The sequence below is a fragment of the Paraburkholderia sp. GV068 genome, from assembly GCF_003058125.1.
GTDB lineage: Bacteria > Pseudomonadota > Gammaproteobacteria > Burkholderiales > Burkholderiaceae > Paraburkholderia > Paraburkholderia graminis.
On sequence record NZ_QBUB01000007.1, the window covers coordinates 229,663 to 287,333 of the forward strand.

Sequence of the window (57,671 nt, forward strand, 5' to 3'; positions counted from 1 at the left end):
CATCGTCGTGCCGGTCATCATCGCGCAGCTTGTCCGCAGGGCGCTTTTGCGCCAGGGCGAGGCGGCGTTCCAACGCGCGCTGACGAAGATCGGACCGTTCTCCATCGCGGCGCTTTTGCTGACGCTCGTGTTGCTGTTTGCCTTCCAGGGCGAGCAGATCATCGCGCAGCCGGTTGTGATCCTTCTGCTTGCAGTGCCGATCCTGATTCAGGTTGTGGTGAACGCTTCGCTCGCCTACCTGGCGAATCGGCAACTGGGCGTGTCGCATGAAGTCGCCGCGCCGTCGTGTCTCATCGGCGCGTCGAATTTCTTCGAGCTGGCTGTGGCAACGGCAATCAGTCTCTTTGGCCTGAAGTCCGGGGCGGCGCTAGCCACTGTGGTTGGCGTGCTCATCGAAGTGCCGGTGATGCTCGCAGTCGTGAAAGTCGTCAACTCGTCGCGGCGCTGGTATCAACGAGAGTCCTGAGCGAGCTCAGCCGCGCGCACAAAAAAAAGGCGCCACGTTTCCGTAGCGCCTTGAAAAGTTCTAGCCATTCCGAGGGCCGTGCTAGAACCTGAGAGACGGTATTTCGAAGAGAACCAGGCGACCGGGCGGTCACGCGAACTACGCGGTGCAAAGCATTTGATTGCCGCGGCAGACCGGGAGCCAACTCACCGCATTGGCACGGTGGAAAGCCAACGCTCGCGGCAAGAAACCGCCAACCCTGCTACTTTCTTTCGAAATGAGGTTCCATTTTTTATGGTTATGCTGACTAAGTCAAGCAAAATCTAAACAGCCGCCGCGCGCCGCGGAAAAAAATTCCGATACAATGAATAATACGAAGAAATCTGTGACAAGGCGCTCACGGCGGCGCATTGCGGCGTGCCAAACCCGCGCGCTCCGCTGTCCGTCCCGGCGCTGGTAATCTGAAATATCGTTCCACAATTTACATGAATCCACGAACGCGATCCCGCTCCGCCGCCGAGACCGTCAAGGACAAAGACGGCTCCGGCGACGAGGTCACCGCGCTGGCGCGCGGCCTGACGGTGCTGCGCTCCGTTGCCGCGGCGGACGCGCCGCTCAGCAATCGCGAGCTGACCGAAATCACGGGCATTCCCAAACCCACGGTGTCGCGAATCACGGCGACGCTCGTCGGCACCGGCTTCCTGTTCCGGCTGCCCGACAGCGAACGCTTCGTGCTGACGTCGTCGGTGCTTGAACTGAGCAACGGCTTCTTGCGCAACTTCGACATTCGCGCGCGCGCCCGGCCCTTTCTGATCGAACTCGCCGAGCGCACGCGGCTCTCCGTGCATCTCGCGGTGCGCGACCGTCTCGACATGGTGGTGATCGACGTGATCCGGCCGCGCTCGGCCGTGCTCGTGTCGCGCCTCGAAGTCGGCGCGCGCATGAGCCTGAGCCGCACCGCGATCGGCCGCGCGTATCTCGCCGCGCTCGACGAGCCGGATCGCGCGAAACTGCTGACCGGCCTGCAGGCCGCCGAAGGCGACGACTGGGGCCACGTCGGCGGCCCGCTCGAAACGGCGCTGCAGGAAACCATCGAGCGCGGTTTTGCCGTCGCGACCGGCGAGTGGTACGACGGCCTGAACGCCATCGCGCTCGGGTTCACCGGGCCGTCGGGCGAGCGCTACGCCGTCAACTGCGGCGGCTCGGCCGACCAGTGCCCGCGCGATTGGCTCATCAGCCGCGCGGGGCCCGATCTGCTCGATTGCGTCGCGCGCATCGTGCTGGAAATCGGCGGCACGCCAGGGCGCCGCCTCGACAACTGAAAGCGCCGCGCCGCCAGCCGCCCGCTTCAACCGGACCGCTGCGATCCCGTCACCGACACTGTCTCCATCCTGTAACCGGCGTAATCAAAAGAAAAATACACGGGTGGACTGTTACAGAGCGCGGGACGTAGGATCATGCATTCCTGTCGCGGGGCGCCCGCGCAGTGCGGCGCGAGGCGCCTGATACAGCCTGCCGGAGCCCGGCATGCGCGGCCTTCACCTTAGGCGCGCGGCGCAAGCCTCTTCGCTTGCATCTCCGGTAGCATCGCGGTGAATCTGCGCGGCCGGTCCGCTGTCGAGACCGCCTGTCATGCGATCCGCAAGTGTGAGCGTCAGGCACGCGCCCGGCAATCGCCCAACAAGCGCCAGGCCGCGATGCGGCACAATCGCGCGTACGCCTCACTTCCAAGCCAGTCACTGACCGAACCGATGGACGAACAACAACAGCATTCGGAAACTTCACGCCCCGCCGCTCCGGCTTCCCCGAAGTCCCCCGGCGGCGCTCCAGGCCGTCCGACGGACAAGCGGGACACACCGCCTGGCGTCGTCAAGAGCCATCGCGGCCGCAATATCGCGCTGATTGTCCTCGCGCTGCTGATCCTCGGCTTCGTGCTGTGGCGCTGGCATCCGTGGGGCTCGCCGGACGGCGCGTCGGCGCCGGGCGCGAGCGGCACGCATAGCGGCCGGGCCGGCCGCGGCGGTCCCGGCGGCATGGCCAACATGCCGCAGCCGGTTCATGTCGCGACGGCGACGCAAGGCGAAATGCCGGTCGTGCTGACCGCGCTCGGCACCGTCACGCCGCTCGCGAGCGTGACCGTTCTGCCGCAGTTGAGCGGCATCCTGCAGGACGTCTACTTCAAGGAAGGCCAGATGGTCAAGAAGGGCGACCTGCTCGCGCAGATCGACCCGCGCCCTTATCAGATCTCGCTCGACAACGCCCAAGGCACGCTCGCCCGCGACGAAGCGCTGCTGCAAACCGCGCGTCTGGACCTGAAGCGCTATCAGACGCTGCTCGCGCAAGATTCGATTGCGAGCCAGCAGGTCGATACGCAGGCGTCGCTCGTGCGTCAGTACGAAGGCACCGTGAAGTCGGACAAGGCCAACGTCGACACCTTCAAGCTCGACCTCGTGTATGCGCGCATTACCGCGCCGGTGTCGGGGCGCGTCGGCTTGCGCCAGGTCGATCCGGGCAACTACGTGACGCCGAGCCTGACCAACGGCATCGTCGTGATTACGCAGTTGCAGCCCATCAGCGTGATCTTCACCACGTCGGAAGACAACCTCCAGCAGATTCTCGAGCAGACGCAAACCGGCGCCAAGCTGTCTGTCACCGCGTACGACCGCAGCAACACGAAGTCGCTCGAAGGCGGCGCGCTCGAGACGCTCGACAACCAGATCGACACCACCACCGGGACGGTGAAGCTGCGCGCGCTCTTTCAGAACAGCAGCAACCTGCTGTTCCCGAATCAGTTCGTCAACACACGCCTGCTCGTCAATACGATCAAGGACGCGGTGATCGTGCCGACCTCGGCGGTGCTCAACGGCTCGATGGGCCAGTTCGTGTATGTCGTGAAAGCCGACAACACGGTCACCGTGCGGCCGGTGAAAATCGGGCCCGTCGACGGCGAGCGCACCAGCATCAAGTCGGGCTTGCAGGTCGGCGAGCGCGTCGTGATCGACGGTTCGGACCGCCTGAAGGAAGGCGCGAAGATCACCATTCCGGCCGACAAGCCGCGCGGCGCTTCGGGCGCGCGTGGCGCGTCGGGCGCATCGGGCGCGTGGGCTGCTTCGGCCGCTTCGGGCGCCTCCGGCGCGCGCGCGCATCACGGCAGGCACGCGTCGCAAGCGTCGCAATAAAGGCACGGCACTTACCGCATGAATCCATCCCGCGCTTTTATTCTGCGTCCCGTCGGCACCGCGCTGCTGATGGCGGCAATCATGCTGGTCGGCCTCGTCGCGCTGCGCTTTTTGCCGCTCTCGGCGCTGCCCCAGGTCGACTATCCGACCATCCAGGTGCAGACGTTCTATCCGGGCGCGAGCCCGGACGTGATGACGTCATCCGTGACTGCGCCGCTCGAGCGTCAGTTCGGACAGATGCCGTCGCTCAATCAGATGTCGTCGCAAAGCTCGGCCGGCTCGTCGATCATCACGCTGCAATTCAACCTCGATCTGCCGCTCGACATCGCCGAGCAGGAAGTGCAGGCCGCGATCAACGCAGCAGGCAACCTGCTGCCGTCCGACCTCCCCGCGCCGCCGATCTACGCGAAGGTGAATCCCGCCGACGCGCCGATCCTCACGCTCGCGATCACGTCGAAAACCTTGCCGCTCACGCAGGTTCAGGATCTCGCCGACACGCGTCTCGCGCAGAAAATCTCGCAGGTCGCGGGCGTGGGTCTCGTGAGTCTTTCCGGCGGTCAGCGGCCGGCCGTGCGGATTCAGGCGAACCCGCGCGCGCTTGCCGCGTACGGCCTGAATCTCGACGACCTGCGCACCACCATCTCGAACCTGAACGTCAACACGCCGAAGGGCAACTTCGACGGTCCGACGCGCAACTACACGATCAACGCGAACGACCAGTTGACCGACGCCGACGCCTACAAGAGCGCGGTGGTCGCGTACAAGAGCGGCCGCCCGGTGATGCTGACCGACGTCGCGACCATCGTGCAGGGTCCGGAAAACACCAAGCTGGGCGCGTGGGTCGACGGCACGCCCGCGATCATTCTGAACGTGCAGCGCCAGCCTGGCGCGAACGTGATTCAGGTGGTGGACAACATCAAGAAGTTGCTGCCGCAATTGCAGCAGTCGCTGCCCGCCGCGCTCGAAGTGCGCACCGTCACCGACCGCACCACGACGATCCGCGCCTCCGTGCGCGACGTGCAGTTCGAACTGGCCATGTCGGTCGTGCTCGTCGTGCTGGTCATGTACCTCTTTCTCGCCAACGTCTACGCGACCATCATTCCGAGTCTCTCGGTGCCGCTTTCGCTGATCGGCACGCTCGCCGTGATGTACCTGTGCGGCTTCTCGCTGGACAATTTATCGCTGATGGCGCTGACCATCGCGACCGGCTTCGTGGTCGACGACGCGATCGTGATGATCGAGAACATCGCGCGTTACGTGGAAGAAGGCGAGCCGCCGCTCGAAGCCGCGCTGAAAGGCTCGAAGCAGATCGGCTTCACGATCATTTCGCTGACCGTCTCGCTGATCGCCGTGTTGATCCCGCTGCTGTTTATGGGCGACGTGGTCGGCCGCCTGTTCCATGAGTTCGCAATCACGCTCGCCGTGACCATCGTGATTTCGGCGATCGTGTCGCTCACGCTCGTGCCGATGATGTGCGCGAAGCTGCTGCGCCACACGCCGCCGCACGAAAGCCACCGCTTCGAGGCGCGCGCGCACCGCGCAATCGACTGGGTCATCGCGCGTTACGCGGTCGCGCTCACCTGGGTGCTCGATCGCGAGCGCTCCACGCTGGTCGTCGCGGTGCTCACGCTCGTGTTGACGGCGCTGCTTTACGTGTTCATTCCGAAGGGCTTCTTCCCGGTGCAGGACACGGGCGTGATCCAGGCGATCACGCAGGCGCCGCAGTCGGTGTCGTATGCGTCGATGGCCGAGCGTCAGCAGGAACTCGCCGCCCAGATCCTGAAGAACCCGGATGTGCGAAGCCTGACCTCGTTCATCGGCGTGGACGGCAGCAATATCACGTTGAACAGCGGCCGCATGCTGATCAACCTGAAACCGCGCGACGACCGCAGCAGCACCGCAAGCGAAGTGATCCGGCAATTGCAGCAGGACGTCGCGCATATCGCGGGCGCGTCGCTGTACATGCAGCCGGTGCAGGATCTGACAATCGATTCGACCGTCAGCCCCACGCAGTATCAGTTCATGCTCACGGACCCGAACATGAGCGAGTTCACAACGTGGGTGCCGAAGCTCGTCGAGCGGCTCAAACAGGCGCCCGAACTCGCCGATGTCGCCACCGACCTGCAGGACAACGGCCAGTCGGTGTATGTCGAGATCGACCGCGCGACCGCGTCGCGTTACGGCATCACACCCGCCACCGTGGACAGCGCGCTTTACGACGCATTCGGCCAGCGCATCGTCTCGACTATCTTCACGCAGTCGAACCAGTACCGCGTGATTCTGGAAGCGCAGCCGTCGATGCAGCATTACACCGAGTCGCTGAATTCGATCTATCTGCCCTCTTCCACGTCGTCCGGCGGCCAGGTGCCGCTCTCGGCCATCGCGAAGTTCATCGAAAGGCCGGCGCCGCTGCTCGTCACGCACCTGAGCCAGTTCCCCGCGACCACGGTCTCGTTCAATCTCGCGCCCGGTTCGTCGCTCGGCGCGGCCGTGAAGGCGATCGACCAGGCGCAGAAAGACATCGGCTTGCCGGCGTCGTTCCAGACGCGTTATCAGGGCGCGGCGCTCGCGTTCCAGGCCTCGCTGTCGAACGAACTGTTCCTGATTCTGGCCGCCATCGTCACGATGTATATCGTGCTCGGCGTGCTGTACGAGAGCTTCATTCACCCGATCACGATTCTGTCGACGCTGCCCTCGGCGGGCGTGGGCGCGTTGCTCGCGCTGCTGATCACGGGTCACGATCTCGACATCATCGGCATTATCGGCATCGTGCTGCTGATCGGTATCGTGAAGAAGAACGCGATCATGATGATCGACTTCGCGCTCTACGCCGAACGTGAAGAAGGCAAGGCGCCGCGCGAGGCGATTTACCAGGCGTGTCTGCTGCGCTTCCGGCCGATTCTGATGACCACGCTCGCGGCGCTGCTCGGCGCGCTGCCGCTGATGCTCGGCACCGGCGCAGGTTCGGAGTTGCGCCGGCCGCTCGGCATCGCGATTGCCGGCGGTCTGATCGTGAGCCAGTTGCTGACCTTGTTCACCACGCCGGTGATCTATCTCGCGTTCGACTCGCTCGCACGCCGCGCGCGCGAACGGTTCAATCGCGGCGGCCCGACGGCCGGCGCGACCGACGCAGGGAACTGATGCGATGAACCTGTCGCGTCCTTTTATCTCGCGCCCCGTCGCGACCACGCTGCTCGCAATCGGCATTGCGCTGTCTGGCATCTTCGCGTTCATGAAGTTGCCGGTCGCGCCGCTGCCGCAAGTGGATTTCCCGACCATTTCGATCCAGGCGTCGTTGCCGGGCGCGAGCCCCGATACGGTCGCCACCAGCGTCGCGAGTCCGCTCGAACGGCATCTCGGTTCGATCGCCGACGTCACCGAAATGACCTCGATGAGTTCGGTCGGCTCCGCGCGCATCACGATGCAGTTCGGCCTGAACCGCAATATCGACGGCGCCGCGCGCGACGTGCAGGCGGCCATCAACGCCGCGCGCGCCGACCTGCCGGCGAGCCTGCGCAGCAACCCGACGTACCACAAGGTGAATCCCGCCGACGCGCCGATCATGATTCTCGCGCTGACGTCGAAAACGCTGACCGCCGGCCAGTTGTACGACTCCGCGGCGACCGTCCTGCAGCAGTCGCTGTCGCAAGTCGAAGGTGTCGGCGAAGTGGACGTGAGCGGGTCGGCCAATCCCGCGGTGCGCGTCGAACTGGAACCGCAGGCGCTGTTCCACTACGGCATCGGTCTCGAGGACGTGCGCGCCGCGCTCGCCGCGGCCAACGCGAACAGTCCCAAGGGCTCCATCGAGTTCGGCGCGAACCGCGTGCAGATCTACACGAACGACCAGGCGAGCAAGGCGTCGCAATATCGCGACCTCGTGATCGCGTATCGCAACGGCTCGGCGGTCAGACTCTCGGATGTCGCCGAAGTGGTCGATTCCGTCGAAGACCTGCGCAACCTCGGTCTCTTCAACGGCAAGCGCTCGGTGCTCGTGATTCTGTACCGGCAGCCGGGCGCGAACATCATCGAGACAATCGACCGCGTCACCGCGATGCTGCCGCAACTGCACGCGTCGCTGCCCGCCGACGTGGACATCACGCCGACCGCCGACCGCTCGACCACGATCCGCGCGTCGCTCAAGGACACGCAGTACACGCTGATGATCGCCGTCGCGCTCGTCGTGATGGTGGTGTTCCTGTTCCTGCGCAACTGGCGCGCGACGCTTATTCCGAGCGTGGCCGTGCCGATCTCGATCATCGGCACGTTCGGCGCGATGTATCTGCTCGGCTTTTCCATCGACAACCTCTCGCTGATGGCCTTGACCATCGCGACCGGCTTCGTGGTGGACGACGCCATCGTGGTGCTGGAAAACATCTCGCGTCATATCGAGAACGGCGTGCCGCGCATGAAGGCCGCGTTCCTCGGCGCGCGCGAAGTCGGCTTCACGGTGATGTCGATCAGCATCTCGCTCGTCGCCGTCTTTCTGCCTATCCTGCTGATGGGCGGCATCGTCGGACGGCTGTTCCGCGAATTCGCGCTGACGCTGTCGCTCGCAATCGGCGTGTCGCTGATCGTCTCGCTCACGCTCACGCCCATGATGTGCTCGCGCCTCTTGCGCGAGCCGCACGAACAGAAAGAGGAAGGCCGCTTCGGGCGCTGGCTCGAACGCGGCTTTGCGTCGATGCAGCGCGGCTACGAACGCACGCTCGGCTGGGCGCTGCTGCATCCGCGGCTGATCCTGATGGTGCTGCTCGCGACCATCGGCCTCAATGTGTGGCTCTACATCATCGTGCCCAAGGGCTTCTTTCCGCAGCAGGACACCGGGCGGCTCATCGGCGGCATTCAGGCGGACCAGAGCACGTCGTTCCAGGCGATGAAAGGCAAGTTCTCGCAAATGATGGACATCGTCGGCAAGAATCCGGCGGTGGATAGCGTGGTCGGTTTCACCGGCGGCCGGCAGACCAATTCGGGCTTCATGTTCGTCTCGCTGAAGCCGAAGAGCGAGCGCAAGATTTCCGCCGATCAGGTGATCCAGCAACTGCGCGCGCCGCTCGGCGACGTGGCGGGCGCGCGCACTTTCCTGCAAGCGGTGCAGGACATTCGCGTGGGCGGTCGGCAGTCGAATGCGCAATACCAGTTCACGCTGCTCGCCGATTCCACGCCCGACCTGTACCTGTGGGGACCGAAGCTGACTGAGGCGCTACAAGCGCGCAAGGAACTGGCCGACGTCAACTCCGACCAGCAGCAAGGCGGCCTCGAAGCGATGGTGACGATCGACCGCGCGAGCGCCGCGCGCCTCGGCATCAAGCCCGCGCAGATCGACAACACGCTGTACGACGCGTTCGGCCAGCGCCAGGTGTCGACGATCTACAACCCGCTCAACCAGTATCACGTTGTGATGGAAGTCGCGCCGAAGTACTGGCAAAGCCCGGACATGCTCAAGCAGGTCTACATCAGCACGTCGGGCGGCAGCGCGAGCGGCGCGCAGACCACCAACGCGCCGGCCGGAACCGTGACGAAGGAGACCACGTCCACGTCGTCGTCCACTAGCGCTTCGGCGGGCGGCACGGCGGGCACGACTGCATCGAGCGCCGCCTCCATTGCCGCGGATTCCGCGCGCAACCAGGCGATCAACTCGATTGCGACGAGCGGCAAGTCGAGCGCATCGTCGGGCGCGGCGGTGTCCACATCGAAGGAAACGATGGTGCCGTTGTCGGCCATTGCGAGCTTCGGGCCCGGCAACACGCCGCTCTCGGTGAATCACCAGAGCCAGTTCGTCGCATCGACCATCTCGTTCAATCTGCCGCCCGGCGTGTCGCTTTCCACGGCGACCGACGCGATCTACCAGACCATGGCCGAGATCGGCATGCCGGCGACGATACACGGCAGTTTCCAGGGCACCGCGCAGGCGTTCCAGCAGTCCATGTCGGATCAGCCGATCCTGATTCTGGCCGCGCTCGCCGCCGTGTATATCGTGCTCGGCATTCTGTATGAGAGCTATATCCACCCGCTCACCATTCTGTCGACGCTGCCCTCGGCGGGCGTGGGCGCCTTGCTCGCGCTGCTGCTCTTCAAGACCGACTTCAGCATCATCGCGTTGATCGGCGTGATTCTGCTGATCGGCATCGTCAAGAAAAACGCGATCATGATGGTGGACTTCGCAATCGAAGCGTCGCGCCACGGCCGCTCGTCGAGCGACGCGATTCGCGAGGCGTGCCTGTTGCGCTTTCGCCCGATCATGATGACGACCTTCGCCGCGATGCTCGGCGCGTTGCCGCTCGCGTTCGGACGCGGCGAAGGCGCGGAGTTGCGCGCGCCGCTCGGCATTGCGATTGTCGGCGGGCTCATCATGAGTCAGATGCTCACGCTCTACACCACGCCGGTGGTCTACCTTTATATGGACCGGATTCGCGTGCGGTGGGAGTCGAGGAAGGCGCGCAGAGGCGGTGTCGCACCGTCTGCGTGAGGTTCTTGCATGGGATGCGCGGCGGGCTTTGAAGCCGGGCAACGCTAAAGCTTCTGCTCCATCGCGAGCAGAAAAATGCGCTGCCATTGCTTTGCCTGCCGCTCGTTCTGCATCGGCAGCAGCCACAGGCCGTGAGCGGCGTCCTTCACCTTCAGCGCGAGTTGCCATTGCGTTTCGCGACGCTCGACATCCGCGCCAAGCAGATCCGCGAAGATATACGCGCCGTGCTCAGCGCCGACGCGAATCTCGCAGAAGCGCTGACCCGCTGCGAGCCGCACCGAGCCCCAACTGCCGTCGAGCGCATGCGTCCAGTTGCCGTCATGAATATTCGGCGCGACTTCCTTGCGGCGGCGCAGCCAATAGGCGAGCGCGGCCATCAGCAGCAGCGCTACCAGCACGGCAACGCCCACGGCGACCGCCGTCCCCGCCGCCGCCTGTAACGCGTCGAACGCACGCACGGCGCCATACACGAGCGCGATCAGCGCAAGTAGTGCAATCAGAATCGGCATCGCGAACTCTCGACAAAAAGCCTTATTGCTTGTGCGCCGCGGCCCAATCCTTCACGGCCTTCAGCGTGTTCTCGACATGCTTTTCGGGCGAAAGGCTCGTGTATTCGTAGATGATCTTGCCGTCCGGCGCGATCACGTACGACACGCGATTGGCCATCGAGCTATGCATCGGCAGGCCCGCGTCGTAGGCGCCGATCACCTTCGACTCCGCGTCCGCCGCCACCGGGAATTTGCTGCGGCACTCGCTGACGGAGAACTTCGTCAACGTGTCGATGTTGTCGTGCGACACGCCGATCACCGTCGCGCCGTATTTGCTGTATTCGTCGACGGCCTCGGCGAATTCATGCGCCTCGATCGTGCAGCCCTTCGTGAAAGCCGCCGGGTAGAAGTACAGCACCACCGGTCCTTTCTTGAGCTGGTCGGCGAGCGAATACGTGTACGTCTTGCCGCCGAGCGACGCCTGCGCGGTGAACTGCGGCGCGGTGTCGCCGGGCTTGAGCGTCGCGCCCGCGGTCAACGACCAGGCGGCGCATGCCACCGACACGGCAGCGGCCAGCACGGCGGGCAGGAGTTTTCGTTTCATCGGCTGATCCTTTGAGCGTTGCGTTGATGCACGGCGTCTCCCTCGCAAAGGAGTCCGTCGGCCTTGTGCTCTATTGGACCACGTACGCGAAAAACACGCGCGGAACGCAGCGCCGCATGCAGCAATCGGCGCCGGGCAAAGAACCAGGGGCAAAGAATCAGGCGGCTTCCTGCACATGCGCGCCGAACCACGCGGCCGCCGACAGATTCAGCTCGGCCAGTATCTCCGGCGTGAGCGCGGCGAATTCCGGCGGCGCATCCGCCGAGCGCGCGATCGACGCCGCGTCGGCGCCCTCGCCGGCCGCCTCCGCGATACGCAACAGCATGCCGAGCGGCCCACGCAGTTCGACGATCGCCTCGCGGATCTGCGCCGCGAGACCGAGCTTCTCGAGCACGGCCTTCGGCGTCGTGCCGAGCAGCACATGGACGAGCGAAAAGATGCCGGTCATGAACGCGGCGTCGGCAAATTCGTCGTCGGCGGGACGCATCCAGCTTGCCGCCAGCTCCATGAAGCGCGAGCGCGTGGCCGCCAGTTGCACAAGCGGATCGGCGCGCCACGGCAGATCGCCGCTGTCCGCGTAAAGCAGCAGTTGCGCCCAGCGCGCGATCTGCCGCGTGCCGGTCGCGATGATCGCCTCGCGCAACGACGCGATATTGCGTCCGAGACCAAACGCGCTCGAATTGACGAGCCGCAGCAGTTGCACGACCACGCTCGGATTCAGCTTCAGTTCGGCTTCGAGTTCGACGATGCCCGCATCGCGCGAAAGCAGCGCGAGCAGACGCAGCAAACCCGGCCGCGGCGAGCGGTTGCGCGGCGCGGCCAGCACTTGCGGCCGCGCGAAAAAATAGCCCTGGAACAGATCGAAGCCGAGATCGCGAGCCAGCGCGAAGTCTTCGCGCGTCTCCACTTTCTCCGCGATCAGCGTCTTGCCCTGGCCGCGCATCGCGGCCGCAAGCTCGGGCAAATGCGCGCGCTCGGTCTGCAAAAAGTCGATCTTGACGATGTCCGCATGCGGCAGCATCGCGAGCAGTTCGTCGGACAGCGCGGTCACGTCGTCGAGCGCGACCTGGAAGCCGCCGCGCCGCAGCTCGCCGAGCCGGCGGCCGAGTTGCGCGTCGAACTGAACGGTTTCGAGGATCTCAAGCACGAAGCGCTCGGGCGGCATCACATGCACGATGTCGTCGAACAGCATGGTCCGGTCGATGTTCACGAAGCCGCGATGCGGGCCGAGCACGGCCGGCACGCCGATTCCGCCGAGCGCGCGCGCCACCACCTGCGCGGTCGCCTGCGCGTCGTTGGTCACCTCGGCGTAATTGTGGGCGCCGGCCCGGAACAGCAGCTCGTACGCGTTGAGCGCGCCCTGGCGATCGAGGATCGGCTGCCGGCCCAGATAAACGAACTGCGGGGCGGCAGCCGCGTCGGGATCGTCGCCGGACGCGTCGCGCACCTCGATGCGCCGGGCGGAGGCCCTGACCAGATGTAGTTCAGACATGGATCGTCGATGCAGCTTTCGAAGGACTGCACGGCAGCGGCGCGCGCCACCGCACAGGGGGTTTGCCGTATTAACGGACGTGAGGCAACCGCACTTTAACGGAATCGGCGGTTGGGAATTGCCGCCGCGCGCAGTCTCGTCCCTTACGGGATGTTTTTCTCGCGCAAGCACTAAAGATTCCAGGGCGCAGGCCGTTATCTAGTCCTGATGGGGCGGCCTGATAGTTTTTCACCGCCCTCACCTGGCGGACCGTCAAACCGCTCCGCCCGCAGACGAACACAGGTTGCCAGCGACAAACATGGAAGCGAACAGGATCACCGCGCCCCGCCGGGGCTCCTTGCGCACGGTCGTCGACCGGCTTCTGGCGCTTGGCCGGCGCGTCGAACAGAAGCCGCAATCCAGGCCGCAAGCCCGACCGCAAGCCGAGCCGCCCGCCGCGCTGCACTTCGAGCACGTGGTCGGCGCCGTGGACCTGCTGGCGCACGTGGACACCGACCTGCGCTTTATCTATGTTTCGGACGCGAGCCTGCGCTTTATCGGCTATCACCGCGAGTATCTGGAGACGATCACGCTGCATGAGCTGGTGGCGCAGGCCGACGTCGCGCGGCTCGACGCGCTGCTGGTTCGCGCCTCGGCCTCCGGCAATGTCGAGAAGGCGACGCTTGGGCTCATCAAGTCGCTGACCTATCCGATCACCGTCGAGCTGCGTGTGGTGCGCAACAGCCATAACGGCATCGACGGCTTTGCGATCGCCGGCTTCGACGTGTCCGCGTGGCGCGCAAGCGAAGAGCGCCTGATCCAGGCGCTGCATCTGGACCGGCTGACCAATCTCGCCAACCAGTCGGCGCTGATTCCCGCGCTGCTCGAGGCGCAGCAGCAGGCCGACGCGCACGGCACGCCCGCCGCGCTGCTGCTGCTCGACATCGACGATTATCAGCGCGTGAACCGCGCGCTCGGCTACGACGCCGGCGACGACATGCTGCGCGACACGGCGCGGCGCATCCTGAACATGACGGGACCGAACGAGACGGTGGCGCGCGTGGCCAGCGACGAGTTCGCGATTCTCGTGAAGCCCGCCGCGAACCGCACCGACGCCGCGGCCGCCGCCGAAGCGCTGGCGCGGCGTCTGTTGACCGCGATCCAGCAGCCGTATGTCTTCAGCGGCCAGCAGGTGCATCTGTCCGCGAGCATCGGCATTGCGCTCTATCCGGACGTGCGTCACGCCAACGACACCGCCGCGCACGACACCCATCTGCTGCGCTGGGCCGATCACGCGCTGCTGCAGGCGAAGTCGGCGGGCGGCAATACGCTCGCGTTCTACGTGCCGGACGACAATCCCGCCGACGCCGAGCGCCTGAAGCTGGAGGCCGATCTGTACGACGGCGTGCGCAACGGCGAGTTCTCGCTGCACTTCCAGCCGATCACGAGCAGCCGCACGCACGGCGTGGTCGGCGTCGAGGCGCTGATCCGCTGGATGCATCCGGTGCATGGACTCGTGCCGCCGTCGATGTTCATTCCGCTCGCGGAGTCGGTCGGGCTCATCAACTTCCTCGGCAACTGGGTGCTCAAGGTCGCCTGCATGCAGTTGATCCAGTGGGACGCGCGCGGCATCTCGCTGCAATACGTCGCGGTCAACGTGTCGCCGCAGCAGTTCCGCGACCCGCGCTTCAAGGACGCCGTGCGCGAGGCGATCGAGCTGACCGGCATCGATCCGCGGCGCCTCGTGTTCGAGATCACCGAAAGCCTGCTGATGCACGACCCGGCGCACGCGAAGGTGCTGCTCGAGGATCTAACGGCGATGGGCATCCGCTTCGCCGTCGACGATTTCGGCACCGGCTATTCGAGCCTGGCTTACCTGCAACGGTTTCCCCTTGCAAAACTTAAGATCGACAGGAGTTTTGTCGAGAATCTGCTAACCTCCCGGAACGATCAGGCGATCGTCAGCGCAGTGGTCGGGCTCGCCCAGACGCTCGACCTCGAACTGGTCGCCGAGGGCGTCGAAACGGAAGCGCAGCGCAGCCTGCTCACCGAAATGGGATGTGACCACATACAGGGATGGCTCGTCTGCAAGGCGCTGCCCTCCGACGAACTGGCGCAGCGTTTCGAAGCGCGTTCGCTTCATCTGCACAGCGCATAGCGGTGCGGCTCAAGCGCTCAAGCAGCGGCATCAGCCGGCCTCGCGCCGGCATGGCATTCATTGGAACACGTATGGCTTTTGCGGGACTCACATGGTAAAGGCGGCGGTGCTCGACCGGCTCTGGACGCGAATGAGCGAGCGCGGCGATTTCCCCATGCTGTCGCAGTCGTTGCGCACCACCATGGCGGCAATGAACAACGACGACCTCGACTTCACCGGCCTCGTGCAGGTGGTGCTGTCGGACTTCGCATTGACGCAAAAAGTGCTGCGGCTCGCGAACTCGGCCATGTACATGGCGTTCGGCGGCAATATCACCACGGTGTCGCGCGCGTTGATGGTGCTCGGCATGGACGCGGTCGGTCATCTCGTCGTCGGCCTGAAGATCGTCGATCACTTTCATCACAGCGCGCCGCGCCGCATCGACGCGAAACTCGAACTGAACCGCACGCTGCTGTCGGGCTGCGTCGCGCGCAAGCTGACGGAGCGCGGCGATCTGCGTGCCGGCGAGGAAGCCGTGGTCTGCACGCTGATGCGGCAAATCGGCAAGCTGCTGGTGGTGTTCTATCTCGACGCGGAATGGGATCAGATTCGCCGGCACATCGAAGGCGGCACGCTCGAAGCGGATGCGTGCGTGCTGGTGCTCGGCGTGACGTTCGACGAAATCGGCGCCGAAGCCGCGGTGCGCTGGCGCCTGCCCGACATGATCCGCTCGGGCATGGGCGAGTTCGATCCGCAAGACACCGAACAGCCGCGCCAGGTGCAGTGGCTGCGCGCGATCACCAATTATTCGACGGCGGTCGCGGACGTCCTCACGCAGCAGAACATGCCCGACTTCGAGCGCGAGGAGCGCATCGCCGAGCTCGCGCAGGAATATAGCCGCGCGCTCAACACCGATCCCGAAGTGCTGCTCGAAATGAGCGTGGCGTTGGCGCGCGAGGAAGGCGGCGACGGCGTGATGCGCGAGATCGTCGAGTTGCGCGCGAATGCGGACGCAATGGCGCGCGAGGCGCTGGACCCCGAGTCGCGCATTGCGGCGGGCGTCCAGGATTTGCGCAATCTGCCTGACAGCAGCTCGCTCGCGCCGGCCCTCGGCATGGCGTCGGAAACGGTTCTCGCGGCGCTCGGCTTTGCGCGCACCGTGGTATTCGTCAAGCACAGCAACGGCACGTTCCGCGCACGTCTCGGCCTCGGCCCGAAAATCGACGCGGCGCTGCCCAAGCTCACGTTCAGCTCCGCGTTCGAGCCCGATGTGTTCCATCTGGCCATCGCGAATTCGGTGGGCATCTTCATCGAAAATGCGCGCGATCCGAAAATGGTCGCGCGGCTGCCCGAGTGGTTCCGCCGTTCGTTCGACGACGCCCGCGCCTTCGTGCTGTTACCCGTGGTGGATGAAACGGACCAGACGGTCGCGTTGCTGTATGGCGACTGGTCTCATACGCAGGAGCCACGCCGTATCTCGCAGAAGGAGATGAGCGTGCTGAACGAACTGGCCAGGGAGTTAGGCCGTTTTTTCGGCCTGGGGCAGATGCGGGAAATGGAGACGATGTAAAGACGTGGCGTGATCGCTGATCACGTCGCGTGAGTCTGCAGTTTTCTGTGTTTGCCCGACGCCAGGTGTTTTTAAGCTGAATTGCGAAGCTGATTTCCAAGGCTGATTTTGAAGCCGGCATGCGCTGCATGCCGGCTTCGTCGCAGGTGCGGCCTCAGTCCTCGATTCTTTCCAACCCTTCCGCGCTGCGGTCCGCGACGCCTGCCCAGGCGCCGGCCGCGAGTCCCATTTGCGCGACCTCTTCGATCGTCAACGGCGCAAGCTGCGCGCAGCGCGCGGCGAGCGTGTCCCACGCGCCGTTTTCCAACGCCTCGACGGCGGCGAGCAGTTGGCCGAGCACGCCCTCGCGATGCAGAATCGCCGCCTGAATCGGACGCGACAACGTCAGCACATTAAGCGTGCTTTCGAGCGAGCCGCCGAACACCGCATCGACGAATGAAAACACACCCGTGAGAAAGGCCGCGTCCGCTTCGTCGCGGCCCGCGTCCGGCAGACGCTCGATCGCCAGTTCCATGAAACGCGCGCGCGTGGCCGCGAGTTGCAGCAGAGGATCGTCTTCGAGCGCGACCTTGCGGCCGTCCGCATACAACAGCAACTGCGTCCAGCGCGCGATGCGGTCGGTGCCGGTTGCGTTGATCGCCTCGCGCAGCGTCGTGACCTTATGGCCGACCGCGAAGCCGCTCGAATTCGCGAGCTTCATCAGATGCATCACCAGCACCGGATTGAGCTTGAGCTCCGCTTCGAGCTGCGCGACGGTCGGGTCGCCGGCGAGCAATTGCAGCAGATTGAGCAACGCGTGGCGCGGTGCGCTGACACGGCGCGTCAACGAGGTTTGCGGACGCGCGAAGAAGTAGCCCTGGAAGCGGTCGAACCCGAGGCCGTGCGCCGTTTCGAAATCGGCTTGCGCGTCGAGCCCCGCTGCGATCAGCAGCTTGCCCGCCGATTTGAGCACGCTCGTCAGCTTGGGCAGCAGCGCGGCGGGCGCGCGCGTGATGTCGATCTTGATGGCTTCCGCGTAGGGCAAGAGCTTCGCGAAAGTCTCGTTGGGCTGCGTGACGTCGTCGAGCACGAAGCGATAGCGCCGGCCATGCAGCAGCACGATGCGCGCGATCAGATCGTCGTCGACGTGCATGTCGGGCGGCAGTTCGAACAGAAAGCGCTCGGCGGGCAGCCGCTCGATTGCGTCGTCGAACAGCATGTCGCGGTTCGTGTCGATATACGCAGGATGCCCGGTCAGCGCGTTGCGCACATTGCTCTCGACCAGTCCGCGGATGATCGCGCGGGCCACGCGTTGCGCGGGCGTGGGCGCCCGCCCGGCTCGCGGGTCTTGATCGTCTTGATCGTCTGCGCCGCTTTCGGTGTCTGCCTCAGAGCCGAGGTCGAACTGCGCCTCTGCCGGCGCTTCCGGCGCGCGTATCTTTAGCTCGTAGCCGCACAGCATGCCGTCCCGATTGAGGATGGGCTGCCGCGCGAAGCTGGCGTTCAACTGCGCATCGTCCGTGGCGTCGCTGGCGTCGCTGGTGTCGCTGGCATATGCACGGCCCGGATTTTCGACTGCAATGGTGCTCATTGTGGTCCCCCGCGAGGCGCCGCCCCGGCGCTTGCTGCTGTCTTGTGGTTTTCGCCGCACGGCAACGCGCGCGGCGTGTTTATCGTTTGCGACGTCGCGTTGGCGACGGCAACTTCGCCATCGCAGCGCGCCCGGCGATTTTAGCGCAGGCTGTCTTGCGCGCACATGTCCACAAAACAATATCTGGAAATATTTGGCAAGTGGACAAAGCCGATAACGCCCATGACGAGGCGGACAACCACGCGCACCATGCAAAACGGCCGCAAGCAGCGGCCGTTTTTTGTTGAGGCGTCAAGCAGCAACGCGTTACTTCAGCACCACTTTCACGTCGAAGTATTTCGCCGCGAAACGGTCGATCGTGCCGTCGGCCTTCAGTTCCTTCAGCGCCTGGTTCAACGCATCCTTCAACGCCTTGTCGCCGCGGCGAATGCCGAAGCCCACGCCCGCGCCGAGCAGCTTTTCGTCCGTGACGGCCGGTCCAGCGAACTCGAAGCCCGCGCCTTGCGGCTTCTTCAGAAAGCCCTTCGATGCCGCTTCCGCGTCCTGGAACGATGCATCCAGACGCCCGGACGAGAGGTCCGCGTAGATCTGATCCTGCGTCTGATACGGCACGACGTCGACACCGGCCGGCGCCCAACGCGCCTTCGCATAGGTTTCCTGAATCGTGCCCTGCAGCACGCCGACGTGCTTGCCCTTCAGCGACGCGGGCGTCGGCTGCAAGCCGCTGCCCTTCTTCGCGATCATCTGATTCGGGATCGTGTAGATCGGGTCGGTGAAGTCGATGGCCTGACGACGCTGCTCGGTGATCGTCATGTCCGAGTTGATCGCGTTGAATTTGCGCGCCTGCAACGCGGGAATCAGGCCGTCGAACGAATTCTCGACCCACACGCACTTCGCCTTCAGCTTCGCGCACACGGCATTGCCGACGTCGATGTCGAAGCCCTGCAGTTCGCCCGACGGCGACTTCGATTCGAACGGCGCATACGACGCCTCGACACCGAAGCGCACTTCCTTGATGTCCGCCGCCGAAGCGGACGCTGCCGTGAGCGTTGCCGTCGCGAATAGCGCGAGCGCAGCCGTGTTTCGCCAATTCATCTTCATTACGGGTGTTCCTCTACGGTATTGAACAGGACGGAGCCGAATCCGGACAGGCATGATTGCCGCGCCAAAAATGCGATTCAAACTCGCGCGGCCGTTGTGGTGCAGCGCAACAGCCGCGAGGCGGGGATTGTACAGGCTCGTTTGCCGCGGCTGCGTGGCGTTGGGGTGAAGGCTGCGTCGCGAGCGCGGGGCAGCGCTGAAGCGCAAAGCTGCAAGTTGATGTCGCGGTGGCGCAAGCAATGCAACGAGCTCAACCGGCGCGAATAGTATGCGCCTTCGTGTCTTTACACATCGCGCCGCTAGACGAGCGCGCCGTGCGTCTCTTCAGTCGTCTCGATCACCATCAAGCCCGCGCGCAAACCGGGCTTCACCGTCGCATTCGGAAACACGAGGCGCTCTTCGTCATGCTGCACGACGTAGCGATAGTCGCCATCGCGTGCGAGCAAGGTGTGCTTCGCGAACGGCGTGAAGTTCGCGACATCGGGCGCGACCAGCAATTCGAACGCGTCGCTTTGCTTCGTGATCTGGTCGATCACCGTGAAGGCGCGCGGCAGTTCCGCTTGCGTATTGCCATTCGTGCCCGCGAGCAGATGACGCAACGCCTGATCCGCGCCCGCAAAACGCGTGAGGTCGTTCTGGCCGAACGGACGCACCTTGCCGAGTTCCAGCGTGCACGCGTCGGCAGCGCAAGCCTGCGCGGTGAAATGCGAGTACGTGTTGCCCTTCGTGGTGTGCAACAGCACTGCGCTAATGCGCGCCTCGCCGAGCCACTCGAACATCGCGCGCGAAAATGGCCTGCCCGTATGCGGCAGCAGCGCGAAGCGCTCGAACGCGGACGCGCGGATCGCCGTGTGCATGTCGATATGCCAGCGCGCGCCCGGCTCTTTCGAAGCGGCATCGAAGAACTGCACAGCGGCCCGCTCGAGCGCCGCGGCGCGCGGCGCCTCGTGACTGTGCGGCAGTTGCAGATGCCGGCCGCTGAAGAGGCGATTGAGATCGTCGTCGCGATAGCGGCACGCGTCGCGCATCGCATCGACATTGCCGAGGATCGCGAGCAGGCGGCAGGTCAACGCTGCGTCGCCGCGCGCGATGTCGCGCACGAGATGCGACAGCAGTTCGATCGGCGCGGTTTCGTCGCCATGCACGCCGGCCGATGCAAGCACGCTGCGTGTGTTGTTCAAAGACGCGGCCGGCTCGAGCAGCAGCACGCCGTCATCGAGCCACGACCAGCGCACGCCGCCGGCGCACGTGCCTTGCATGTCGTTCGCGGCAGGCCGCGTGCCCGCGAGCGTATAGGCGAGGAAATCGTCGAGCATTGCGACCGGCTCGCCGCGCTCAGCGCTGGAAGTCATAGAGCGATCCGAGGCCGAGAATCTGCGTGAGTTCATCGAGCGCGGTGCGCGACTCGACGAGCAGTTTAGGATCGGCGAGATCAGACGGTGCGAGACGGTCGCGATAATGCTTTTCGATCCACGTATCGAGCCGCCCGAACAACGTGTCGTCGATCCACACGCCGCGTGTGACCGCCGCGCGCTCCGCTTCGTTCAGCACCACACGCAGACGCAGGCACGCCGGCCCGCCGCCGTTCTTCATGCTTTCGCGCAGATCGAACACGAGCACCTCGTCGATCGGACCCGTGTGCGACGTCAGATCGTCCAGATACGCGGCCACGCGCGGATTTTCGCGGCACTCCTGCGGTACCACCAGCACCTGCTTGCCGTCGGGGCGCGTCAGCAACTGGCTGTTGAACAGATACGACGAGACCGCGTCCGCCACGTTCACCTGTGCATCGGGCACTTCGATCACGTTGAAGTCCGCCTTCAGGCCAGCGAGTTTCGCGCGCAACTCGTCGTACACCGCCTGCTGTTCGACAAACGCAAGCTGATGACAGAACAGCGTATTGCGATTGCCGACCGCGATCACGTCGTTATGAAAAACGCCTGCGTCGATCACTTCGGGATTCTGTTGCGCGTAGACAGTTGCTTCTTCCTGCAAGCCATGACGATGCGCGACCGCGCGGCTCGCTTCGAACGTCTGACGCGCGGGAAAGCGTTTCGGCTCGGGTCCGCGGCGATACTCGCTGCGGCCGTACACGAAGAATTCGACGCCACGTGCGCCATATTCCGCGCTAAAGCGCGTGTGGTTCGCCGCACCTTCATCGCCGAGCGCGGGCGTGCCGGGCAAAGCCTCATGCACCGCGAAGCGATCGGCGTCGCTGAAAATCGCGCGCAACGTGCGGCGCGTCGATTCGTGTTCGATCGCGCGATGCAGTTTGCTGCACAGATTGGCCGGCGTGAAATGCACGCGGCCGTCGTGCGTGTCGGCGGACGGACTCACGGTCGCGGCATTCGCGGTCCACATCGCCGAAGCCGAACTCGCGGCGGCCAGCAACTCGGGCGCATTCTTCGCCACGTTGGCGATCACCGTGGCATCGTCGCCGGAAAAACCGAGCTCGCGCAACAGACGCACCGACGGCCGCTCCTGCGGCGGCAGCACGCCCTGATGAAAGCCGAGATCGGCCAACTGCTTCATCTTGCGCAGACCCTGCTTCGCGGCCGCCTTCGGATTCGCAACCGACTTCTCGTTGTTCTGCGACGCGACGTTGCCGAACGACAGCCCCGCATAGTTGTGCGTCGGGCCGACCAGGCCGTCGAAATTGGCTTCAGTGGCTTGCATCGTCGATCCTTAGAATTGAAGGCCCGGCGAGACGCTCGCGGGCATTTGCAGTTGCGCGCTTTCAACCGACGCCATCGGATACGCGCAGTAATCGGCCGCGTAATAAGCGCTCGGCCGGTGATTGCCCGAACGCCCCGGCCCGCCGAACGGCGCACCCGACGACGCGCCGTTGGTCGGCCGGTTCCAGTTGACGATGCCCGCGCGGATGGTGCGCTGGAAATGCGTCCACAGCGATTCGTCGTCGGCGAGCAGGCCCGCGGACAAACCGAACTCGGTGTCGTTGGCTTTTTCGAGCGCTTCGTTAAAGCTGTCGTAACGGATGATCTGCGCGAGCGGCCCGAAGTGTTCCTCGTCGGGCAGATTCTTCACGGCGCTCACGTCGAGAATGGCCGGCGTGACGAAGCCGAGCTTCGGATCGCGCTGCTCCATTTTCAGCAACGCATGTGCGCCATCCGCGAGCAAGCGTTCCTGCGCCGCGACGAGGCGCGAGGCCGCGCGCGCCGAGATCACCGCGCCCATGAAAGGCTGCGGCTCGGCGTTATATTCGCCGACGCTGATGCGCGAACTCACCTCGACGAAGCGCGCGAGAAAGCGCTCGCCGAACGCGTCGTTCGGTACGAAAATGCGGCGTGCGCAAGTGCAGCGCTGCCCCGCCGACAGAAACGCCGACTGGATCGTGTGATGCACGGCGGCGTCGATGTCCGCGACCGGCCCGATCACGAGCGGATTGTTGCCGCCCATTTCGAGCGCGAGCACGATCTCCGGCCGTCCGCCGAACTGCTTGTGCAACAACGTTCCGGTATCCGAACTACCGGTGAAGAACAGACCGTCGATCTGCCGATGATTCGCTAGCGCAACGCCCGTGTCCTTCTCGCCCTGCACGAGGTTCAGCACGCCGGCCGGCAAGCCCGCATCGGCCCAGATTTGCACGGTCAGCGCGGCGACGCCCGGCGCGAGTTCGGACGGCTTGAACACGACCGCATTGCCCGCGATCAGCGCCGGCACGATATGCCCGTTCGGCAGATGCCCAGGAAAGTTATACGGCCCGAACACGGCGACCACGCCATGCGGACGATGCCGCAAAACCGCGGTGCCGTCCGCCATCGACGAACGCTTTTCGCCGGTGCGCTCGTTGTACGCCTGAATCGAAATCTCGACTTTCGCGGCCATCGAAGCCGCTTCGGTGCGCGCTTCCCACAGCGGCTTGCCGGTCTCGCGGCCGATCGCTTCAGCGAGCGCTTCCTTGCGTTCGGTGACGAGCGCGGCGAAACGGCGCACCACCGCGCAACGCTCATCGAGACTCAGCGCCGACCATGCCGCGAACGCTCGCCGTGCGCCGCGCACCGCGCGATCCACGTCGTCCGCGGACGCGCTATTGCCTTCCCACACCGTCGCGCCCGTACCGGGGTTGCGCGACGCGAATGCGGGTCCTGTGCCGGCAGCCCATTCGCCGCCGATGAAAAGCTCGCTCATGATCATCCCTGTTTATGTTTCAGCGGCAGCACCCGCACCGGGTCGCCTGCCTTGACGCCGAGTGCCGACGCTTCGATCGCGTTCATGCGGAACACGCCGTCTTGCGGCACGCCCGCCGCCACGCCCACGCGAAAATCGCCGAGCGACGTGTTCGACACCATTGAACGCGGCGCATCCTGCGGCGCGCCCGCCGGCACGTCGGCCATTTCGAGCGGCACCATCACGCTTTCGCGCACCGTGCGCAAGTCGGAGATATGGCACTCGAGCACCGGACCGGCATCGAAAATATCGACGTGGTTCTCGTAGCGCAGCCCTTCCGCTTCGAGCATGCGGCGCGCCGGAATCGTGTCGCTATGCGTGAGGCCGACGCATTGCTGCGCTTCTTCAGGCAGCAACTCGACATACACCGGATAGCGCGGCATCAGCTCGGCAAGAAACGCCTTGCGTCCATGAGAACTGAGGTAATCGGCCGCGTTGAAGTCGATCTGATAGAAATGCGAGCCGACCGCGCGCCAGAACGGCGACGTGCCTTGCTCATCGAAATGGCCGCGCAATTCCGCGCACAAACGCTGCGGAAAGCGCTCGCGAAACTGCGCAAGAAACATGAAGCGCGAACGCGACAGCAGGCCGCCCACTCCGCTCGTGCGATAACGCGGGCTCAGAAACAGCGAGCACACTTCGGCGTAACCCGTCAGGTCATGCGAGATGTTGAGCGCGCGCATGCGCGTCCAGATGCCGAGGTCCTGGCTCGCGTGCACCACCGTGCTCACGCGATAGTTGTAGAACGGCTGCTGCAGGCCGACAGCCGCTTCGATGCCGCAGACGCCGGCGACGTCGCCGGTTTGCGTGTCTTCCATCACGAAGAAGTAGCCTGCTTCATGCGGCGCGGCCTTGTCTTCCATCGTGCGGCGCGCCCGTTCGACGCGTGCGGCAAGCGCTTCGCGGTCCGGCTTGAAGGTGGTGAGGCCTGGGCCGGTTTCCTGCGCGAGCCGCATCAACGCGTCCACATCGCCTCGTTGCACAACGCGAACGACGATCATTGCGCGTCTCCCGATTGTTCGTGCTGCTGTTGATCTTCTTCGTCTCCCGGACGATGCAGCGGCGCGCAACGCACCGCATTGCCGTCCTGCACGCCGAGTGCCGCCCGCGCCGCCTGCGCGAGGGGTGCCCCTTCGCTTTTCGTCGACGGCAGATCGCCGAGCACGCAGCGGAATTCGCCATCCACGCCGTTGTGCGCGATCAGATACGCAGCGCCGCTCGCGGCTGCGGCCGTCTCGTGCACGACGCGCGTTTCATTGCGCGCGACCGACGCACTGCGGTCCACCTGCGCGGTGAGCACCGGCCCCGCGTCGAAAATATCGATGAAGCGGTCCGTCTCGAAGCCTTCTTCCAGATGGATTTCATACGCCAGTAGAGCGTTCGAATCCGGCTCGCCGAGCACGCGCTGCGCGGCTTCGGGCAGCAAAGGCACATAGATCGGATACGTCGGCATCACTTCGGCGATAAACGTTCGGCTGCGTCCGCCCGATTCGATTTCGATGTCGGCAAAATCGCGGCCGAAGAACTTGCGCCCCACCGCTTCCCAGAATGGCGACACGCCATGCTCGTCGGTCACGCCGAGCAGCAGCGAGAACACCTCGGACGTAAAGCGCCTGCGATTCGCGGCGATGTACATCATGCGCGCGCGCGACAGCAGATGCGCAGCGGCGTCGCCACGCAGCGACGGGTCGATGTAATAGCCCGCGAGCCGGCTCTTGCCCGTCAGTTCATGCGACATGGTGAGCGCGTGAATCTTGCGGTTCACGTGCAATTCGCGCGACGCATGAATCAGCGCGTCGTTACGAAACGCGTAGAACGGGTCCGAATAACCCGCCGCCGCAATGATGCTCGCCGTGCCCATCAGTTTGCCGGTCTCGCTGTCTTCGAGCACGAACAGATAGAACTCCTCGCCCGGAAAGTCGACGTCCGCGCGAAACGAATCTTCCGACAGCGCGACGCGTGCCTCGAGCGCGCGCCGGTCGTGCGGCAGGGAATGCAGCACCGGTTGCGCGGTGCGCGCCATATGTTCGAGCGCATCGAGATCGGCGAGGCGGCCGGGGCGTACGAAGAGCATCATCGTTCCTGTTGAATGTGACGCATGAGTTCCCCTATGCGTCGGTGCGAGGCGTTGAACGCGCCGTTTTATTTCGACGCCGCTTCGGCCTTCGCGCCGACCACTTCGGCAATCGCTTTCGCGAGCCGTTCGAAGCCTTCGTTCATGTCGTCGAGCGGCATGATCAGCGACGGCACGAAGCGCAACACGTCCGGTCCCGCCATCAGCATGATCACGCCATGCTGGCCCGCGGCCGTGACGAAGTCTTTCGCGCGGCCCTTGTACGCATCCGTCAATTCGGCGCCGATCAACAGGCCCTTGCCGCGCACTTCGGTGAAGAGGCCGAAGCGCTCGTTGAGCTTCGCGAGATGACCCCTCAGCACGTCGCTGCGCGTGCGCACGCCTTCGAGGAGCTTCGGATCGCTAACCAGTTCGACCACCTTCTCCGCGATGGCCGAGCCAAGCGGATTGCCGCCATACGTGGTGCCATGCACGCCGACCTTGAAATGCGCGGCCAGTTCGTTCGTGGTCAGCATCGCGCCGATCGGGAAGCCGTTGCCGAGCGCCTTCGCGGTGGTCAAAATGTCCGGCGTGACGCCGGTGTCCTGATACGCGTAGAAGTAGCCGCTGCGGCCCACGCCCGTTTGCACTTCGTCGAAAATCAGCAGCGCGCCGTGCTGGTCGCAGGCTTCGCGCAGCGCTTTCAGGAACGCCGGATCGGCCGGAATCACCCCGCCCTCCCCCTGAATCGGCTCGACGATCACCGCGCAGGTCTTCGCGCCAATCGCCTTCTTCGCGGCCTCGATGTCGTTGTACGGCAAATGCACGATGCCTTGCGGCACCGGTCCGAAGCCTTCCGAATACTTCGGCTGACCGCCGACGCTGACAGTGAAGAACGTGCGGCCATGAAACGACTGCGTGAACGAGATCACTTCGAATTTCTCGGCGCCGTGGCGGTCGAACGCGACGCGGCGTGCGAGCTTCAGCGCCGCTTCGTTCGCTTCGGCGCCCGAGTTCGCGAAGAACGCGCGGTCCGCGAAGGTCAGGTCTTCGAGACGTTTCGCAAGACGCAACACCGGCTCGTTCGTGTAGCCATTGCCGATATGCCACAGCTTGCTGCCCTGCTCCTGCAAAACTTTCAGCAGTTCGGGATGCGCGTGACCGAGCGCGGTGACGGCGATGCCGCCGGCGAAGTCGATATAGTCGCGGCCCTGCGTATCCCAGACGCGTGAGCCGAGACCGCGATCCGGCACGAAGGCGGCGGGCGCGAATACCGGCACCATGACTTCGTCGAAGGTCTTGCGTGTCACAGTCAGGTCGTTCATGGCAAATCCTCGTTACGGTGAGAGGTAATACAGGTAGTGTAGGAAACCGCGCGCGATACGTCTTGCGCATACGCGACGCTTTCTATGAGCTTCCACCTCGCGGCGCGCTGCGAGCGGCGCCCGCCGCGAGCCGAGATGCTTTCAATCCGCGAGATCCGGCCGCTCGATCAACGCGCCCGCGCGCGGCTCGCTCGCCGCCGCGCCGCCCGCGCCCGTCTGCCGGTCGAGCCAGTTGCGGCGATCCTCGCGCGGCGTCACGCCGAAGCGCTCGCGGTATGCATTCGAAAAGTGCGCCGCCGACGAAAATCCGCACGCGAGGCTGATCTGCACGACCGATTTGCTGGTGCGCTGCAATTGCGTGCGCGCTTTCGAAAGGCGCAGACCCAAGTAGTATTTGGACGGCATCGAGCCGAGATACTGGCGAAAGAGGCGCTCCAGTTGCCGCCGCGAAACGCCGACGAGACCGGCGATTTCGTCGGTGGTGAGCGGGTCTTCGATATTCGCTTCCATCAGCATCAACGCATCGTTCAGACGCGGATGGCGCTCGCCCGGCGCGGTCACGAACGGAATGCGCTGACGTTCCTCGCCCGCGCGCAACACGCCGACGCCGAGCGTATCCGCGATGCGATCCGCGAGTTCGGGGCCGTGTTCGCGGCCGATCATCGCGAGCATGAAGTCGACGGTGGCCTGACCGCCCGCGCAAGTCGCGCGATCGCGGTCGATTTCGAAAATCTGCTGCGTGACGATGGAGCGCTCGAACTGCTCGGCGAACTGCTGATAGGTTTCCCAGTTCACGCTCACGCGATAGCCCGACAATTGCCCCGCCATCGCGAGCCACCACACGCCGTGATGAATACCGGTGACGAGCGGCGTGCGTTGCCCGACGCGCGCAAGGCTCGCGAGAAACAGCCGATAGTCGGCAAATTGCTGAAAGCGTTCCGTGATGACGATCAGCCAGTCGCACGCGATCGCGTCGCCGAATGCGGCGTCGGCGGGCCATTGCGCTCCGCCCGCGAGCGGCACCGCGCGGCCGTCCCACGAGCAGACCTGCACGCGATACAGCGCGCGGCCGTCGATTTCGTTGGCGAGATTGAGCGCGTCGACAATCGGCCCGACGCCCGACATCGACACGGGCGGCAATGCGACGATTGCAACCTGCGTGGTGCGTGCGGGACTGGACGTGCGGGCCATCAGCGGATCACAACGCGGCGAGCGGGCGAACGGGCGGACGCGGCGCGCGTTACTTCAGGCTGCCGGAGAGGAACTGCTTGAGCCGCTCGCTGCGCGGCGCGCTCAGCACTTCGGCGGGCAAGCCTTCTTCTTCCGTGCGGCCTTGATGCAGGAACATCACATGGTTCGACACGTTGCGCGCAAAACCCATTTCGTGGGTGACGACGATCATCGTGCGCCCTTCTTCCGCGAGCTTCTGCATGACCTTCAACACTTCGCCGACGAGTTCGGGATCGAGCGCCGAAGTCGGCTCGTCGAACAGCATCACATCGGGATTCATCGCGAGCGCGCGGGCAATCGCCACGCGCTGCTGCTGACCGCCGGACAGATGCGCCGGATACTGTTTTTCGACGCGCGGCGCGAGGCCCACCTTCTCGAGATATTCGCGCGCGCGCTCTTCGGCTTCGCGACGCGGCAGGCCGAGCACGTGAATCGGCGCCTCGACGACGTTCTCGATCACGTTCATATGCGCCCACAAATTGAAGTGCTGGAACACCATCGCGAGTTTCGTGCGAATGCGTTGCAACTGCTTGTGATCCGCGACTTCGAGATTGCCCGCGCGGTCGGCCTTCGTCTTGACCGCTTCGCCGTCGACGACAATCTGCCCCGCGTTCGGCCGCTCGAGAAAATTAATGCAGCGCAGGAAGGTGCTCTTGCCCGAACCGCTCGCGCCGATGATGCTGATCACGTCGCCCTTGTTCGCGTTCAGCGACACGCCCTTGAGCACTTCGTTGTCGCCGTAGCGCTTGTGGATGTCCTGCACGGCGAGCTTGCAAGCCTGGGTTTGCGTGGTGTGGAGCAAGGTGCTCTCCCTTTGAAAATACGATCGAACTTGCGACGGCGCGCTCAATGCGTGCGGACCGCCAGATAACCGAGCCAGTGACGCTCGGCGCGGCGGAACAGCGCGACGAGAGCAAACGACACCACGAGGTAGATCAACGCCGCGAGGCCGAATGCGTCGAACGAACGATAGGTTGCCGAATTCGCGTCGCGCGCCACCTTCAGGATATCCGGCACGGTAGCCGTGAACGCGACGGTGGTCGCGTGCAGCATCAGGATCACTTCGTTACTGTACAACGGCAAGGCGCGGCGCAGCGCGGACGGTATCACAATGCGGCGGTACATCGTGAACCAGCTCATGCCATAGGCACGGGCCGCTTCCACTTCGCCATGCGAGGTCGAACGAATCGCGCCGGCGAAGATCTCCGTGGTGTACGCGCAGGTGTTCAGCGCGAAAGCGAGAATCGCGCAGTGAAAGCCGCTGCGGAAAAACGCATCCAGCAGTTCATGCGAACGCACGAATTCGAGGCTGTACATGCCGGTGTAGATAAGCAGCAGTTGCACGTACAGCGGCGTGCCGCGAAATACATACGTGTAGAGACGCACGGGCGTCGACAGCCAGCGCTTTTTCGACACGCGCGCGACCGCGAGCGGAATCGCAAGACAAAAGCCGATGCCGACGGACACGACCAGCAGCCACAACGTGACCGCGAGGCCGGACATGCGCTGGCCGTCCCAGTAGAGAAACGCGCGCCAGAAGTCGTTGAGAATGTCGATCATGGTCTTAAAGCTCCGCGTGCCGGACGCCGATCGAATAGCGGCGTTCCAGCCAGATCAGCGCGAGGTTCGAGACGGTCGTCAGCGCGAGATAGATGAGCGCCGCGATCAGGATGAAGAAGAACATGTTGAAGGTGCTTTTGCCCGCGTCCTGCGCGGCCTTGACGACATCCGCGAGACCGATGATCGACACCAGCGCCGTCGCTTTCACCAGCACCTGCCAGTTGTTGCCGATGCCGGGCAGCGCGAAACGCATCATCTGCGGAAAGAGAATGCGCGCGAACACGCGCACGCCGCTCATGCCGTAGGCGCTGCCCGCTTCGAGCTGGCCGCGCGGCACGGCGAGAAACGCGCCGCGAAACGTCTCGGTGAAATACGCGCCGTAAATGAAGCCGAGCGTCAGCACGCCGGCGACGAATGGGTCGATGTCGAACTGCGCCACATCGAGCGCGTCGGTCAGATTGTTGACCGCGATCTGGATGCTGTAGAAAAGCAGCAGCATCAGCACGAGGTCGGGCACCGAGCGGATCAAGGTCGTGTAGCCGGTGGCGAGCGCGCGCAACGGCCGGTTGAGGGAGAGTTTCGCCGCCGCGCCCGCGAGGCCGAGCAGCACGGCGGCCGCGAGCGACAGCACCGACAGTTCGACCGTCTGGATCGTGCCGGCCAGCAGGACCGGACCAAAGCCGTATAGCACCACGCGTGTCTCCATCCAGTTTGGTTTGAGAACGCCTCGATGCAGCCGGCTCGTCGGACCCCGGCTCATCAGGCATGGCGCGGAGTCTCCCAAGCGAAAATTAATTTCTCAAAGGCCGACGCAAAGTTTGCTGCGCCGCAACAGGGTACGCGGAAAGCGCCGGGCGGCTCGCGGCGCTTGGTGTTGGGGGACGCGGCGGGATGCAGTCACCAGCGTGGCGCGGACGCGCCGCCGCGATTTAGCAAGTTTGAGGTCGCTTTTTCGATAGACGGCGCGCGCTTCGCGCAAGGCGAAGCGCGGCCGTGCGAAGACCAGGAGCGGGCCGCCGCTAGTCCATGCCGAGCCGCGCGCGGATCGCGGGCAGCATGTATTCGACCGCCGCGCGCCCTTCCTCGATGGCCGGCGCCGCGCGATGAAAATCGAAGATGCCCATGCCGCCCAGGCGCGGCTGGATCAGGATGTCCGCGGGCTCGCCCGCGAGGCGGCTGCGCGTGATCCGCACCTGCATGATGTCGATGCTTTGCGCGATCGAACTCAGCATGGACGGCACGCGCGCGCTCGGCGCGGGCGGCACGCGCACGTCGTCGGTCGCGCGCTCTTCGGCGGGCGCGAGCCAGCGCGGCCAGGGCTTGCCGTTGCGGCGCATCGAAACGGGCGTCGGTGCGTTCGGATCGATGGCGGGCGTGTCCACGACCGCGCCGCCGAAATCGCGTCCGTTGAGAATGTCGTTGTTCAGATCGACGGCAATCACGCAGTCGGCCCGCATGCCGCGCGCGACCGACACCGGCACCGGATTGCTCAACCCGCCGTCGACGAGCCATACGCCGTTGTGCCAAACCGGCGTGAAAATGCCGGGAATCGCAATCGACGCACGCACCGCGTCGACCACGCTGCCGTCCTGCAGCCAGCCTTCGCGGCCGGTGTCGAGTTCGGTGGCGACGGCGGCGAACGGCATGTTCAGTTGCGCGATGGACCGGCCGTTGAATTTGTCGGCGAATAACTGGATCACCTTGCGCCCGCCAAGCAGACCGCCGGACAAACGCAAGTCGAGCAGGCGCACGACCGTCTGCCACGTGAGCCGCGACACCCACTCCTCGAGCCAGTCCAGATCGCCGTTCGCATAGACGGCGCCGACCAGCGCGCCAATCGACGTGCCGCATACCACGTCGGGCTTGATGCCCGCGTCGTGCAGCGCGCGGATCGCGCCGATATGCGCCCAGCCGCGCGCGGCGCCGCCTCCCAACACCAGCCCGATACGGCTGTATCGACGTCGACGTATCATGATGCCCCCCGTCTTTCTTCGTCTGCTTCTCGTTGTTTACAGCGTTTCTAGCGCCCGCGCATGACGTCCGAACGCGATGTCGTGTACACCGTGTGATTCTGGTCGAAGTGCACGTTGAAAATGCCTTCTTCCGTCACGCCGCCCTCGCGCCACTTCCAGCTCCACACCGTTTCCGGCTTGAGCGGAAACACCGCGACCTGACCCGGTTTGCCGAGCAGCCGCCGCACTTCGTCCTCGCTCATGCCGATGCGGATCTTGCCGAAGTTCGCCGCGGTCAGCACTTGCGTGATGGATTGCAGTTTACCGTCCCGGTCAATGTCCACCATGTACGTATTCATACCTTGCGGACCACGTGGATACTCGAAGCGCTTCGAGCCGTCCGTAAAGGTGCGTTCGGTTTCGGGCTTGCCCATCTGCTCGCGGATCTGCGCTTCGGTCGTGACGCCCGGCGTCATGTCCTTGAGCAGCAGCGCGTCGGGCTTGACGGCGTTAAACAGGTCCTTGATTTTTTGCACGGCGTGCTCGCTCTGTTGGTCGTCGCACGCGGTGACCACGAGGCATGCAGCCAGCATGGCGACAAGAGGCAGTTTCAGGCTCACAGCAAATTTCCTGTAGCGATGCGGACGCGAATGACCGCATCGGTCGTGTAGTGATTCCCCGCTGGATTTCCCGCTCGACATCCGCTGGACGTTCCTTAGGGCGCGCTACAGGATAACCGCGTGACGCAAAAACCGCGAGCGCGCACACGGCGCGCAAAGACACGGCGAAACCGGCCTCGCAGGCGAAAAATGCAGGACGTAAAGCGCTTTTCCGACGATGACGCCCTCTGCGCGCCAATTATTGCAAAGCGCAACAGACGCAACAGAAAGCAAAAAGGCGACGCTGTGCAAAGCGTCGCCCATGCCGGACGGCAGTGAAGCGATGGTCGTGACGGCGGGTACGGTCAGTACGCCGGTCTTGAAGATGTGCGAAAACCGCGTGAAGGACGACGCGCAGCGGTCCGTTCCGGCGCGGCGATGAACGGCCTTGGCCGTACACCTTGCGCCATCGCCGGAAGTGGCGAACCGCTGCTTGACTGGCCGCCCTGGTCCCCTCAATAAGCCTTCCAAGTGACGTTAATCTAACGGGATTGGAAGCGCTAGACGAGAGCGCGTTTACACCGAATTTGCAGAGGATTTCGCGGCGCTGTCAGTGGCACCGCGGGACGCGGTCAGGGCAACGGGAAACTGCGGTCGAAACTTGCACGCACATCCAGATGCGCGCGAATCACGTTGGCCGCTTCGTAGGTGTCCGCGGTGCGCTGCTGCGCGGCCACGACCGTATCGTCGATTGCGACCGGATGCACCTGGCCGCGCTGATAGACCGTCTTCAACACATCGGTGGGCAAGCCCGTGACGCGCGATTGCATCGCCGCGACTTCGTCGGGATGCGTGAGCGCCCAGCGCTGGCCGATCGCCACGCGCCGCAGGAAGTCCGCCAATTGCGCGCGTTTGCCGGCAATCGCGGCCTCGGTCGCGACCTGATAGCTGAGCCCTTCCGACAAACCCACGCCGTTCGCGATGATGCGGTCGTGATCGCGCGACTCGCCGAGCGCCGTGTACGGGTCCCACACCGACCACGCGTCGACGCTGCCGGACGCGAGCGCGGCCTTGGCGTCGGCGGGCGCGAGGAACACGAACGCGACGTCGCTTGCGGACAGGTTGGCCTTTTTCAGCGCGGCGAGCGCGAGATAGTGGCCGATGGAGCCGCGCGTCGTCGCGAGACGCTTGCCCTTCAGACCCGCGACGTCCGTGAGCGGCGAATGCGGACCGACGACGATCGCCAGATCGAGCGGATTCGAGCGCGTCGCGGCGACCGCCCTCACCCGCGCGCCCGCTGCGAGCGCGAAAACGAGCGGCGCGTCGCCGAGGCCGCCGACGTCCACCGCGCCCGCGTTCAATGCTTCGCCAAGCGGCTGCGCTGCCGGAAAATTGAACCATTCGATCTTGTACGGCAGGTCTTTCAGTTGGCCGGACGCTTCGAGAATGCCGCGCGTCTGCAACGACTGATCGCCGACCTTGAGCACGGGTAAGTCGGCCGCGGCGGCGGGCATCGCGCAGAACACCAACATCGCGGGAATGGCCACGATAATTGCGGCAAGCGGTTTGACAAGTGCCCGAGGCACGACGGAGAAAATCGCAAAAGACATGATGAGGATGACGTTCCAGGAAGGTGTCGAGCAATAGATTCGACGACGATAAGCGAGCGTCTTGTATAAGACAAACGCATTATCGTGCTAAGCAAATATGCGAATTTTTGTTGCTTGCAAAGTATGCGGGAACAGCGATGCAGGTATCATCGGGCGCACGAACCACCTCATCGCTCATCATGAAGATCGACGAAATCGACGCCTACGTCACCGTTATTCGCTGTCAGTCGCTGCAGCAGGCGGCGCTCTCGCTCGGGCTCACGCAACCGGCCATCACGCGCCGTCTGCAGAATTTCGAGGAAGCGCTCGGCGTCGAATTGCTCGACCGCAACACGCGTCCGCTGAAGGCGACCGCGACCGGCCGGATCGTCTACGAGCAATGCCGCGCGATTCAGCGCGAACTCGACGTGCTGCGCGAAATGGTCGCGACCGACACGCCGCCCACCGGCACGCTGCGCGTGGGCGTCGCGCAGACCATCGCCGACGTCGCGCTCGGCGACGCGCTGCGGGCGGTGAAAGACGCCTACCCCGATTTGCAGGCGCGCGCGTCGACCGGCTGGGGCGGCCAGTTGCTCGAACGGCTGCAAGACGGCGAACTGGATGTCGCCGCGATCCTGCTCCCGGCCAACAAAACCTTCGACGACACGCTGTCGGCGCGCTCGCTCGGCCGCATCAAACTCGCAGTGGTCGCGCGCAAGGGTTTGCTCACGAAACGCGCGCATACGCTCGCGCAGTGTCAGTCGATTGGCTGGGTGTTGAATCCGGACGGCTGCGGCTTCCGCGACGGTCTGCAACGCGCGCTGACGGGTCTCGGTCTCGCGCTCAAGCTGAATCTGGAAACGCTCGGCACGGAGTTGCAGTTGCAACTCGTGGCGGACGGTCATGGTCTTGGGCTCGTGCCGCTGCCGCTCTTCAATGCGAGCGCCTATGCCGACAGGCTCGACGTGGTGTCGGTCAGCGACTTCAAGCCGCTCATCGACATCTGGCTCGTGCAGCCGCGCGCGCTCGGCAAATTGCAGCAGCCGGTGGAGCGGTTCGGCGCGGCGATCGCGCGGCAATTCAAGGACACGCGCGCAGCCGCGGGCGCGCGTCGTCAGTCGCCGTCCCTGTCCCCGCGATCCGCCGAACCCCGTCAGATCACATGAAAACCATGCGTGCCGTCGCGAGCCAGTTGCGCGACGAGCCCGTATTCCCACTCGAGATAGGCATTCATCGCTTCGCGCGCGTTATCGGTGCCCTCATAAGGACGCCGGTAACGGTCGATGCGCGGTGACGCCAGCCGCGTCTCGCCGCTTTCCACCGGCAGGCCCGCTTCGATCCACGCCGCCGTGCCGCCCGTCAGCACCTGCACCGGCTTGCCGGCGAGCGCCGCCACGTCGGGCGCGGCGAAGCGCGCGAGCAGACTGCTGCCGCACGTCAGCACATAGCGGCGCGCGTCCGGCAGCTTGTGCAATGCCGTCTCGAGCTGGCTGCGGATCACGAACCACGCGCCCGGTATGTGGCGCTTCACGTAGTTCGCGCTGCTCGTGAAGTCGAGCACCACCGTGCCCGGCGACTGAAGCAGCGCGGCCAGTTCGGCCGGGGCGATTTCATCGGCGTCGGGCGGCTGCGGGGCCAGGCGCGCCGCGGGCGCCGCGCCCTTTTCCGCGAAGTCGGCGGCCGTCAAACCGTCGACCACATAGACCTCGATGTTCATCTGCGCGAGCCACGACGCGGTCATGTTCGCGCGCACGCCGTCGCTGTCCGCGAGAATCACGCGTGCGCCGCGCACCGGCGCGAACATTTCGGTTTCCTGCACAAGCTGGCCGCCTGGCGCAGAACGAAAGCCCGGCACGTGGCCCGCTTCGTATTCCTCCGGCGTGCGTACGTCGAAGCGGTACACGGTGCGCACCGCTTCGTCGGCCCAGCGGCGCGCTTCATCGCGTGACGTGCGGCCCACTTTCGCACGGTCGGCGACGGCGCGCGCGCCATCGGCTGCGATGAGACGCAACGCGTCGTCGACGACGGGACCTGGCCGCCGCGAACTGCCGTGCGCGAGCGGCTGCCCCGCGAGCGTCCAGCCGATGGTGCCGTTGCGCAGCGCGGCAACCGGGTTCGGCAAACCCGCGTTGATCAGCGACTGCGCGCCGATGATGCTGCGCGTGCGCCCCGCGCAATTGACGATGATCCGCGTGGCCGGGTCCGGCGCCAGTTCGCGCGCGCGCAGCACGAGTTCCGCCCCCGGCACGCTGATGCTGCCGGGAATGTTCATGGTCTGGTATTCATCGAAACGGCGCGCGTCGAGCACGACCATGTTCTCTTCGCGGTCGAGCAGCGCCTGCACCTGCTGTGCCGGGAGCGACGGCGTGTGGCGCACGCTTTCGACCAGTTCGCCGAACGCCTTGCTCGGCACGTTGACGTCCTGGAACAACTCGCCGCCGGCTTTGCGCCAGCCTTGCAGGCCGCCTTCGAGCAGCGCGACGTCGCTATAGCCGAGGCTTTCGAAACGTTCAGCGGCGCGCGCGGCGAGCCCTTCGCCGTCGTCGAGCACGACGATCGGCACGTCGCGGCGCGGCAAGCGCACCGGTGCATCGAGTTCGAGCCGCGACAGCGGCAGATTCGCGGCAAAGAGCGGATGACTGCGCGCGTGCGGATCTTCCTCGCGCACATCGACGAGCGCGATTTCCTCGCGTTCGAGCAGTGCGCGGCGCACGTCTGCATAAGATCGGGTACGAAAATCTTTCACGAAAGTCATGGGATCGGAGACTCCTTCGACACATTCCAGATGTTCGGCAACACGTCGTTCGAGTAGCCGGACACAAACTTTTTTCGACGGGCGCCGCCCGGGTACACCGAGCGGTTCACTGCGCCGATATTTCCACCGTACACGTGAATGCTGATCGACGTACGGTCACTAAATGCGTTGCTCACGCGATGAATATCGCCGATGCGTGGCGACACGGCATCCACGGCGCCCGCGCCAAGGCGCTCGGGGGCGCCCTCGGCGACGACTTCGCCGTGCGCCGCGACACGGTAACGCTGCGCAATTTCCGCGCCACGCAGCACGCCGATCAAGCCCCAAACCGTGTGGTCGTGAACCGGCGTCGCCTGCCCCGGCCCCCACACGAAACTGACGACCGAAAAGCGCTGCCGCGAGTCCGCGTGCAACAGGTACTGCTGATAGCGCTCGGGATCGGGCCGCGCGAATGCGTCGGGCAGCCAGTCGTCGTGAGCGATCAGTTCACGCAGCGCGGTCGCGCCGGCGTCGAGCAGCGCCGCTTCGGGCGTGTCGCCGTCGACGAGCGCCGCGATCTGGCCGACGAACGTGCGCAGCCGGTCCGGCCGCAGGGTCTGGGTCATCGCTAACATTGAAGGATAGGTCCGAAGATTGATGCGCGCGAGTTCTCTTCGTCTTTTACGCACATCGAGAGAGCATCGCGCGGCAGCGGCGGCCCAAAGCGGTGCAACATCGACCGCGAACGGCTGCCGCCTGCACGACGTGGCGCGCAGCGTCTCGCGAAGAAACGCTGCGCGTGGCATGCGTACGCGCGCTTCAATTCAGCACGTCGGGCTCCGCTTCGACGAGCCCTTCCAGCAGGCTCTGAAACGCGAACAATGCGCCATTCGCGCGGCCCACCTGCTCGTGCGTGAGCTTGGCAACGTCGTGCGGGATACGTTGCGGCGTGCCGGCCGCTTCGGCGAGCAGTTGTGCATGACACGCGTTATCGAGCGCGATGTACCACCACGCGGCCGCCTCGACGCTCGGACCTGCCGTGAGAATGCCGTGGTTCTTGAGGATCACCGCCTTGTGCGTGCCGAGCGACGCCGCGATGCGCGAGCCTTCGCCGGTATCGAGCACGACGCCGCGAAAATCGTCGAACAGCGCGTGGTCCTCGTAGAACGCGCACGAATCCTGCGTCAGCGGATCGAGCGTGCGGCCCAGCGTGGACCACGCCTTGCCGTACAGCGAATGCGTGTGCGCCGCCGCGATGACATCGGGACGCGCCTCGTGAATCGCCGCATGAATCGCAAACGCCGCCTGATTCACGGGCCCGTCGCCCACCACGATCTCGCCTTGCGCATTCACGAGCAGCAGATCCGACACGCGGATGCGGCTGAAATGCTTGCCGAACGGATTGACCCAGAAGTGATCGGTCCATTCCGGATCGCGTGCGGTAATGTGACCGGCGAGCCCCTGATCGAAGCCGTAGCGCGCAAAGAGACGAAACGCGACGGCAAGCCGCTCCTGGCGATAACGGCGCTCGGCGGCGAGATCCGTGCGCGGCGGCACGTCGTCGAACCAGAATTTGCGCAGCGGCGCGTGGCGTTGCAGGGTCGAGAGCGTGCTGGCCGGCGAACGTGCTTCGTCAGCCCGTGGATGCGCGTGAGAAAGGTCGGTCATCGCGGCTCCGTTCACGCGGCCAGCGCAACGCGCGCCACGCGTTCGCGTGTTGCGGGAATCAGTTCGCGGCCATAGTCGATGGCGTCTTCGAGCGGATCGAAGCCGCGCACGAGGAAGGTCGTGACGCCGAGCGCGTAGTACTCGGCGAGCGTGTCGGCGACCTGTTGCGGCGTGCCGACGAGCGCCGTCGAATTCGAACGTCCGCCGATTTCCTTCGCGATGCCGGTCCACAAGCGCTCGTCGGCGCGATCCGATTCGCCCGATGCCGCGAGCAAGCGCCGCGCGCCTTCGCTTTGCGCGGGGCCGCCCACGCCGAGTCCTTGCAGCGCGCGCAGCCGCTTCGTCTCGGCGAGGATGCGCTCGGCGCGCTCCCATGCCGCGCTTTCTGTCGCGGCGAGGATCGGCCTGAACGACACGGAAAAGCGCACGGTGCGCCCGTGCTTCGCGGCCTCGGCACGCACGCGCGTCACCTGCTCGCGCACTTGCGCCTTCGACTCGCCCCATAGCGCGTAGACATCCGCATGACGTCCAGCGATTTCGAGTGCGGGCACCGACGCGCCGCCGAAATACACCGGTATATGCGGCTGCTGAACCGGCTTCACTTCCGAGAAGCCTTGTTCGAAACGATAGTACTGGCCGTGGTGATCGAACGGCTTCGCTTCTGTCCAGAGACGGCGCAGGATCTGCAGATACTCGTCCGTGCGCGCGTAGCGTTCGTCGTGCGAGAGGAAGTCGCCGTCGCGGCGTTGCTCCGCGTCGTCGCCGCCCGAGATGATGTGCACCGCGAGACGGCCGCGCGAATAATGATCGAGCGTCGCCAGTTGCCGCGCGGCGAGCGTCGGCGCCACGAAGCCCGGACGATGCGCGAGCATGAAGTGCACGTTGCTCGTCACGCTCGCGGCGTGCGCGACGGTGAGCAATGCATCGGGGCTCGTCGAATGATGCGGCACGAGAATGCGGTCGAAGCCCGCCGCTTCATGCGCGCGCGCGAACTGTTCGAGATAGCCGACATCGATAACCGGCCCTTGCGGCGCGTGCGTTTCCGATACCTTGCGAGTCTGGATCATGCCGATGAATTCGATGGACACGCGAGTGCCTCCATGAATGATTGCTGCCCGGCGAGGCCGCGGCGTTGCGGGCCGAATGCAATGGCAGTGCATTGTTCGAGGCGTTCACGGTAGCAGGCCGTCATGCGCTTGTTAAATATTGATCGGCCATATCTATATCGAACTTGCATGTAACGGCAGAGGTGCCGGGGAAAGCGTTGCGGCGGTTCAGTGCCCATGATGCCGCCGACAAACCCTTTCGCAAACGTGGACATGCGGGCGTCGCCAGCAGAAAGCCGGAAGCTTTGCGAGAATGCCCCATCGCGTGAAAGCGCCAGAAACAGCAAGCCAACAGACAATGATCCCTTTTTCGGTCCTCGACCTTTCGCCGGTCATCGCGGGCGCCACGCCAGCGGACGCCTTCAGGAACACGCTCGATCTCGCGCAGCACGCCGAGCGGTGGAACTACCGCCGCTTCTGGCTTGCCGAGCATCACAACATGACCGGCATTGCGAGCGCGGCCACTTCGGTCGTGATCGGCTATGTGGCGGGCGGCACGAAGACGATCCGCGTTGGTTCGGGCGGCGTAATGCTGCCGAATCACGCGCCGCTCGTGATCGCCGAACAGTTCGGCACGCTCGAATCGCTTTATCCCGGCCGCATCGACCTGGGACTCGGACGCGCGCCCGGCACCGACCAAAGCACGGCGCGCGCGCTGCGCCGTGACCTGCAAAACAGCGCGGACTCGTTCCCCGACGACGTCGCCGAATTGCAGCGTTATTTCGCGGACCCGGTCGCCGGCCAGCGCATTCGCGCGGTGCCCGGCGCGGGCTTGCATGTGCCGCTGTGGCTGCTCGGGTCGTCGCTTTTCAGCGCGCAGCTTGCGGCGGCGCTCGGCTTGCCGTTTGCATTCGCGTCGCACTTCGCGCCGGATTACATGCTGACGGCGTTGCAGGTTTATCGCGCGCAATTCCGTCCGTCGGAGACGCTCGACAAGCCGTATGCGATGGTCGGCGTGAATCTGTTCGCAGCCGACACCAATGAAGAAGCGCGGCGGCTTTTCACGTCGCTTCAGCAGCAGTTCATCAATTTGCGGCGTGGCACGCCGGGGCAATTGCAGCCGCCGGTGGACCGGGTTGCGGCTTCGGAAATGGAACTGAATTCGGTCGCGCATTCGCTCGCGTGCACGGCGATCGGCGATCGCGATGCGGTGCGCGAGGGCTTGAAGTCGATCATCGAACAGACCGGCGCCGATGAGTTGATGCTCACCGCGCAGATCTATGATCATGAGGCGCGGTTGCGGTCGTTTGAGATTGGGGCGGAGATTTGGGAGGAAATGGCTGGGGGGAAGTGAGGCTTTCGAGGTGTATGAAGACGGCGGTGCGTCGATGCGCCGCCGTTTTGCTTTGGTCGGTTCCTCAGCGGCTGCCCGTTGCAGTGGCCGCCCGCTCGATCACCCGGGCGACTTCTGCCGGATGCGACAGATAGGCGACATGGCTCGACGGAACCTCCACGACCGTGCTCTTCGCGCGGCTCGCCATCCAACGTTCGAGATCGGGATTCACGGTTCGGTCCTGAGTCGCCACGACGGCCCAGCTCGGCTTCGTTTTCCATGCCGGCTGGCTCACCGGCGCGGTGAACGACTCATGCGCCGGCATGACCTGCGAACTCGCCATGAATGCGGCCTCCGCGGCGGGTACGTCGGCAGCGAAGTCGGCTCTGAAGTGCTCTGCGTCGAAGTAGAGGTGGCCATCGTCGGTTGCCTTGATGGCTTTTGTCGCGGCAGGCATTTTCGTCGTCAGGTCCTTGAGGCTTTCGCCCGCATCCGGTTCGAACGCGGCGATGTAGACGAGGCCCGCCACGCGCGCATTGTTGCCCGCCTCGGTAATCACCGCTCCGCCATAACTATGGCCGACGAGGATTGTCGGGCCGTCCTGCGCATCGACGATACGCGTAGTCGCCGCGACGTCTTCCTTGAACGAGGTCTCCGGCTCCTGAACCACCGAGACGTTATAGCCGTCCCGCGTGAGGATCTTCGACACGGCTTGCCAGCCTGAGCCGTCGGCGAAATAGCCGTGAACCAGGACGATGTTCTTGACAGGTGCGGCTTCGGCGAACTGCGTGGCGAATGCGCCGGCGCCAATGGTCAAGGCTGCGGCCAAACGGCGAATCTTGTTGATGGTTTTCATTTTCGACTCCAGAAGCTAACGATGATTGGACAATTGGTTGCAATGGTTCAGCTTGCAGGCTGCCGCCGATGACCCGTTAGCGTACGGGTCATGCGAAAGCCTGCGCGAATGTTTTGGATGCCTTAACGATACGCGAGGTGATCGGGCGAACCGGGGAACGTCGGATCAATCGACGGTCTTGGCCCACACCGCCTGAGCGTTGGTGAACTCGCGCAGACCGAAGTGCGACAGTTCACGGCCGTATCCGCTCTTCTTGACCCCGCCCACCGGAATGCGCGGATTCGAAGCGGAGAAGCCGTTGATAAAGACGCCGCCCGTTTCCAGCCGGCGCGCGATTCGCTGCGCACGGGCGACGTCGCGCGTCCACAGGCTGCCGCCGAGACCGTAGTCGCTCGTGTTGGCAAGTTCGATAGCGTGCTCGGCGTCGTCGGCAACGGTGATTGCGGCGACCGGGCCAAAGGTTTCTTCGTCGAAAGCAGCCATGCCGGGGGCGACATCCGCGAGCACGGTCGGCGCGTAGTAATTCCCGGCGCCTTCCACCTTGCTGCCTCCGAGCAGCAGCGTCGCGCCTGCTTCGATGGTGCGTTGCACCTGCCCGTGCAGCTCGTCGCGCAAGTCGGCGCGCGCCATCGGCCCGATGGTGCTTGCCGGATCGTGCGGATCGCCCGCCACGACCTGACGCGCGGCGGCCACGAACTTGCGCGTGAACTCTTCTGCAACGGGTCGCTCGACAATGAACCGCTTGGCTGCGAGACAAACCTGGCCGGCGTTCTGAAAGCGGGCCTCGATGGCCGCTTTCACGGCCAGATCGATGTTCGCATCGGCCAAGACGATGAAGGCGTCGGCGCCGCCGAGTTCCAGCAGCGTCTTCTTTAGCGCCCGGCCCGCCGTGGATGCGACGGCGGACCCGGCCCGCATGCTGCCGGTCAGCGTGACGGCGGCAACGCGCGGATCTTCGATCACGTGGGCCACGGTTTCGTTATCGGCATTCAGGTTGGCGAAGAGTCCGACCGGGAAGCCGGCGGCTTCATAAGCATCCTGCAACGCGTACGCCGAGCCCATCACATTGGCGGCATGCTTGAGGATGAAGCCGTTGCCCGAGAGCATGATCGGACCCGATGCGCGAATCACCTGCCACAACGGAAAATTCCATGGCATCACGGCGAGAATGGAGCCAATCGGCAGATAGGAGACATGCACCTGATCGTCGCCTTCGACAGGCGCCGGTTCGTCGGCGAGGAAAGCGGGACCATGCTCGGCGATCCAGTCGATCGCGCTGGCGCATTTTGCGACTTCGGCTCGTGCGGCGGCGAGCGTCTTGCCCATCTCCTGAGTAATCAGCGCGGCCAACGCTTCCGAGCGCTCGCGCAACGTCGCGGCCAGGCGGCGGTAAGTTTCCACGCGCACAGCCATGGGCGTCGCGCGCCACAGCCGGTAGGCCGCGGCGTTGTCCTCCAGCATGCGCTCGACTTCGTCGGCGGTCTGAAACGGATAGTGCGCGATGAACTCGCCGGTTGCGGGATTGCGCGACGTTGCGCCGATGGCGGTGGGAAGGTTCAGGTTCGACATGTTTGCCTCGATTGAGTGAAGTGACGAGCAGTGGAAAGTCGCTGCAGTGGTGTCACTTTATGCAAACCGGGGCGGGTCAAGAAGGCGTCTTGTGATCCTATGAGTCGGACTCACTGGCAGAGTGCCGGGGAATGTAAGTCACGAGCGACAGGTCCGGTCTGCCGGTGGGCGTCAACGCAACGTAAGTGAATTCGATGTGGCCGCCGGCTGGATGACGAAGCCGTTTGTCGCCTTCATCGAAACCTTTGACCTCGGTGTCCTGCCACCAGTCGCTGAACTCGGGGCTCAGTTCCGTGAGCTCGTCGATGAGGCTATCGAACGGCGCCTTGTCCGGCGCCTGCGCGCGCGCGGCGCGGAACGCGGAGATCATGCCGCGCGTCATCTGCTCCCAGTCGAGAATCAGCGTGCGATAAGGCTTGTAGAGAAACAGCAGACGCAACGTATTGCGCTCGTGCGGCTCCAGCGATCCATAGTCGACGAACAGGTCGGCAATGGCATCGTTCCACGCCAGAATGTCGAGCCGCGTGTTGCGGACATAGGCCGGAACGTTGATCGAGCGAACCAGTCGTTCGAGGCCTTCGGTGACGCCGCTGCCGGTTGCTACCTGCGAAAGCTCGCGCGATGAAAGCGCGAACAGATGCGCCGACTCCACGGTGTCGAGCTTGAGCACGCGCGAGATTCTGCGCAGCGCATCGGCGGACGGTTGAATGTCGCGGCCCTGTTCGAGCCAGGTGTACCAGCTAACGCTGACGCCCGCGAGTACGGCGACCTCTTCGCGGCGCAGGCCGGGGGTACGGCGGGGGCCGTCGGGCAGGCCGAATTCGGCAGGTTGCAGGCGGCCGCGGCGGCTTGAAAGAAACGCGCCAAGTTCGCGTCGCTGCTCGGCAGAGGGTCTTCTGGACATAGTGTCTCGGTTAACGGCGAATGGGCAGGCGGGCGGACGTGCCGGGCATCGTCGCGAGGCAGCTTACGACCAGCCAACTGACGGCCCGGGCATGCCTTGCTCGACCGGGAATGCGAACACTATCACGGCAAAATGTCCAGGTTGTGCCACGACGACTAGCGGCACTTCATACGAACGCGTCGAAACCGCTCTCGTATGAAGCGCCGCATTTGCGTGATGGCCACGCACAATATCTTGCGCGTGGCCCTGTCGCTGGAAAGTGTGAGTCAACGTTCGCTCAGAACTCCTGGCTCGTGGGACGGCTCGTGGGACGAAGCACGATCTCGTCGATGTCGACGTCGTCGGGCTGCCCGATCGCACAGGCGACGGCCCGCTTCGATCCCTTGCTCATGCGATCACCTCGTCTGCCTGAACGGATAACGATTCCGCGTAGGCCGGATAGTCCGTGAGTCCTTCGTCCCCCCCGCCATACAACGTTGCCGGATTCAGGGCATTGAGCGGCCAGCCGTTCGCGATGCGCTCAGGCAGATCCGGGTTCGCGATGTACGGGCGGCCGAATGCAATCAGGTCCGCAAGGTTCGCTTCGATCAGGCGCGCGCCGCGCTCGGCCGTGTAGCGACCCGCATAGATGATGCGGCCGCTGAACACCCGGCGGACTTCCTCGCGAAACGCCGCCGGCAGATCGGGTGCGTTATCCCAGTCGGCTTCCGCTATTGACACATAGGCCGCACCGGCAGCTTCCAGCACCTTGATTGCCTCGATATACGTGCGATGAGGATCGTCTTCGACGAGCCCGATGTACACGCGATCCTGATCGGTGCTCGTGAACAACGGCGTGAAGCGCACGCCCAGCCGTGCAGGCCCGACCACCGCGGCGACCGCCCCGACGATTTCGCGCAGAAAGCGCAAGCGGTTATGCAGCGAGCCGCCGTACTCGTCCTCACGTTTGTTCGAGTGTGCCGAGATGAACTGATTCACGAGGTAGCCATTGGCCGCGTGAATCTCGACACCGTCGAAGCCCGCACGCAGCGCGTTCTGCGCTGCCTTTGCGTAGTGCCCGACTAACTCGCCGATCTCGGCGACGCTCAACTCGCGTGGCACCGAAGGCTCGACCAGCGTGCCGGTGCCGGGACCGGTCTCGATGAACGCCTTGACCTTCTGTGCCGCGATCGCCGAAGGTGCAACCGGCGCTGCGCCGTAGGGCTGCAACGCGGTATGCGAGACGCGGCCCACATGCCACAACTGCGCGAAGATCACGCCGCCTTCGGCGTGCACCGCGTCGGTCACGCGAGCCCAGCCTTCGACCTGTTCGTCGCTGTAGATGCCGGGCGTCCACGCGTAGCCCTGACCGCGCGGTTCGATCTGCGTTCCCTCGCTGACCATGAAGCCCGCGCCCGCGCGCTGGCCGTAATAGAGCGCGCTCGATGCGGCCGGTATGTCGCCGGGCTGGGCGGCTCTCTGGCGCGTCAGCGGCGGCAGCACGATACGGTTGCGCAAGATGTGCCGCCCGAGCTTGAGCGGCGTGAAGAGTGAAGGATATTCCATGTTCTTTTCGCTCCCGAATGGACCCAGGTCGCACGTTGCGACGGGCTCGATCGAGCCGGCTGCGCGCGATCATGGCGATCCTGCGCGATCAGCTAACTGGCTCTCTGGTGAAAACGCCGCGCGCTTGCCCGAAGGCAACGCGCGTCGGCAGACAGGCGGCTTTTATTGCGCGGCGAGCGCCGGGTGCTGCATCAGAACGGCGGCAGCGGAGGACGACGAAGCCGGGTTTTGTCCGGTAATGAGCAGGCCGTCGGTGACTACATACGGAGCCCAGTCGACGGTCTTCGAATAAATGCCGCCCTTGGCCTTCAGTTCGTCTTCAACGAGGAACGGCACGATCTCGGTGAGGCCCACCGCGGCTTCTTCCGAATTCGTGAAGCCCGTCACCTTCTTGCCTTCGACCAGCGGCTTGCCGTCCGCCGTGGTGACGTGGCGCAGTACGCCCGGTGCATGACACACGAGTGCAACGGGTTTGCCGGCGGCGATGAACGACTGGATCAGCGCGATCGAATGCGAGTCTTCGGCCAGGTCCCACAACGGGCCGTGGCCGCCGGGATAGAACACCGTGTCGAAGTCCGCCTGCGAGACGCTGTCGAGGCGCACGGTTGCCGCGAGTTGCGCTTTGGCCGCCGCGTCGTTTTCAAAGCGGTGTGTCTGGTCGGTCTGATTGGCCGGCTCGTTGCTTTTCGGATCGAGCGGCGGCTGGCCGCCCTGCGGCGAGGCCAGCACGATCTCGGCGCCCGCGTCCTTGAACGTGTAGTAAGGCGCCGCGAGTTCTTCCAGCCAGAAGCCGGTCTTGCGGCCGGTGTTGCCCAATTGATCGTGCGAGGTCAAAACCATCAGTACTTTCATGTCGTTCTCCAATGCGTGATAGGTGAGTTGCGAATTTGAGTTGCGAATTGCCGGCAACGCTGTCATGACGACACGGCTATGTAGTCAGTGCTTCGCCTCTGCAATCGGTTAGGGCGCAGCAAGGTCCGTTCATTTCGTCGTGACATCGTTCGCAGCGTTGAATCAACGGCCGGAATACAGAGAGCGGACGCCGTTGGTCGCCGGTGCGCCACTGGCGGAGGAACCGCTGTTTGCACCGCCGAAGCCGCTCGCGGACTTTTCCTCCGCAGCCACACGTGCGGTGGCGGCCTCGATTTGAGCCGGATAGAACGCTTGATCGCCTTGGCCAGCACGGTATCCAGCCTTCTGGAGTTGCGCCAGTTCATGGCGAACCTGCGCGCGGGTGACCTGATCGTTCGACTGAGCGAACGATGCTGCGGGGATGGCAAGGGCGGCGGCGACTGCAACAGCATTGATGAGCGATTTCATGATTTCTTCCAAAGGTTGTCGTTGAATAAAGTGGCGAAGTAACTGTGCTTGCAGCAGTGGGACAGAAGGAAAGCTGCTGCAGTGGTGTCACTTTAAGCAAACGAAACCGAGGCAAGAAGGCGTCTTGTGATCCTATGAGTGAGGGTCACAGGCAGGAGCATCGTGGAGTTGGAAGGCACACGAAGTCTGGGTCGTCGCACCCGTACACGACCAGAGCGGAACGTCGCATTCCATAAGCCTGCATTCGCCGCTGCGCATTTCGCGTCACGGGCAGCGGCGCTTCGGCGTGCAACGCACGCCCGGCGATTGCATCGTGATGCTCGTGAGCAGGTGCGGACCGAAACGACAAACAAGAATGTGTATCGCTTTCAATCGTTACAAAAAATTCCCGCAACGTCCGTTGCCGCGACCTAAAGTCCAATCCACGCATCTGACAAAAGACGGTCTTCGCAAAGCGTCCGCTCATACCGTGACGACGTTTTCCGATGCGTGAGAAAACCACTTGATCTTGCGTAGTGAAACTGTGACCGACGCGCTGGCGGTGATCAGCGCTCGCGGTCTGTGGCAGTTGAAGCGGTAGTGAGTATGGCGAGCGAATAATGGCGGAAACAAGGCGCGCCGACGATGCCATCGTTAAGACTTCCGGCGAAGGTGCAACGCCACTCCACTTCTTTCGCAACTGCCGGCGCGCTACCGTGGGCTGCTACAGGTCGCAATGGAGAAGGAGCCTTCCATGCGTTGCAACAAGCCCCGTGCATTTCTGAGCAGCGTTCCGCTCGCTCTTGTACTCGCCGCAATCATTCCGACCAGTCGGGCCGCGCCCGTCCTCGTGTCCGGCCCCAGCCTTTTTGCCACTTGCACCATCGGCGGCCCCGGCACGAACTATGTGAATGCCGAAGTCGAGCCGTGGGTCGCCACGAACCCGAAAAATCCGTCGAACCTGATCGGCGTATGGCAGCAGGACCGATGGGACAACGGCGGCGCACACGGCCTGGTTGCCCGCCCATCATTCGATGGCGGTTTGACATGGGCCACGCCGGCTGCACTGCCTTTCACCGCATGCGCGGGCGGGACTGATTACGAGCGCGCGTCCGATCCGTGGGTGTCGATCGGCCCCGATGGAACCGCGTACGCCGTGTCGATCTCCTTCAACCAATCCAACAACAGCAACGCGGTGCTCGCTTCGGTTTCGAAGGACGGCGGCCTGACCTGGGCAAACCCGCGCACCATCATCGCCAACAACGAACCGACCTTGCAATTCTTCAACGACAAGGAATCGGTGACGGCCAATCCGATCAAGGCAGGCGTCGCCTATGCCGTGTGGGACCGGCTCGAATTGCCGAACGGCAATCCGTACGCCAACACGCACACGGCCGCCTTCCGGGGACCATCGATGTTCTCGAAGACATCCGATGGCGGCCTGACATGGAGTCCGCCATCCGTGATCGTGACGGTGCCTTCCCGGCAACAGACGATCGGCAACCAGATCGTCGTCAACTCGCAGAACGGAACGCTCTATGACTTCTTCGACCTTATCTCTCCGCCGTTTTCGAAAGCGGCCGGCAAGGTGGCGTTCATCAAATCGACCGACGACGGCGCAACGTGGACGAAGCCGAAAATCATCTCGGGTTTGCAGACCGTATCGGTGTTCGATCCGAACACCGGCGAAGCGGTGCGTTCGGGAGACATCATTCCCGAGCCCGCGATCGATCCGAAGACAGGGCAACTGTATGTCGTCTGGCAGGATTCCCGCTTCAATGGCGGGCTCTACGATGAGATCGCGCTGTCTACTTCAAAAGACGGCGGCAGCACCTGGAGCGCACCAATCCGCGTTAATACGCCCACGGGACGGCCGGCATTCAATCCGAGCATCAACGTCAATTCGTCGGGGACCGTTGCAGTGACGTACTACGATTTCCGCAATCTGGCGGATGGCAACACCACGACGTTACCGACGGATATCTGGCAGACGACATCGACGGACAAGGGAGCGACGTTCGCCAATGAAACACACGTGGCGGGCGCATTCGATCTCAAGACCGCGCCCGATGCCGAGGGCTTCTTCGTCGGGGATTATCAGGGGTTGGCCGCGATCGGCTCGAGCTTCGTGCCGTTCTTCGTGCAGACGAACTCGGGGAACCTCGGCAATCGCACTGATGTGTTTGCTCAGCCTCAGCCGTAACGGTTTTGCGTGGGAGTGGTTGGCTCGCAGTGCGGACTTCGCGCTGCGAGCCAAGAAGGACAAACGCGGGTACTGCGAGCGAGACGCTTAGCTTCTCATTGCTCTTACTGCCCGTTCCAGATTGGCCCGCACAATCGCGCGATGAAACGGCGCGATCGTCGCAAGATAGATTCGCCCGAGTCTGTTGTGGCAATGCACCACCGTGGCCGCGAGCAGTTCTCGCCCGTTTGCCGCGTCGCCGCGTAGTTGGATGGTCGCGCGGAAGTCCAGATGCCGGTCATCCGCGCCGACTACCAGCTCCGACGCGCTCTTCGACAGCAGCGGCAAGTAGCCGATAACCGGCCCACGCGCCGCTGCGGCAAGACCGACGTCGAGAGACGATTTGACGCCGACCGTCGCCATCGTCAGATCGCGGACACGCGTGAGCGCACGAATCCACCACGCCTGCCGCTCGAACGCGGCGCGTGCCAACACCTCAAGATCATCGCTGGCCCCCGCGGGCAGTCGGATTGCAAAGGCGTCCAAAAGATCCGCGCCCGCGTAGAGCGGCGCGAGTACGCTGTTGCCAGGCATGGGTACGGCGCGCGCTTTGGTCAAGGTCGTACTCCGGGGTTGGTTCATGGTGTGCAGCAGTCGAGCCGCTGCCGGTTAGCAAAATAGAAGCACGATCTCGAGACAAAGAGCCGTTTAAACCCTCACCGACTCCCCTGCACCGCCGCCAACCCATCCAGCAGCGCCTTATGAAACGCATCCGGGTCCTGCATCTGCGGCGCGTGGCCCAGGTCAGCGAACTCAACCAGCGTCGCATGCGGAATCGCTTTCGCCGCGGCCTTCCCCAACTCCGGATAATGACCGATCTTCGCGCGCACTTCGGGTGAAGCCGCGTCCTTGCCAATCGCGGTCGTGTCCTTCTGCCCGATCAGCAACAGCGTCGGCATGCTCAACTGCCCGAACTCGTAGACCACCGGCTGCGTATAAATCATGTCGTATAGCAACGCCGAATTCCACGCGACGATCTGCTTGCCCGGCCCCCGGTACATGCCCGCGAGCATCTGCACCCACGGTTCGTAATCGGCGCGCCATTGGCCGGCATAGTACGTCGACTGCTCGTAGCGGCGAATGCCGTCCGCGCTGGTCTTCAGTTCGCGCCGATACCAGTCGTCCACCGACAGCGACGGCACGCCCTTCGCCTTCCAGTCCTCGAGCCCGATCGGATTGACGAGCACCAGTTGCTGCGTCTCACGCGGATACATCAGCGCATAGCGAACGGCGAGCATGCCGCCCGTCGAATGTCCGACGACGGTCGCGTCTTTCACACCGAGCGACTCGAGCAGCGCATGAGTATTGCGCGCGAGCTGCTGGAAACTGTACTGATAGTGCTCCGGTTTGCTCGACTTGCAAAAGCCGATCTGATCCGGCGCGATCACGCGATAACCCGCTTCGCTCAGACGATGCATCGTCGCCTCCCACGTCGCCCCGCAAAAGTTCTTGCCGTGCAGAAGGACGACAGTGCGGCCGTTCGCGTGCGCCGGTTTGACGTCCATGTAGGCCATGTGCAGCGCGACGCCCTGCGAAGTGAAGCCGTATTGGCCGACAGGTTCGGGATAGGTGAAGCCCTGCAACTCGGGGCCGTAGGCCGGGCCGGCATTGCCGCCGGCTGCAGTGGTTTCGGATGCGCCGCTGGTTGAAGCGGCTGTGGATACGGTCGACGACGCGCCGACCGAGCCCGTCGCCAGCGTTTCGGCAGAAGCCGCAGATGCGGCACAAACCGTGACCGGCGCGGCGCCGAATGCGGCGGCGCTCAACGTTGCAAGCAATGAAAGACGGCGAAAGCTGATGGACATTTTTCTATCGAAGAAGCCGGGAAAAGGATGCGGATGGAGGCGGCTGCCAGCGCACATTAAAAGTTCGCCGCAAGCGGCCGCCGACATGCCGCGCAATCGCGGACGATTCTACGACGCCCACCGCGACCGCGCAGCGTCACGCACACAGCCCGCTTCTCCACGAGGCGCTGTGATACGCCGCGCCGTGCGGCACATCGCGTGGCACGCATATTGCGCACGGAACCTCGCTCGCTATGTGCCGTGGCGCACGGAGCGTCGGCGCGCCTCGGCCGAAGGTTCGCAGTTGGGCGCGTCGGCGGCTCGCAGCCGAGAAACGTCGCCCGCGCGAGGCCATTCAGTGCTAGAACTACAGGACGGGCTCGCCAGCGCAGCAGCCGCAATACGCGAATCAAAAGCGAATCAAACGCGAATCAATGTAGAAGCGATCGACCAGCCGCATCGGGGAAGTAAGCGAGGCATTCATTGCATGGCACAACGGAACGATTACATGGGACCGCAGTAAGCGCTAAAGCGCTAACTGCGGTCGACAAAGGAGACAGACATGGATACGCCGGCACGGTTGAACGATCTGCAACGCACCACTCTCGCCATCGTACTGGCCGGCGGACGCGGCACCCGGCTCGGTCCGCTCACCAACAAACGCGTCAAGCCTGCGGTGCATTTCGGCGGCAAATTCCGCATCATCGACTTCGCGCTGTCCAATTGCCTGAACTCCGGCATCCGGCGCATCGCCGTCGTCACGCAGTACAAGGCGCACTCGCTGCTGCGTCATCTGCAGCGCGGCTGGGGTTTTCTGCGCGGCGAGTTCGGCGAGTTCATCGATCTGTGGCCCGCGCAACAGCGCGTCGAAGGCGCGCACTGGTATCGCGGCACGGCCGACGCGGTGTTCCAGAACCTCGACATCATCCGCTCGATTCGTCCAAAGTATGTCGTCGTGCTGGCGGGCGATCACATCTACAAGATGGACTACACGCGTATGATCGCGGACCACGCGGAGAGCGGCGCCGATTGCACGGTCGGCTGCATCGAAGTGCCGCGCATGGACGCGGTGGCCTTCGGCGTGATGGCCGTCGACGAAAACCGCCGCGTCACCGGCTTCGTCGAAAAACCGGCCGACCCGCCGGCGATTCCCGGCCGGCCCGACACCGCCCTCGCAAGCATGGGCATCTACGTGTTCAACGCCGACTACCTGTACGCGTTGCTCGAACAAAACATCTCGAGCGTCGATACCGATCACGACTTCGGCAAGGACATTCTGCCGCGCGTCGTCACGCAAGGCACCGCGATCGCGCATCCGTTCAGCATGTCGTGCGTGTCCTCGGACCCGAACGTCGAGCCGTACTGGCGCGACGTCGGCACCATCGACGCCTATTGGGCCGCCAATCTCGACCTCGCCTCCACGATCCCGACGCTCGACCTCTATGACCGCAGTTGGCCGATCTGGACTTACCAGGAGCAACTGCCGCCCGCCAAGTTCGTGCGCGACCTGAAGGGACTGCAAGGCTCGGGCAACAATCTGATCGTGTGCGGCGGTTGCGTGATCTCGGGTTCGCAGATTTCGCGCTCGGTGTTGTCGTCGAACGTCAAGGTGAGTTCGTTCTGTAATATCAATGAGGCAGTCTTGTTGCCGCAGGTCACCGTCGGCGCGAGTTGCCGCTTGCAGAAGGTGGTCGTGGACCGCGGCTGCACGATCCCGGACGGCACGGTGATCGGCGAAGATCCGGTGCGCGACGCCGAACGTTTCTATCGTACCGACGACGGCGTCGTGCTCGTCACGCCCGAGGCGCTGCGGCAGGACGTGAACTAATGAGCGCTGGTGCGGCCGTCCGCAGCGGCCCAGCGCAGCCCGCAAGCATCGACCGTCCACATCTTTAAAGGAACGAGACCGAGCCTATGACGATTCGCGCCCTACACGTCGCCAGCGAGCTGTATCCCCTCCTGAAAACGGGCGGTCTCGCCGACGTCGCGGGCGCGCTGCCGTCCGCGCTGGTCGAGCGCGGCGCCGACGTGCGCGTGCTGCTGCCCGGCTTTCCCGCGGTCGCGGCCGGCCTGCACGATCTGCGTCCGGTCGCCCAACTGGGCCGCCGCTTCGATGCGCCGGGCGTGACGCTCGAACAGGGCACGTTGCCGTCGAACGGACTCGTCGTCTACATGATTCGGGCGGCCACGTTGTACGACCGGCCAGGCAATCCGTATCTGAACGACGAGCACGTACCCTACGGCGATAACGCACAGCGTTTCGCGCTGCTCGGCTGGGTCGCCGCGCAACTCGCGCAGCAGCTCGACCCGGCGTGGTCGCCGCAGATCGTCCACGCGCACGACTGGCACGCGGGGCTCGCCGCCGCCTATCTGAAAGCGGCCGAACGGCAGCACGGCCGGCCGCCCGCGCGCAGCGTCTTTACCGTGCACAACCTCGCGTATCAGGGCGTATTTCCCGCGCATCAGTTCGGCCAGCTCGGCCTGCCGGACGATTTCTTCAACATGCGCGGCGTCGAGTTCTATGGACAACTGTCGTTTCTGAAGGCCGGGCTCTATTACAGCGACCGCATCACGACCGTGAGCCCGACGTACGCGCGCGAAATTCAAACGCTCGCGCAAGGCGGCGGACTCGACGGCCTGCTGCGCAGCCGCGCGCATGACCTGTGCGGCATCCTGAACGGCGTCGACTATACGGTCTGGAACCCCGCGAACGACGCGCTCCTCGAGCACCGCTACACCGCGACGCGGCTCGCCGGCAAACTCGCGTGCAAGGAGGCGTTGCAAAAACGCTTCGGCCTCGCGCAGAAAAGCGATGCGCTGCTGTTCGGCGTGGTGAGCCGCCTGACCGAGCAGAAGGGTCTCGACCTGCTGCTCGAAACCGTGCCGGAGATCGTCAAGCGCGGCGGTCAGCTCGTCGTGTTCGGCACTGGCGACCCAGCGCTCGAAAACGGCCTGAAGCGCGTCGCGCAGACGCACCCGGAATCGGTCGCGGTGGAACTCGGCTTCGACGAGAAACTCGCGCACACGATCATCGCCGGCAGCGACGTGATCGCGGTGCCGTCGCGCTTCGAGCCGTGCGGTCTCACGCAGCTTTACGCGCTGGCTTACGGATCGCTGCCGCTCGTGCATCGCGTGGGCGGTCTCGCGGACACCGTGGCGGACGCATCGCTTGAAAATCTCGCCGAGGATCTCGCGACCGGCTTCGTGTTCGACGACTTCACGCCGCGCAGCCTGACCGCCGCGATCCGCCGTGCATTCGCGCTGCACGGCCGGCGCACCGAATGGAAGGCGGCGCAGCGCCGCGCGATGCGCCAGGATTTCGGCTGGGGCGCGTCGGCGGACCGCTATCTCGCGCTCTATCGCGAGCTTGCCTGATCCTGCCCGAGCCGTCGCCGGTGATGGTTCGGCGCAACAGCACGGGGACGGATCAACTGGCTTGCGGCAAACTCCTGTATTGTTTCCCTACGATGCAGACCGTGCATTGTTCTTGCAATACATGAAGCAGTCCTGCGCGCGGCGTAGCGGGTTCATGCCCGAACAGCGCCGCCGCGCATCCCTCCCGTTTTCACCGATCGCGCACGTCCGCCTGCGCGAGCCATACCATGACGAAGAACGTTCTCAGCATTCAGTCACATGTCGTTTTCGGGCACGCGGGCAATAGCGCGGCCGTGTTTCCGATGCGTCGGCTTGGCGTGAACGTGTGGCCGCTGAACACCGTGCAGTTCTCGAACCACACGCAATACGGCCACTGGACCGGCACCGCCATCAACGCCGCGCAGATGGAAGAACTCGCCGAAGGCATCGGCGCAATCGGCATGCTGCCGCGCTGCGACGCGGTGCTCTCGGGCTATCTCGGCACGCCGGAGCAGGCGCAGTCGGTGCTGGAAATCGTCAAGGCCGTGAAGGCCGCCAATCCGCGCGCCTGGTACTTCTGCGATCCGGTGATGGGCGCGGCAAGCGGCTGCAAGGTCGAGCCCGGCATCCAGCAGTTTCTCGTCGACACCATGCCGGAAGTGGCCGACGCGATGGCGCCGAATCACACGGAATTGCAGCGGCTCGTGGGCCGCGAGATCGAGACGCTCGAGGAAGCCGTCGCCGCGTGCCGCGAGATCATCGCGCGCGGACCGAAGCTCGTGCTGGTCAAGCATCTGCTCGATCGCAACAGTCCCGCGGATCGTTTCAACATGCTCGTCGTCACCGAACGCGAGGCGTGGATGGGCCAGCGCCCGCTCTATCCGTTCGCGCGGCAGCCGGTCGGCGTCGGCGATCTGACGAGTGCGGTGTTCGTCGCGCGCACGCTGCTCGGCGACACGATTCGCGGCGCGTTCGAGCACACGCTCGCCGCGGTCAACGCGGTCGTCAAGGCGACGTGGCAAGCCGGGCGCTACGAACTGGAACTGGTGCCCGCGCAAAACGAAATCGCGCAGCCGCGCGAATGGTTCGACGCGTGGGTGGCAGAGACCGCGTAGCTTGCGCATCGTGCGGCGCGGGCCGCAGCGTTGCCGGCGTTGCGCCGCCAGGAACCTTGTCAGCCGGCCGGTCGTCCTATAATGCGTGCCGCACGCGCGAGCCGATAATGGCTTTGCGGCTTTGCGGCTTCGCGCGGCGACTTTCTCAGGCATCCGGCATTCAGCAGACGAGGCATCGATGGACGGTTATATCCGCAGCGAGCGGGAAGAGTATTTTGAGCAGTTGTGCATCAGCGTCGACGCCGACGAGGTGCATGAACAGGAAGCCATCGAGTTCTTCGAGAACCAGTTCGATCAGCCCGACTTCGACCCCGCGCAGTGGCTCGACATCGCGCTTTACTACTCGCCGGCCGTGGCGCGCGGCATCATCGACATGGTGACGCCCGACGACAAGGCGCGCAGCAACATCGCCGAAGTGATCGCGGACAACCTCGACATTTCGTACGGCGAGGACGACTGCCAGCAGTTCGCCGAGACGATCGAATTCGCGCTGAACAACGGCGTGCCGGTGGACCTCGACCTCGTGCTCGACGGCTGCCAGCGCGCGATCGACGATCTCGACACGTGGGCCGACGACGAAACCAAAGCGCCGCTGCTGCGTCTGCGCGAAGAAGTGCTGCGTCAGCAAGGCGAGCGGTAAGGCTGGTTACTTAGGCGAGCGCGCGGGCATGGGCTCGCGCGTCCTGTTGCTCGCTTCTCTCGCATTCCTCTTGCACCCCGCGGCCATCGTGTTCGCGCGCATCTTCGTGCTGTGTGTTGAACACATAGCTTCGACACCTGCAACCAGTTAAGCCCACCACTTCGCCACATGTCTCCATGCATGTGTGCGCCAATCCGCACTCCCGCTTCCGCACCCATCAACGCTCGCGGCCCCCCTCGCGAGCTTATGCCGAAATCCTCATTCAAAGCGCCGCGAACTGCCAAGACGGCCGCATATTGGCTTCCTATATTCGCGCCACATGACCGGCGTGCGAATACAACCACACGTACTCCGCACGGTGCATCGCGAGCCTTCGTGCCCGCGGGAACCCGCTCGCTTTGTCAGCGCCGAGCCGCGTCATCGCTTTGCCGCTTTCATCACTCGAACTGTCGAAGTAAGGAGAGACCATGAGTCACCACACCACGCTCAAACCGCTTGCCCTGTTCGTCGGCGCCCTCTTTGCGGTCGCGCCGCTCGCCGGTTTCGCCGACGACATGCCCGTGAAAATCGGCTTCGCCGCGCCGATGACGGGCGCGAACGCCGGCTACGGCAAGGACCTCGAAAACGGCGTGCGGCTCGCCATCGAGGAAGCCAACGCGCAGAAGATCAGGATCGGCGACAAGGTTGCGCAGTTCCAGATCGTCTCGCAGGACGACCAGGCGGACCCGCGCATCGGCGTGCAGGTCGCGCAGAAACTGGTGGACTCGGGCGTCTCGGTGGTGGTCGGCCACTTCAATTCGGGCACGACGATTCCCGCCTCGCAGATCTACGAGCAGGCCGGCATTCCCGTGATCGATCCGGCGGCGACCAACCCGATCATCACCGGACGCGGCTTCGCGAACACGTTCATGGTGATTTCGACAGACGCGCAAAACGCCGGCAACGCAGGCGTCTATGCGGTCGAAGTGAGCAAGGCGAAGCGCATCGCGATCATCGACGACCGCACCGCTTTTGGTCAGGGCGAAGCCGACGAGTTCGAGAAGGCGGTGAAGGCGCATGGCGGCACGATCGTCGCGCGCGAGTACACCGACAATCACGCGGTCGACTTCAGCACGCAGATCACCAAGATCAAGGCGGCGAACGCGGACCTGGTCTTCTTCGGCGGGCTCGATACGCAGGCCGCCGGTTTCGCGCGGCGCATGAAGCAGCTCGGCGTGACGGCGCAACTGGTGGGCGGCGGCGGCGTGGAAGACCCCGAGTTCATCAAGCTCGCCGGCGACGCGGCGGAAGGCGTGATGGCCTGGGAATACGGCCGCCCGCTCGCGCAACTGCCCGGCGGCAAGGACTTCTCCGCGAAGTTCAAGAAGCGCTTCGGCGGCGAGATTCTGTCGTATGCGCCGTTCGGTTACGACGGCGCGTGGGCCGCGATCAAGGCGATGCAGCAGGCGAAATCGACGTCGCCGAACGACTACCGTCCGATGCTCAAGACGATCGACTTCGAAGGCGTGACCGGCAAGATTTCGTTCGACAACACCGGCGCGCTGAAAAGCGGCGCGTCGACGTTGTATCAGGTGAAGAACGGCGCGTGGGTTCCGGTCGTGACGAAGAGCGGGAGCTGAGCGGCCTTAGTTTCCGTTAGCGGTTCAACGCAGGCCGCGCGGCCTTGACGACGATCTGTGCGTCGAGGTCGCGCTCGATCCGCACGAGGTCGTCCTTCATCGCGGCAAACTCTTCTGCCGAACACATCTGGTGTCCGAAGGCGGCGCGAAGCTGCCGCCTGATCTGCAACACGCGCGCCGCCGGGTCGAATACATAGCGCGACGAGAACGTGACGAACTTGTCGTGGACATCGGTATCGACGGGCATGTCCGTTATCTTCGCGAAGCGCGGCAGCGTGATTTCGAGCGTCTCGTCGAACGCGCCGCCGATGCAGGTCCACGGCTGCGTGCGAGCCGGCTCCGCGAGCCATGCCTGCACCTGCGAACCCATGCCGCCGGAGAAGCTCGTCAGCGACGGCACGGCGGTCGTGCCGTCGCTCCAGATGAAGTGCTCGAG

The 57,671-nt window shown here is 64.4% G+C and carries 46 protein-coding genes and 1 pseudogene (2 of these 47 only partly in view); 16 read left to right on the forward strand and 31 right to left on the reverse strand.

The genetic code is table 11. The features are described from left to right. The 5 genes from arsB to C8K18_RS16865 form a co-directional block, all read left to right on the forward strand. Nucleotides 1-466, forward strand: the 3' portion of a protein-coding gene (gene arsB, locus C8K18_RS16845; RefSeq protein WP_107708392.1) for an ACR3 family arsenite efflux transporter. Its footprint begins 608 nt before the window's first position; 466 of the gene's 1,074 nt are visible here — the last part of the coding sequence; the start codon falls outside the window, past its left edge; its stop codon occupies nt 464-466. Nucleotides 467-930: 464 nt separating this feature from the next. Next, nucleotides 931-1,767: an IclR family transcriptional regulator gene (locus C8K18_RS16850; protein WP_107708394.1), complete on the forward strand. Its 837-nt coding sequence runs from the start codon at nt 931-933 to the stop codon at nt 1,765-1,767. A 429-nt stretch (nt 1,768-2,196) separates the two neighbouring features. Next, on the forward strand, nt 2,197-3,624 hold the full coding sequence (locus C8K18_RS16855) for an MdtA/MuxA family multidrug efflux RND transporter periplasmic adaptor subunit (RefSeq protein ID WP_107708396.1): 1,428 nt from the start codon (nt 2,197-2,199) through the stop codon (nt 3,622-3,624). Nucleotides 3,625-3,642: 18 nt separating this feature from the next. Continuing rightward, nucleotides 3,643-6,765 (forward strand): MdtB/MuxB family multidrug efflux RND transporter permease subunit, encoded by a 3,123-nt coding sequence (locus C8K18_RS16860; protein ID WP_107708398.1) that lies wholly within the window; start codon nt 3,643-3,645, stop codon nt 6,763-6,765. A gap of 4 nt (nt 6,766-6,769) precedes the next feature. Next, the gene (locus C8K18_RS16865) at nt 6,770-10,090 is read left to right on the forward strand and encodes an efflux RND transporter permease subunit (protein ID WP_107708400.1); all 3,321 of its coding nucleotides are present in this window, start codon (nt 6,770-6,772) and stop codon (nt 10,088-10,090) included. Nucleotides 10,091-10,134: 44 nt separating this feature from the next. Here C8K18_RS16865 and C8K18_RS16870 read toward each other — a convergent pair whose 3' ends face one another. The 3 genes from C8K18_RS16870 to C8K18_RS16880 form a co-directional block, all read right to left on the reverse strand. After that, on the reverse strand, nt 10,135-10,599 hold the full coding sequence (locus C8K18_RS16870; protein WP_107708402.1) for a hypothetical protein: 465 nt from the start codon (nt 10,597-10,599) through the stop codon (nt 10,135-10,137). 22 nt (nt 10,600-10,621) lie between these two features. Beyond that, entirely contained in the window at nt 10,622-11,182 is a 561-nt protein-coding gene (locus C8K18_RS16875; protein ID WP_006051082.1) for a peroxiredoxin, read from the reverse strand. A gap of 157 nt (nt 11,183-11,339) precedes the next feature. Then, the gene (locus C8K18_RS16880; protein ID WP_107708404.1) at nt 11,340-12,674 is read right to left on the reverse strand and encodes an EAL and HDOD domain-containing protein; all 1,335 of its coding nucleotides are present in this window, start codon (nt 12,672-12,674) and stop codon (nt 11,340-11,342) included. A 298-nt stretch (nt 12,675-12,972) separates the two neighbouring features. Here C8K18_RS16880 and C8K18_RS16885 point away from each other — a divergent pair, with 298 nt between their 5' ends. Together C8K18_RS16885 and C8K18_RS16890 are read left to right on the forward strand one after the other, a co-directional pair. Beyond that, entirely contained in the window at nt 12,973-14,811 is a 1,839-nt protein-coding gene (locus C8K18_RS16885) for a bifunctional diguanylate cyclase/phosphodiesterase (RefSeq protein WP_107708405.1), read from the forward strand. Between the two features lie 91 nt (nt 14,812-14,902). Beyond that, on the forward strand, nt 14,903-16,360 hold the full coding sequence (locus C8K18_RS16890; protein ID WP_006051085.1) for an HDOD domain-containing protein: 1,458 nt from the start codon (nt 14,903-14,905) through the stop codon (nt 16,358-16,360). A 154-nt stretch (nt 16,361-16,514) separates the two neighbouring features. On the opposite strand, the gene C8K18_RS16895 is transcribed toward C8K18_RS16890, so the two are convergent. From C8K18_RS16895 to C8K18_RS16970, 15 genes are all read right to left on the reverse strand, one after another. Next, nucleotides 16,515-17,930: an EAL and HDOD domain-containing protein gene (locus C8K18_RS16895; protein ID WP_107708407.1), complete on the reverse strand. Its 1,416-nt coding sequence runs from the start codon at nt 17,928-17,930 to the stop codon at nt 16,515-16,517. 306 nt (nt 17,931-18,236) lie between these two features. Beyond that, nucleotides 18,237-19,031 (reverse strand): ABC transporter substrate-binding protein, encoded by a 795-nt coding sequence (locus C8K18_RS16900; RefSeq protein ID WP_053857895.1) that lies wholly within the window; start codon nt 19,029-19,031, stop codon nt 18,237-18,239. Between the two features lie 299 nt (nt 19,032-19,330). Beyond that, on the reverse strand, nt 19,331-20,383 hold the full coding sequence (astE, locus tag C8K18_RS16905) for a succinylglutamate desuccinylase (protein WP_029969182.1): 1,053 nt from the start codon (nt 20,381-20,383) through the stop codon (nt 19,331-19,333). Further along, the gene (gene astB, locus C8K18_RS16910; protein ID WP_006051089.1) at nt 20,367-21,707 is read right to left on the reverse strand and encodes an N-succinylarginine dihydrolase; all 1,341 of its coding nucleotides are present in this window, start codon (nt 21,705-21,707) and stop codon (nt 20,367-20,369) included. Before astB ends, astE begins: the two co-directional genes overlap by 17 nt. Before the next feature lie 9 nt (nt 21,708-21,716). Further along, nucleotides 21,717-23,180, reverse strand: a complete 1,464-nt coding sequence (gene astD / locus C8K18_RS16915; RefSeq protein ID WP_107708520.1) for a succinylglutamate-semialdehyde dehydrogenase — start codon at nt 23,178-23,180, stop codon at nt 21,717-21,719. A gap of 2 nt (nt 23,181-23,182) precedes the next feature. Beyond that, complete coding sequence (gene astA / locus C8K18_RS16920) at nt 23,183-24,220, reverse strand: arginine N-succinyltransferase (protein WP_107708409.1); 1,038 nt, start codon at nt 24,218-24,220, stop codon at nt 23,183-23,185. Continuing rightward, complete coding sequence (gene aruF / locus C8K18_RS16925; protein ID WP_053857893.1) at nt 24,217-25,293, reverse strand: arginine/ornithine succinyltransferase subunit alpha; 1,077 nt, start codon at nt 25,291-25,293, stop codon at nt 24,217-24,219. The genes astA and aruF overlap by 4 nt, the downstream gene beginning before the upstream one ends. Nucleotides 25,294-25,361: 68 nt before the next feature. Further along, on the reverse strand, nt 25,362-26,597 hold the full coding sequence (locus tag C8K18_RS16930) for an aspartate aminotransferase family protein (protein WP_029969174.1): 1,236 nt from the start codon (nt 26,595-26,597) through the stop codon (nt 25,362-25,364). 141 nt (nt 26,598-26,738) lie between these two features. Continuing rightward, nucleotides 26,739-27,788: a GlxA family transcriptional regulator gene (locus C8K18_RS16935; protein ID WP_006051094.1), complete on the reverse strand. Its 1,050-nt coding sequence runs from the start codon at nt 27,786-27,788 to the stop codon at nt 26,739-26,741. Between the two features lie 49 nt (nt 27,789-27,837). Next, a complete protein-coding gene (locus C8K18_RS16940) occupies nt 27,838-28,629 on the reverse strand; it encodes an ABC transporter ATP-binding protein (RefSeq protein WP_107708412.1) in 792 nt (263 codons plus the stop codon). Nucleotides 28,630-28,673: 44 nt separating this feature from the next. Continuing rightward, entirely contained in the window at nt 28,674-29,387 is a 714-nt protein-coding gene (locus C8K18_RS16945) for an ABC transporter permease (RefSeq protein ID WP_107708414.1), read from the reverse strand. A gap of 4 nt (nt 29,388-29,391) precedes the next feature. After that, nucleotides 29,392-30,081, reverse strand: a complete 690-nt coding sequence (locus C8K18_RS16950) for an ABC transporter permease (protein WP_006051097.1) — start codon at nt 30,079-30,081, stop codon at nt 29,392-29,394. A gap of 325 nt (nt 30,082-30,406) precedes the next feature. Then, nucleotides 30,407-31,360 (reverse strand): patatin-like phospholipase family protein, encoded by a 954-nt coding sequence (locus C8K18_RS16955; protein WP_107708415.1) that lies wholly within the window; start codon nt 31,358-31,360, stop codon nt 30,407-30,409. A 47-nt stretch (nt 31,361-31,407) separates the two neighbouring features. After that, complete coding sequence (bamE, locus tag C8K18_RS16960; protein ID WP_107708417.1) at nt 31,408-31,959, reverse strand: outer membrane protein assembly factor BamE; 552 nt, start codon at nt 31,957-31,959, stop codon at nt 31,408-31,410. A 611-nt stretch (nt 31,960-32,570) separates the two neighbouring features. Further along, a complete protein-coding gene (locus C8K18_RS16970) occupies nt 32,571-33,548 on the reverse strand; it encodes an ABC transporter substrate-binding protein (RefSeq protein WP_107708420.1) in 978 nt (325 codons plus the stop codon). Between the two features lie 179 nt (nt 33,549-33,727). On the opposite strand from C8K18_RS16970, the gene C8K18_RS16975 reads away from it, so the two are divergent. Continuing rightward, nucleotides 33,728-34,693 (forward strand): LysR family transcriptional regulator, encoded by a 966-nt coding sequence (locus tag C8K18_RS16975; RefSeq protein WP_107708422.1) that lies wholly within the window; start codon nt 33,728-33,730, stop codon nt 34,691-34,693. Here the strand turns inward: C8K18_RS16975 and C8K18_RS16980 are convergent. The 4 genes from C8K18_RS16980 to C8K18_RS16995 form a co-directional block, all read right to left on the reverse strand. Beyond that, on the reverse strand, nt 34,681-36,282 hold the full coding sequence (locus tag C8K18_RS16980; RefSeq protein ID WP_107708424.1) for a rhodanese-related sulfurtransferase: 1,602 nt from the start codon (nt 36,280-36,282) through the stop codon (nt 34,681-34,683). The genes C8K18_RS16975 and C8K18_RS16980 overlap by 13 nt on opposite strands. After that, complete coding sequence (locus C8K18_RS16985; protein WP_107708522.1) at nt 36,279-36,887, reverse strand: cysteine dioxygenase; 609 nt, start codon at nt 36,885-36,887, stop codon at nt 36,279-36,281. Before C8K18_RS16985 ends, C8K18_RS16980 begins: the two co-directional genes overlap by 4 nt. A 193-nt stretch (nt 36,888-37,080) precedes the next feature. Beyond that, nucleotides 37,081-37,929: a class II aldolase/adducin family protein gene (locus C8K18_RS16990; protein ID WP_244230978.1), complete on the reverse strand. Its 849-nt coding sequence runs from the start codon at nt 37,927-37,929 to the stop codon at nt 37,081-37,083. 11 nt (nt 37,930-37,940) lie between these two features. Beyond that, entirely contained in the window at nt 37,941-39,017 is a 1,077-nt protein-coding gene (locus C8K18_RS16995; RefSeq protein WP_107708426.1) for an LLM class flavin-dependent oxidoreductase, read from the reverse strand. A gap of 316 nt (nt 39,018-39,333) precedes the next feature. Between C8K18_RS16995 and C8K18_RS17000 the strand changes: the two genes are divergently transcribed. Beyond that, nucleotides 39,334-40,329 carry an LLM class flavin-dependent oxidoreductase gene (locus C8K18_RS17000; RefSeq protein ID WP_006051107.1) on the forward strand — a complete coding sequence of 332 codons (996 nt, stop codon included), beginning with the start codon at nt 39,334-39,336 and terminating at the stop codon, nt 40,327-40,329. Between the two features lie 64 nt (nt 40,330-40,393). On the opposite strand, the gene C8K18_RS17005 is transcribed toward C8K18_RS17000, so the two are convergent. The 6 genes from C8K18_RS17005 to C8K18_RS17030 form a co-directional block, all read right to left on the reverse strand. Next, the gene (locus C8K18_RS17005) at nt 40,394-41,164 is read right to left on the reverse strand and encodes an alpha/beta hydrolase (RefSeq protein ID WP_107708428.1); all 771 of its coding nucleotides are present in this window, start codon (nt 41,162-41,164) and stop codon (nt 40,394-40,396) included. 165 nt (nt 41,165-41,329) lie between these two features. Next, on the reverse strand, nt 41,330-42,733 hold the full coding sequence (locus C8K18_RS17010; RefSeq protein ID WP_107708430.1) for an NAD-dependent succinate-semialdehyde dehydrogenase: 1,404 nt from the start codon (nt 42,731-42,733) through the stop codon (nt 41,330-41,332). 97 nt (nt 42,734-42,830) lie between these two features. Further along, nucleotides 42,831-43,637 (reverse strand): helix-turn-helix transcriptional regulator, encoded by an 807-nt coding sequence (locus C8K18_RS17015; RefSeq protein ID WP_029969150.1) that lies wholly within the window; start codon nt 43,635-43,637, stop codon nt 42,831-42,833. A 387-nt stretch (nt 43,638-44,024) separates the two neighbouring features. After that, entirely contained in the window at nt 44,025-45,182 is a 1,158-nt protein-coding gene (locus tag C8K18_RS17020) for an alkene reductase (protein WP_107708432.1), read from the reverse strand. 162 nt (nt 45,183-45,344) lie between these two features. Then, nucleotides 45,345-46,034: a type 1 glutamine amidotransferase domain-containing protein gene (locus C8K18_RS17025; protein ID WP_107708526.1), complete on the reverse strand. Its 690-nt coding sequence runs from the start codon at nt 46,032-46,034 to the stop codon at nt 45,345-45,347. Nucleotides 46,035-46,196: 162 nt separating this feature from the next. Continuing rightward, a complete protein-coding gene (locus tag C8K18_RS17030; protein WP_107708434.1) occupies nt 46,197-46,502 on the reverse strand; it encodes a DUF4148 domain-containing protein in 306 nt (101 codons plus the stop codon). A gap of 175 nt (nt 46,503-46,677) precedes the next feature. Here C8K18_RS17030 and C8K18_RS33735 point away from each other — a divergent pair. Both C8K18_RS33735 and C8K18_RS17040 read left to right on the forward strand, forming a co-directional pair. Continuing rightward, a pseudogene (locus C8K18_RS33735) lies at nt 46,678-46,995 on the forward strand (5'/3'-nucleotidase SurE); the annotation flags it as partial. A gap of 240 nt (nt 46,996-47,235) precedes the next feature. After that, nucleotides 47,236-48,684, forward strand: coding sequence for a sialidase family protein (locus C8K18_RS17040; protein ID WP_006051115.1), 1,449 nt, complete (start codon nt 47,236-47,238; stop codon nt 48,682-48,684). Nucleotides 48,685-48,771: 87 nt separating this feature from the next. Here C8K18_RS17040 and C8K18_RS17045 read toward each other — a convergent pair whose 3' ends face one another. Together C8K18_RS17045 and C8K18_RS17050 are read right to left on the reverse strand one after the other, a co-directional pair. Continuing rightward, nucleotides 48,772-49,281, reverse strand: a complete 510-nt coding sequence (locus tag C8K18_RS17045) for a DUF2867 domain-containing protein (protein WP_107708437.1) — start codon at nt 49,279-49,281, stop codon at nt 48,772-48,774. 98 nt (nt 49,282-49,379) lie between these two features. Further along, the gene (locus C8K18_RS17050; protein WP_107708528.1) at nt 49,380-50,528 is read right to left on the reverse strand and encodes an alpha/beta fold hydrolase; all 1,149 of its coding nucleotides are present in this window, start codon (nt 50,526-50,528) and stop codon (nt 49,380-49,382) included. A 541-nt stretch (nt 50,529-51,069) separates the two neighbouring features. Between C8K18_RS17050 and glgC the strand changes: the two genes are divergently transcribed. The 5 genes from glgC (at nt 51,070) to C8K18_RS17075 (ending at nt 57,235) form a co-directional block, all read left to right on the forward strand. Continuing rightward, entirely contained in the window at nt 51,070-52,335 is a 1,266-nt protein-coding gene (glgC, locus tag C8K18_RS17055) for a glucose-1-phosphate adenylyltransferase (protein ID WP_107708438.1), read from the forward strand. Nucleotides 52,336-52,421: 86 nt separating this feature from the next. Continuing rightward, nucleotides 52,422-53,882, forward strand: coding sequence for a glycogen synthase GlgA (glgA, locus tag C8K18_RS17060; RefSeq protein ID WP_107708440.1), 1,461 nt, complete (start codon nt 52,422-52,424; stop codon nt 53,880-53,882). A 227-nt stretch (nt 53,883-54,109) separates the two neighbouring features. Further along, complete coding sequence (gene pdxY, locus C8K18_RS17065) at nt 54,110-54,976, forward strand: pyridoxal kinase PdxY (RefSeq protein ID WP_006051120.1); 867 nt, start codon at nt 54,110-54,112, stop codon at nt 54,974-54,976. 178 nt (nt 54,977-55,154) lie between these two features. Continuing rightward, nucleotides 55,155-55,616, forward strand: a complete 462-nt coding sequence (locus tag C8K18_RS17070) for a hypothetical protein (protein WP_006051121.1) — start codon at nt 55,155-55,157, stop codon at nt 55,614-55,616. 467 nt (nt 55,617-56,083) lie between these two features. Beyond that, the gene (locus C8K18_RS17075) at nt 56,084-57,235 is read left to right on the forward strand and encodes a branched-chain amino acid ABC transporter substrate-binding protein (RefSeq protein ID WP_107708442.1); all 1,152 of its coding nucleotides are present in this window, start codon (nt 56,084-56,086) and stop codon (nt 57,233-57,235) included. A gap of 16 nt (nt 57,236-57,251) precedes the next feature. Here the strand turns inward: C8K18_RS17075 and C8K18_RS17080 are convergent, their stop codons facing one another. Then, nucleotides 57,252-57,671 carry the end of a DUF3857 domain-containing transglutaminase family protein gene (locus C8K18_RS17080; RefSeq protein WP_374710132.1) on the reverse strand. Its footprint extends 1,488 nt past the window's final position, so 420 of the gene's 1,908 nt are visible here — the last part of the coding sequence; the start codon falls outside the window, past its right edge; it ends in the stop codon at nt 57,252-57,254.

Excerpts from the sequence above, each read along its gene's own strand:
- C8K18_RS17040 (WP_006051115.1), top strand. The coding sequence starts at position 47,236 with ATGCGTTGCAACAAGCCCCGTGCATTTCTGAGCAGCGTTCCGCTCGCT.
- glgC (WP_107708438.1), top strand. The coding sequence starts at position 51,070 with ATGGATACGCCGGCACGGTTGAACGATCTGCAACGCACCACTCTCGCC.
- astB (WP_006051089.1), bottom strand. The coding sequence starts at position 21,707 with ATGCAAGCCACTGAAGCCAATTTCGACGGCCTGGTCGGCCCGACGCAC.
- C8K18_RS16895 (WP_107708407.1), bottom strand. The coding sequence starts at position 17,930 with ATGAGCACCATTGCAGTCGAAAATCCGGGCCGTGCATATGCCAGCGAC.
- C8K18_RS16850 (WP_107708394.1), top strand. The coding sequence starts at position 931 with ATGAATCCACGAACGCGATCCCGCTCCGCCGCCGAGACCGTCAAGGAC.
- C8K18_RS17050 (WP_107708528.1), bottom strand. The coding sequence starts at position 50,528 with ATGTCCATCAGCTTTCGCCGTCTTTCATTGCTTGCAACGTTGAGCGCC.
- C8K18_RS17010 (WP_107708430.1), bottom strand. The coding sequence starts at position 42,733 with ATGTCGAACCTGAACCTTCCCACCGCCATCGGCGCAACGTCGCGCAAT.
- C8K18_RS16875 (WP_006051082.1), bottom strand. The coding sequence starts at position 11,182 with ATGAAACGAAAACTCCTGCCCGCCGTGCTGGCCGCTGCCGTGTCGGTG.
- astA (WP_107708409.1), bottom strand. The coding sequence starts at position 24,220 with ATGATCGTCGTTCGCGTTGTGCAACGAGGCGATGTGGACGCGTTGATG.
- C8K18_RS16860 (WP_107708398.1), top strand. The coding sequence starts at position 3,643 with ATGAATCCATCCCGCGCTTTTATTCTGCGTCCCGTCGGCACCGCGCTG.
- C8K18_RS17075 (WP_107708442.1), top strand. The coding sequence starts at position 56,084 with ATGAGTCACCACACCACGCTCAAACCGCTTGCCCTGTTCGTCGGCGCC.
- C8K18_RS16885 (WP_107708405.1), top strand. The coding sequence starts at position 12,973 with ATGGAAGCGAACAGGATCACCGCGCCCCGCCGGGGCTCCTTGCGCACG.
- C8K18_RS16855 (WP_107708396.1), top strand. The coding sequence starts at position 2,197 with ATGGACGAACAACAACAGCATTCGGAAACTTCACGCCCCGCCGCTCCG.
- C8K18_RS16870 (WP_107708402.1), bottom strand. The coding sequence starts at position 10,599 with ATGCCGATTCTGATTGCACTACTTGCGCTGATCGCGCTCGTGTATGGC.
- C8K18_RS16880 (WP_107708404.1), bottom strand. The coding sequence starts at position 12,674 with ATGTCTGAACTACATCTGGTCAGGGCCTCCGCCCGGCGCATCGAGGTG.
- astD (WP_107708520.1), bottom strand. The coding sequence starts at position 23,180 with ATGAGCGAGCTTTTCATCGGCGGCGAATGGGCTGCCGGCACAGGACCC.
- aruF (WP_053857893.1), bottom strand. The coding sequence starts at position 25,293 with ATGCTCTTCGTACGCCCCGGCCGCCTCGCCGATCTCGATGCGCTCGAA.
- C8K18_RS17015 (WP_029969150.1), bottom strand. The coding sequence starts at position 43,637 with ATGTCCAGAAGACCCTCTGCCGAGCAGCGACGCGAACTTGGCGCGTTT.
- C8K18_RS16890 (WP_006051085.1), top strand. The coding sequence starts at position 14,903 with ATGGTAAAGGCGGCGGTGCTCGACCGGCTCTGGACGCGAATGAGCGAG.
- C8K18_RS16990 (WP_244230978.1), bottom strand. The coding sequence starts at position 37,929 with ATGACCGACCTTTCTCACGCGCATCCACGGGCTGACGAAGCACGTTCG.
- C8K18_RS16900 (WP_053857895.1), bottom strand. The coding sequence starts at position 19,031 with ATGAAGATGAATTGGCGAAACACGGCTGCGCTCGCGCTATTCGCGACG.
- C8K18_RS16865 (WP_107708400.1), top strand. The coding sequence starts at position 6,770 with ATGAACCTGTCGCGTCCTTTTATCTCGCGCCCCGTCGCGACCACGCTG.
- C8K18_RS17025 (WP_107708526.1), bottom strand. The coding sequence starts at position 46,034 with ATGAAAGTACTGATGGTTTTGACCTCGCACGATCAATTGGGCAACACC.
- C8K18_RS16930 (WP_029969174.1), bottom strand. The coding sequence starts at position 26,597 with ATGAACGACCTGACTGTGACACGCAAGACCTTCGACGAAGTCATGGTG.
- C8K18_RS16985 (WP_107708522.1), bottom strand. The coding sequence starts at position 36,887 with ATGACCCAGACCCTGCGGCCGGACCGGCTGCGCACGTTCGTCGGCCAG.
- C8K18_RS17005 (WP_107708428.1), bottom strand. The coding sequence starts at position 41,164 with ATGAAAACCATCAACAAGATTCGCCGTTTGGCCGCAGCCTTGACCATT.
- C8K18_RS17000 (WP_006051107.1), top strand. The coding sequence starts at position 39,334 with ATGATCCCTTTTTCGGTCCTCGACCTTTCGCCGGTCATCGCGGGCGCC.
- pdxY (WP_006051120.1), top strand. The coding sequence starts at position 54,110 with ATGACGAAGAACGTTCTCAGCATTCAGTCACATGTCGTTTTCGGGCAC.
- C8K18_RS16980 (WP_107708424.1), bottom strand. The coding sequence starts at position 36,282 with ATGACTTTCGTGAAAGATTTTCGTACCCGATCTTATGCAGACGTGCGC.
- C8K18_RS17070 (WP_006051121.1), top strand. The coding sequence starts at position 55,155 with ATGGACGGTTATATCCGCAGCGAGCGGGAAGAGTATTTTGAGCAGTTG.
- C8K18_RS17020 (WP_107708432.1), bottom strand. The coding sequence starts at position 45,182 with ATGGAATATCCTTCACTCTTCACGCCGCTCAAGCTCGGGCGGCACATC.
- C8K18_RS16935 (WP_006051094.1), bottom strand. The coding sequence starts at position 27,788 with ATGGCCCGCACGTCCAGTCCCGCACGCACCACGCAGGTTGCAATCGTC.
- C8K18_RS16945 (WP_107708414.1), bottom strand. The coding sequence starts at position 29,387 with ATGATCGACATTCTCAACGACTTCTGGCGCGCGTTTCTCTACTGGGAC.
- glgA (WP_107708440.1), top strand. The coding sequence starts at position 52,422 with ATGACGATTCGCGCCCTACACGTCGCCAGCGAGCTGTATCCCCTCCTG.
- C8K18_RS17030 (WP_107708434.1), bottom strand. The coding sequence starts at position 46,502 with ATGAAATCGCTCATCAATGCTGTTGCAGTCGCCGCCGCCCTTGCCATC.
- astE (WP_029969182.1), bottom strand. The coding sequence starts at position 20,383 with ATGACTTCCAGCGCTGAGCGCGGCGAGCCGGTCGCAATGCTCGACGAT.
- C8K18_RS16970 (WP_107708420.1), bottom strand. The coding sequence starts at position 33,548 with ATGTCTTTTGCGATTTTCTCCGTCGTGCCTCGGGCACTTGTCAAACCG.
- C8K18_RS16975 (WP_107708422.1), top strand. The coding sequence starts at position 33,728 with ATGAAGATCGACGAAATCGACGCCTACGTCACCGTTATTCGCTGTCAG.
- C8K18_RS16955 (WP_107708415.1), bottom strand. The coding sequence starts at position 31,360 with ATGATACGTCGACGTCGATACAGCCGTATCGGGCTGGTGTTGGGAGGC.